Origin of the sequence: Kitasatospora sp. NPDC087861, assembly GCF_044742585.1 — a bacterium.
In the GTDB taxonomy this organism is placed as follows: Bacteria; Actinomycetota; Actinomycetes; order Streptomycetales; family Streptomycetaceae; genus Kitasatospora.
Genome location: NZ_JBIUUS010000002.1, coordinates 509,453 through 556,297, shown reverse-complemented (window position 1 = coordinate 556,297; position 46,845 = coordinate 509,453). Strand labels below are relative to the sequence as shown.

Genomic DNA, 46,845 nt, shown 5'->3' with positions numbered 1-46,845 from the left:
ACGACATCCTCGTCACCGACAACGGCAACGAAAACCTCTCCACCACCCTCCCCCGCACACCCGACCAGGTCGAAACCTGGATGGCGACGCTGCGAGGCTGACCGACCGGGCCGACCGCCCGTGGCCGTTCACCCGGCCGCGGGCGCTCTGCTGCCCGGCCGCCACCGGGCCACGACACCGAACGGCCGACCGCACCCACCGGGAGCGGTCGGCCGTACTCGATCCGGATCAGGCCGGTCAGAGCCGGTCAGAGCAGGCCAGAGCAGGTCAGAGCAGGTCGAGCAGCCGCAGGTCCGCGACGCACTTGCCGATGAACTCCGGCGAGAGCGACGGCACGAGGCCGCTGCCGACACCGAGGTCGCCGACCGCCGCGGTGAACCGGGTGGCCGGGGTCGCGGAGCCCGCCCGCGGCTCGCCCGGCTTCGCGTACGCCGCCAGCAACGGCAGCAGCGACAGCCGGCGTTGGTGGTCGGGCAGGCCCCGCAGCGCCGCCTCGAAGCGCATGTGCCACTCCCGGTGGTCGTCGAACCGGGTGATCGGATGCCCCGCGTCGATCAGCCAGTCCACGATCTCGTCCAGCGAGACGCCGTCGTCGTTCGCGTTGACGGTGTTGTACGTGACGTACCCGTCGGCGTTCCGGGCGCTGAGCGAGGCGATCGCCTCGGCGGTGAAGTCGACCGGCAGGCCGCTGTAGTGGGCCCGCCGCCGGTTGCCGTCCTGGTCGAGCCGGTAGAAGGAGCGCGGCGCCATGCCCGTCGCGAGGACGCTGACGATCAGCCGGGTGAACCGGTCGGGCAGGTTCAGTTGGCCGGGCAGGCGGCTGTGGGCCAGGATCATGTCGGGCCGGAACACCGTGACCGGCAGGCCGGTGCGCTCGTGCGCCTCCCGCAGCAGGACCTCACCGGCCCACTTGCTGGTGGCGTAGCCGTTCGCGTCGGACTCGTTCAACTGCCGGGCCGGGGCTGCCGTGCGGATGTCGACCGCCTCGTCGAGGAGCGTCCCGTCGGGCTGCATCGCGGCGGCGATGGTCGAGACGTAGGCGAACCGCTTCGGCCGGCCGGTGAGCGCCAGCCCGATCAGCTCCGCCGTCGCACCGACGTTCGGTGCGAACAGCCGGCTGTACGGCAGCACGTGGTTGACCATGGCCGCGGCGTGCACGATCCGGTCGGTCTCGGCGGCCAGGCGCTCCCAGGTCTCGTCGTCGAGGCCGAGCTTCGGCGCCGCCACGTCCGCGGCCAGGACGTCGAGGTGCTTCACCGCGACGGCGTCGAACCAGTCGGTCCGGTCCCCGGCCGCGGCGCGCAGGCACTCGACCACCCGCTGCCGGGCGGCCGCGTCGTCGGCGGCCCGGGCGAGGCAGGTCAGCCGGCCGCCCGTCCCGGCGACGCGCTGGAGCCATTCGATCGCCAGGAACCGCCCGAGGTATCCGGTCGGCCCGGTGAGCAGGACGTGCTCGGCGGGAGCGGTGCCGTCCGGGGCCGGGGCCGGCCGCTCGGGACGCCTCCCGTCGAAGCCCTGCCCCGCCAGGAAGTGATCGAGCGTCAGGTCGCTCGCCCGGGCCTCGGCCGCGTCGCGGCCGTGCACCGAGGCGAACGTGGCACGGGGCGTCTGCGGCCCGCGCGCCGAGCCGAGGTGGTCCGCGATGCGGGCCAGCGTCGAGGTGGGGCTGAGGATGGCCTGGACCGGGACCTCGACGTCGAAGACCTGCTCCAGGACCGTCGAGAACGTGTGCGCCGACAGGGAGTCGCCGCCCAGGTCGGTGAAGTTGGCCTCCGGGCGGACCAGCGAGGAGGGGTAGCCCAGGGTGATCTGGACCGCGGTGAGGACCGCCTCCAGCGGTGCGACGTCCTGGCCCTCGGCCCGCAGCGCGGCGAACTGGCCGGCCCGGCCGGTCGCGATGTCCGCGTACTGCTGCTCCAGCCGGGCGCCGTAGTGCTCCTTGAGGACGGGGCGCAGGAGCTTGCCCACTCCCGAGAGCAGCCCGTTCTCGATCGTGAACGGCTGCCGCTCGACGAGCACGTCGTGCGGGACCTCGTACGGGTAGAGGCCCGCTTCGTGGGCGAGTTCCCGCATCGAGTCGAGGACGGCCGCCCGTACCGCGGCATCGTCGGCCTGCCCCAGGCGGTCCTGGTCGGGGACCACCACCGCCAGCAGGAACGCCTGCTCGCTGCTGCCGTAGACGTAGATCTGCGCGATGTACGGGCTGGTCGAGTACAGCGACTCCAGCCGGGAGACCGCGACGAACTCGCCCTGCGAGAGCTTCACGACGTTGTTGATCCGGTCGACGTAGACCAGCCGGTCGGGCGCCAGCTCGGCGACCACGTCGCCCGTCCGGTAGTAGCCGTCCTCGTCGAAGGCGCGCGCGGTGGCCTCCGGCTGCTTGTAGTACCCGGGGACCAACCCGGCCGACTTCAGGCGCAGTTCGCCCCGGGGGTGCGGTTTGTCGGTCGCGAAGTAGCCGAGCTCCGGCACGTCGACGAGCCGGTAGTCGAGGACCGGGGGCCGGCGCACCTGCTGGTCGACCACGACGGCCCGGGTGGTCTCCGTCGACCCGTAGCAGTCGGTGATCTTCACGCCGAGGATCGAGGCCATGAAGGTGTGCATCGGCGCCGACAGCGGCGCGCTGCCGCACAGGGCACTGATGATCCGTCCGCCGAGCATGCCGTCCCGCACCTGGACGCGGGCGACGGTCTCCGCCTCCGGGCGGGCGGCGCCGGTGCGGCCGAGGCGGTCGGCCTCCAGGAGGTAGCGCTGGTACACCATGTCGCAGATTCTCGGCACCAGGCTCAGCACCGTGGGCCGGGACAGGCGGATGTCGTCGAACAGCGTCGACATGTCGCCGCGGGCCGCGAAGAACCCGATGCCGCCGGAGGCGAGTCCGGAGATCAGCCAGGAACGGCCGTTGACGTGACTCATCGGCATGTAGTGCAGGACGATCGTCGGCACCGGCAGGTCGCCGGCCCTGGCCATGCCGGCGCCGGCCTTCTGCCACATTCCGGTGAGCATGGCGGCGGTGTAGATCGCGCCCTTGGGCGTGCCGGTGCTCCCGGAGGTGTAGATCAGGCCGCCCAGCCGGTCCGGGTCGCCGTCGCACGGTGGCACGGCCGACAGCCGGCCGCCGCGGTCCAGCTCCTCCGGCAGTGACGCCACCGAGGCCCGCCCGCCCAGCTTGTCGACGGCGTGCCGCAGGGCGTCGCGGTGGTCGTCCACGCGCGGGTCGTAGTCGAAGACGACCAGGCGCTCGATGGAGTCGGACGCCAGGACGGTGTCGACCGCGGCGCCGATCGAGCCGATGTCGGCGGCGAGCAGCCGCGGCTCCGTCTCGGCGACGACCGGGGCCAGCCGCACCGCGGACGATCCGGTGGCCAGCGGCACCGGCACCGCCCCCAGGTACATGCAGGCCAGGTCGATGGTGGCGTAGTCGACGCTGGTGAAGCCCAGCACCCCGACGAAGTCGCCGGCGCGCAGGTCGCCGCCGGCCGGGTCGGCCCAGGCGGTGGCGAGCCGGCCGACCCGCTGCCACAGCTCGCCGTAGGTCACGGTCTCGAAGGCGGGGAGGAGTTCGAGGTGGTGGCGGCCGGTGGCCGGGTCCTGGACGAGCCGCTCGGCCCGGCGGCCGAGGGCCGGCCGGTCCGCGTAGCCGTTCATGGCGGCCGCGATGGTGCCGACGAGGCCGCCGTCGGCGCCCAGGACGGCTGCGGCGACCTCCGAGGACGGGACCGCTCGGGCGAATTCGGGATCGTTCGCGTGCAGTGCCGCGGCCAGGGAGGCTATGTCGCGATCCGGCTGATGCTCAGACATGAGTGCTCCGGTTGTGAGGAGTCCGATGAACCGATGCCGCGGAGGCCGTGCGTCCGCGGGACCGCGCCCCGCCGGGAGAGAGAGCGGGGCCGTGCTCGCGTCGGGACGGTCCGCTAGGCCGGGCCCGCGGGCAGCCGTCGGGCGCCGAGGCCGACGGCCAGCGCCATCAGCAGGTAGATGACGACGGCCGCGAACGCCGGTGCGGCGATGCCGTTCCCGGACTGCAGACCGCCGAGCAGCGCGACGCCGATCATGGTGCCCGTCGACCGGCCCGCCGACAGCATCCCGCTGGCGATCGCCGAGCGGTGCGCCGGGGCCGTCGCCATGACCAGGGTGATCTGGGGCACCGTCGCCAGGCCGAAGCCGAGCCCGATGAAGAGCAGCCCGATGCCGGTGCCGACCGGCGCGTCTCCGCCGATGAAGGTCAGCAACAGCCCGCCGACCAGGGTCAGCAGGACCGAGATGCCCAGGACCCGGGGGGCACCGAGCCGGGCGTGGACGCGTCCGGCGACCAGGGGCATGAAGGTGATCGGCAGGGCGGAGGGCAGGAAGCACAGTCCGGTGGTGACCGGATCGTACCCGCGCACCTGCTGGAGGAACACGCTGATGGAGAACACCAGTCCGTAGTAGCCGGCGAAGAGCAGCAGGCCCGCCGCGACGAAGTTGCGGAACCCCGGGGCCCGGAACAGGTCGCCCGGGATCATGGGGAACGCGTACCGGCGCTGCCTGACCACGAAGGCGGCGAACGCGACGACGGCCACCGCCGCCGCCACCACGGGCAGCGGTCGGGTCCACCCCAGCTCCCGTCCCTCGGTCAGGGTCAGCGCGACGCCGCCGAGGAGGACGATGACGAGGAACTGGCCGAGCGTGTCCTGGGGCTCCTTGCGCGCGGCCCGTTCGCCCGGGGGCATGTGACGCGCCGAGAGCCACAGGATGATCAGGACGACCGGCACGTTGACCAGGAAGATGCTCCGCCATCCCACCGCCGCGACCAGGGCGCCGCCGAGGATGGGGCCGAACGCCACCGGACTTCCGGCGGCCATCGCCCAGACCGAGACGGCCTTGGCGCGGTCGTCCGGGTCCCGGTAGGTGTCGGTGAGCATCACCAGGGTGGCGGGTGTGAGGAGCACGCCCCCGAGTCCCTGCAACGCCCGTGCGACGACGAGCGCGGCGCCGTCGGGTGCCAGCCCGCACAGCACGGACGTCACGCCGAACACGGCGACGCCGAGACGGAACATCGGCACCGCGCCGAACCGCCCGACCAGCGCGGCCCCGGCCAGCACCAGGCTGGCCATGATGATCACGTACGCGTCGACGACGAGCTGCATCGTCGCCAGGCTGGCGTGCAGGCCGGCCCGGATCTCCGGGATCGCGACGTTCACGATGCTGATGTCGATGACGATCATCCCGGTCGCCAGGCTGGCCGCCGTCAGAACGCGGCGCGGTCTCAGGGGTGTACTCGCCACGTCCGGCGCGTCGTTGTCGAGACTGGTCGAGTTGGCCATGAGGGTGCCATTTCACGTGAGCGGTGAATTCATGCCGGTCGTGTCGCGAAATCCTATCCCCGACGAAACCCGTGGCGTCAACCACGGGAGGTGCCGATCTGGTCCGAATGCGCCGAATTGGTCCGATTCCAGGGTCAGGTCTAGAAGATCCTCTGCTTCCCCGCGGAGCCGGGCCCTCCGTACTGTCGGAGCACCGAGAACAGCGAGAGGCGGCAGCATGGGAGCACGAAGAACTGCGTCACCACTGCCTTTCCCGGAGCGGAACCGCGGAATTCTGCAGCGCCCGTCGTCGATGCCGTTCCAGCGCTATGCGCGGAACGAGCCGACACCGACGGCGGGTTGGCTTCGACGATGGCCGGACCAGGCGCTCGATCGGGCTCCGGTATGGGCTTCGGTCGACCTCCGGGACGGAAATCAGGCGCTGGCCGAGCCGATGGACCCGCGCCGTAAGAAGCGGATGTTCGAGTTGCTCGTCGCGACGGGTTTCAAGGACATCGAAATCGGATATCCGGCGGCCAGCACCGACGATTTCGACTTCGTCCGGGAATTGGTCACCAAGGACGGAATTCCGGACGACGTGACGGTTTCGGTATTCACGCCGGCCCGTCCGGAACTCATCGAGCGGACCTTCGAGGCGATTCACGGGGCCGAACGCGCGACGGTGCACCTGTGCCACGCGACGGCCTGCCTGTGGCGCGAGGTCGTGTTCGGCATGTCGCGGGACGAGGTCCGGCAGATGGCCGTCGACGGCGCGGAGCACATGGTGCGCCTGGCGGAGCGGACCCCCGGGACGGACATCCGGTTCGAGTACTCGCCGGAGACGTTCAACCTGACCGAGCCGGAGTTCGTGCTGGAGGTCGCGGACCTGGTCACGAAGATCGTCGGCGCCTCGCCCGACCGGCCGTTGGTGCTGAACCTCCCGACCACCGTGGAGACCCACTCGCCCAACGTCTTCGCCGACCAGGTCGAGTGGATGCACCGCAACCTCGACCGGCGCGAGTCGATCATCCTGTCGGTGCACCCGCACAACGACCGGGGCACCGCCGTCGCGTCGGCCGAGCTGGCGCTGATGGCCGGGGCCGACCGGGTCGAGGGCACACTCTTCGGCAACGGCGAACGCACCGGCAACGTCTGCCTGGTGACGCTCGCGCTCAACCTCTTCAGCCAGGGCGTCGACCCCCAGCTGGAGATCTCCGACATCGACACCGTCCGCGAGATCGTCGAGGACTGCAACCGCCTGCCGGTGCACCCGCGGCACCCCTACGTCGGAGACCTGGTGTACACCGCCTTCTCCGGCACCCACCAGGACGCCATCGCCAAGGGCCTGGCCGCGCTCGCCACCCAGGCCGGGCGCGAGGGCCGGGAGGTCGGGGAACTGCCCTGGCAGGTCCCGTACCTGCCGATCGACCCGAAGGACGTCGGTCGCGACTACCAGGCGATCATCCGGGTGAACAGCCAGTCGGGCAAGGGCGGCATCGCCTACGTGCTGAAGGCCGGTTGGGGCGTCGACCTGCCGACGGAGCTGCGCCGGGACTTCGCGACCGTGGTCCAGAACACCGCGGACACCCTGGGGCGCGAACTGGAGCCGACCGAGATCTGGCAGCTGCTCCAGGACACCTACCGCCTCGACGACTCGCTCGCGTCGCCCTCCGCGGCCGACGAGCACGAGGTCGTCGCGCAGCACACCGCGGCGCACGGGGTGAAGTTCACCCAGGTCGTGGTCACCACCGCGGCGCCCGCGGCCGGCGAACCGACGGCCTGCTTCGCCGCGCTGGACGCGGACGGGCGGACGGTCTGGGGGATCGGCCTGGCGGCCACGGCCGCCGACGCGGCGCACCGGGCGGCCCGGTCCGCCCTGCACCGGGCCGGCATCGAAGGCCGGACCGACACCGAAGATCGCGCCGACACCGAAGGAGGACAGCAGTGAGGGCGAACTCTTACGTCGAAGTGGCCCCCGGGGTCTTCCGGGAGGACGGCGGCCTGTACTACGAGGACTTCGTCCCCGGCGAGGTCGTCGAGCACCGCCCGGGCCGGACGATCACCATGAGCGACAACGTGTGGAGCTCCCTGCTCTGCCTCAACCAGCACCCGCTGCACATCGACGCGGTGTACGCCGAGAAGACCGAGTTCGGCCGGCTGCTGGTGTCGAGCCTGGTCACCTTCGGGATCGTCAACGGCATGACGGTGGGCACCATCAGCGCGAAGGGCACCGCCAACCTCGGCTGGGACAAGGTGCGCCTGACCGCCCCGGTGTTCGTCGGCGACACGCTCTACGCGCAGACCCGGATCGTCTCCAAGCGGGAGTCCGCCAAGCGGCCCGGCGAGGGGATCGTGACCGTCCACAGCTCCGGCCAGAACCAGGACGGCGTGACAGTGATCGAATTCGAACGGACGATTCTCGTCCCCCGGCAGGAGGCGGACCGATGATCCCGGTCATCACGCTGGCACCCGAGCTCGCGCAGGCGGGCAACGACGACGCCGAACGCAAGGTCGCCGACGAGATCTCCGAGGCCTGCCGGCACACCGGGTTCTTCGTCGTGCGCGGCCACGGGATCGCCCCCGAGGTCTTCGACGACGCCTACGAAGCGTCGCTGCGCTTCTTCGGGCGCCCGCTGGACGCCAAGCGCGAGCTCCCGATGCGGACCAGCACCGCGCGCGGCGACAACGACTACAGCCCGTACGGATACAGCGCCCTGCTGTCCGAGAACGCGTTCGCGTACACCGGCAAGCAGGGCATGCCGTCGGACTACGTCGAGAAGTTCAGCGCCGGGCGACTGATCCTGGACGACGACGAGGACCTTCCCTTCCCCGCCGACGAGGAGGGCGCCCGGCTGCGCGCGGCGCTCAAGCGCTACTTCGCGGCCTGCGAGAGCGTCTCGGGCCGGATCGCCGAGCTGCTGGCGCTGACCCTGGACCTGCCGCGCGACTTCTTCGCCACCCGCACGGACACCTCGAACGACTCGCTCCGGTCGCACCTCTACCCGGGCGTCGCCCCGGAGTTCCTCAACGACCAGGGCATGGGGGAGCACACCGACGGCACGCTGATCACGCTGCTCACCCAGGACGGCCCCGGCCTGCAGCTGCGGGACCTCGCCGGCCGCTGGCTGGACGTCGAGGTCCCGGAGCGCGACAGCTTCATCGTCAACATCGGTGACCTGATGGCCCGTTGGTCGAACGACGAGTACGTCTCGACGCCGCACCGGGTCCGGCTCGCCGACCGGCGGCGGCAGTCCATCGTGTTCTTCAAGCTGGCCAACGACGACACCGTCATCGAGTGCTTCCCGAAGTTCACGGCGGACCGCCCCGCGAAGTACGAGCCGATCCGCTACGAGGACTTCTCGCTCCAGAAGATGAACCTGCTGTTCGGAAGGGAGAGTGCGCAGTGAAGTCCTACGCGAGCCTGCTGTACACCCCGGCGCTGCTGCTGGCCTCGGTGGCCAAGCCGGGCAAGGTCCAGGCGGACATGCTGGTCCTGGACCTGGAGGACTCCACCCACCCGGCCAAGAAGGCCGAGGCCCGCGCGATGCTGGCCGCGGCGGACCTGACGCAGGCGGGCCTGCCCGCCCTCGGCATGCGGGTGAACAGCATCGCGACGCCCGACGGCCTGGAGGACCTGCGGATGCTGATCGCGCTGGACGCCGTGATCGGCGGCGTCCCGCTCGACGTGATCTTCATCCCCAAGATCGCCGGCCCCGGCGACGTGGCGATCTACCGGGCCCTGCTGTCGGGCACCTCGAAGCCGCCGCAGATCTGCAGCTTCATCGAGACCCTGGACTCGGTCGAGAACGCCTTCGCCATCGCCGAGGTGAGCGACGGCCTCTGCTTCGGCCAGGCCGACCTGACGGCCGAGATGTACGCCGAGAACGAGACCTACCTCGACTACGCGCGGGCCCGGCTCTGTGTCGCGGCGTCCCGGCACCGGATCCCCGCCATCGACACCAACTCGTTCGAGCTGCACGACCTCGACGTGGTCTCGGCCGCGTGCCGGGCGGCCCGGGACGCCGGCTTCACCGGCAAGGCGGCCATCCACCCCCGCCAGGTCGACCCGATCGCCGAGGCGTTCACGGTCGGACCGGAGAAGCTCGCCGAGTACCGGCGGGTCGTCGAGGACTACGACTCCACGCCGTACGGCTTCGCGGTCGAGAAGGACCGCGTGCTGGCCCCGCCCTTCGTGCTGCAGGCCCGGCGCATGCTCCAGCTCCACGCGGCCGACACCGCCGCCTCCTGACGTTCCGTCACTCGCTCCCGCACCTGCACCCGCACCGACGAATCGGGGAATCCCATGAAGACCCTGCCGCAGTACGCGATCATCGACGTCTCCGCCCACCGCACCGAGCTGGTCGACGGCCGCCTGCAGGCCGTCGGCGACGAGATCGTCGCCGAACTGGTCCGCCTCGTGGCCGAGGGAGACGGCGTCGCCCTGTGCCACGGCCTCGACCGGACGCTGGCGAGCCACGGCCTGGACGTCCACAACGACCAGGACGCCGCCGTGGCCCGCGACTACCTGGAGTCGCTGTTCCGCGCCTTCGGTGCCCGGGTGGACGTCGCCCCCTACAGCCCGGTCGTGATGGACTACGACCGCATCGCCGGCATGGACGTCGACGGCTACAACAAGAACACGTCCTTCACCCCGAACGGCGACCACACCGCCGAGCGCGAGTTCCTGACCACCAAGTGCGTGCACTTCGACTCCGCCACGCCGTTCATCGGGAACATCTACGGCCCCAACACCAACATCCGGGGCGGCGTCCCGGTGGTCTGCGACACCCGCGCCTTCTGCAAGGACGCGGGGGTGGCCCCGGGCGACCTGGTCGAGCTGATGCCGCACAGCTACAACGTCGCGGTTCGCGAGGAGTACACCGAGCGGATCCTGGCGGACTACGCCAGCGCGGTGGACGTCGACCTGTCCTCCGACCTGGTGATGGTCGTCCTGCTCAACGAGGTGGCCGGCGGCCTGGCGCACGCCGGCTCCGAGCCCCGCCCGGTCGACCCGTCCAAGCCCTCCCGCCGCCCGATCCGGCACCTGGAGTACCAGTTCGCCGAGGGCGTCGAGCTGGCCAAGTGGTTCGAGCACTACGGTCTGGACGTCCCCGCGCCCATCATGCAGGCGCCCGACGGCGACGCGCGCGAGCGCTACCACCGCGGCATCGCCCCGGTCGGCGCCGAGGACGGGGCCTCCGAGCGATGACGTCCACCGAGAGCGGCGTGCCGGTCATGTCCGCCGGTGACGCCGCGGAGCTCGACGAGCTCCTGACGGTGCTCGCCGCGGACGAGTGGCCCGACGACATCGGCGAGGCACGGCAGTTCTACGACGCGTGGGGCACGCCGATCGCCGACGACATCGTGGTCGAGCAGCGCCCCGGCGGGTACCTGCTGACCCCGCCGAACGCCGAGGGCGCCCGGACCGGGCTCTACCTGCACGGCGGCGGATTCGTGTACGGCTCGCTGCGCAGCCACGGCGCCATGGTCGGGGAGATCGCCCGGGCGGCCCGCTGCCGGATGTTCTTCGTGGACTACCGGCGGGCCCCCGAACACCCCTACCCGGCGGCGCTGGACGACGCGGTGGCGGCCTACCAGGGCCTGCTCGCCGACGGAACCGCCCCCTCGGACGTGGTGTTCACCGGGGACTCCGCCGGCGGCGGCCTGATGCTCGCCACCCTGCTCAAGGTCCGCGACCTGGGCCTGCCGCTGCCGGCGGCCGCGGCGGCCATCTCGCCGTGGACCGACCTGACCGGCTCCGGGGAGACCCACCGCACCCTGGCGGACGAGGACCCGATGCTCAGCCAGCCCGTCGTGGCGCTGGTCACCGCGTCCTACCTGGCCGGCACCGCGCCGACCGACCCCTACGTGTCCCCGCTGTTCGGGGACGTCACCGGCCTGCCGCCGGTGCTCATCCAGGTGGGCAGCCGCGAGGTCCTGCTCAGCGACGCCGAACGATTCGCAGCCGCGCTGCGCGAGGCCGGCGGCACCGGCGAACTGGAGGTATGGTCCGGCATGGTCCACGTGTGGCACCTGCACCACGCCCGGCTGGGCAAGGCCCGCGAGGCCGTCGCCCGGCTCGGCGACTGGCTGCGCGAGCACAGCGGCGGTGCGCGATGAGCGAGGACATCACCGGCCCGCACCGGTACCGGAACAACGCGAAGATGGTGCCGGCCAGCGAGGCCGCCTGGGGCCTGTCCCAGAAGCACGGGATGCTCGGGCTGGTGGTCGAGGCCGTCGACGGCCAGAACCGGCTGCGCGAGATCCACACCGGACACGAGTTCACCAACCTGTCCTCGTGCTCCTACCTGGGGCTCAACAGCCACCCGACGGTGGTCGAGGCCGGGCGCGCCGCGCTGGCCGAGGAGCAGATCACCGGCCTGTCCATGGGCGAGTTCCGGATCCGCCTGGGCATCATGGAGCGGCTGGAGGAGGAGCTGGCCGAGCACTTCGGCACCCACGTGCTGCCGTCGGTGTCGTGCGGGGTGCTGAGCGCGGCGATCCTGCCGCTGCTGGCCTCCGGGCACCTGACGGACGGCGAGCCCCTCGTCGTGGTCTTCGACCGGTTCGCGCACTTCTCGATGAACTTCCTCAAGCCGATCATCGCCGACGAGACGCTGGTCCTGACCTGTCCGCACAACGACATGGAGTACCTGGAGGACATCTGCAAGCGGTACCCGCGGGTCGCCTACGTCTGTGAAGGCGCCTACTCCGTCGGCGGCACGGCGGACCTGGAAGGCATCAAGGCCCTGCAGGACCGCTACGGCATGTTCGTCTACCTGGACGACTCGCACGCGATGTCCGCGGTGGGCGAAGGCGGCGGGGGCTACGCGCGCACGGTCTTCGACGAGCTCGACTCCCGCACGATCATCGTCGCGTCGATCGCCAAGGCGTTCGGCAGCACCGGCGGCATCGCGATGATCGGCGACCGCGACGTCTTCGAGTTCCTCTACCGCTCCGGGCCGCTGGCCTGGTCGCAGGGGCTGCGGACCGCCGCGGTCGGCACCACCCTGGGCGCCCTGGAGGTCCACCGCAGCCCCGAGCTGGGCCTGCGTCAGCGTCAACTCGCCCGGAACATCGAGCTGTTCGACGAACGGCTGAGCGGCCACGGCCTGCGCGGCACCGGCTCGCACATCAAGTTCGTGGTGACCGGCGACAACGACCGCGCGGTGCGGCTGTCCACCGAGCTCTACGAGCGCGGCTACTACTGCTCCGCGATGTTCTTCCCGATCGTGGCGCAGGGCCAGGCCGGCGTCCGGATGATGCTGCGCGGCGACATGCCGACGGAGCTGACCGAGCGGTTCGCGGGCGACCTGCTGGACGTCCTGGCAGGGCTCGGGTGACCCTCGACCGCACCGAACAGCCGCAGCACTCCCTCGACGACGTCCGAGCCGTCGCCGAGCTGATGCGGACGGGCCTGCGCAGCGGCGCGGTACGGCGGATGGCCGTGCCGCTGCGGCAGGTCGTCGAGGACGAGCACGGCGCCAAGTTCCTGGCGATGCCCGCCGTCTCCGGGGACTTCGGGCTCTACATCTCCAAGACCGCCACCATCACCGACGGGCCGGGGCCGACCGTGACGTCCGTGGTCCCGGTGTTCTCCACCGGCACGGGGGACCTGCTGGCGGTGCTGGACGGCGCGGCCGTCACCGACCTCAAGTGCGCCGCCGTCACCGCCGTGGTCACCGACCGCTGCGCGGCCCCGGACAGTTCCGTCCTCGGCATCGTCGGGTCCGGGGTGCAGGCCTGGCAGCAGTACCTCGGCGTCGCGGCGGTGCGGGAGATCACGCAGGTGCGGGTGCACTCCCGCACCACCGCCAACGCCGAGGCGCTGTGCGAGCGGATCAGGGCCGCCGGAGCGGCCCGGGCCGTGGTCTGCGCCTCCGCCGAGGAGGCCACGGCGGGAGCGGACGTCGTCTCCACGGCGACGACGTCCGTACTCCCGCTGCCGATCTCCACCGACCTGCCGGAGCACGTGCACATCAACTGCATGGGCGCGCACACCACGCAGTCGCGGGAGCTCCCGCACACACTGCTGGCCGCCGTCACGGTCGTCGTCGAGGACATCGGGATCGCCGTCGCCGAGGCCGGCGAGATCCACCGGACGGCGATCGACCTCACGTCCCTGGAGAGCGGCGAGCACACCGGGCTCGACGCGCGCCCGACCGTCTTCAGCTCCACCGGCCACGCCTCGCTCGACCTCATCACCTGCGCCCACCTGGTCGGGCACCCGCACCGCTGAACGTACCGAAGGGAAGACCGCACGTGGCACACGACGGCAAGGAAGAGGACACCGGAGCGCACGGCACCGAGCCGTCCCCGGCCGAGACCGCGGACCGGGAGTTCGCCTCCGTCCTCGCACGCCTCGGCATCGAGATGCCGTCCGACCTGGCGCCCGGCGTCCTGGCCGGCTACCGCCCGATGCGGGCGATGATGGAGCTGCTGCGCACCGTGGAGACCTGCGATGTCTGAGACCGACGCGATGTCCGGGACCGACGCCACCGGGCCCGGCGACCTCGCCGAGCTGACCGTCGCACAGGCCGGAGCGCTGCTGCGCTCCGGGGAGATCACCTCGGTGCAACTGGCCGAGCACGCGCTGGGCCTGATCGAGGCCCACGACGCGGCGCTGCACTCCTTCGTGCTGGTCACCCGCGACCAGGCCCTGGAGCGCGCCCGGCAGGCCGACCGGGAGCTGCGCGGCGGCCTCGACCGCGGCCCGCTGCACGGCATCCCGTACGCGCTGAAGGACATCTTCGACGCCGAGGGCCTGCCCACCACCAACCAGTCCCGGCTGACCGTCTCGGACGTCGCCGCCGGGGACAGCGCCGTGGAGGAACGGCTGCGGGCCGGCGGCGGCGTGCTGCTGGGCAAGCTGGCCACCTACGAGTTCGCGATGGGCGGGCCGAGCCCGGACCTGCCCTTCCCGCCGGCGCGCAACCCGTGGCACACCGAGCACATCCCCAGCGGCTCCTCGTCGGGGGCGGGCGTCGCGGTGGCCGCCGGGTTCCTGCGCGTCGCGTTCGGGTCCGACACCGCCGGCTCGATGCGCGGCCCGGCGTTCCACTGCGGGACGGTCGGCCTGAAGCCCACCTACGGCCTGGTGTCCGGACACGGCGCCACCCCGCTGGCGCCCACCATGGACCACTTCGGGCCGCTGGGCTGGACGGTGGCCGACACCGCCGCCGCGCTCCAGGCCGTCGCCGGGCCCGACCCGCGCGACCCGCGCACCCGGGACGCACCCGCGCCGGACTACCTCGGCGGCCTGACCGGGGACGTGAAGGGCCTGCGGGTGGCCTATTCGAGCGCCTGGTACGCCCACGACCCCGAGACCCTGCCGGAGATCACCGAGGGCATCGAACGGGCCCTGGCCCACCTGGAGGGCCTCGGCGCGATCGTCGAGGAGTGCAAGCTGCCGGCGTACGAACTGTTCAACGCCTGCGGCCGGATCGTCATGGCCGCCGAGGGCTTCGCCACGCACGAGCGGAACCTGCGCGAGGAGCCGCGGAAGTTCGGCCGCATCACCTACCAGAAGCTGCTGCCCGGCGCCGGGGTCGGCGCCGCGGACCTGCTGCGCGCGATGGAGCTGCGCCGCCGGCTCACCGAGGCGCTCGACCAGCGGGTCTTCGCCGACCACGACGTGCTGATCACCGCCTGCGGGCAGACCACCGCGGCCCGCTTCGACGCCTTCCCGCTCGACTGGCCGCCGCCGCGGCTGGCCAACGACATGCAGACCATCCCGTTCGCGCTCACCGGGCACCCGGCCATGTCCCTGCCGCTCGGGTTCGCCGGCAACGGCCTGCCGATCGGGGTGCAGCTGGTCGGACCCAGGTTCGGCGAGGCGGGCCTGTTCCGGGCCGGCACGGCGCTGGAGGCCGAGTTCGGCCGACGCTGCACCCGGCCCGCCCTGACCACGGGCGCGCCCGACGACCGCCACGCCACGGCCTGAACCATGGCGGCGAACCCGTGACGGACCACCATGACGGAGGAGCACCAGTGACCACGAGCGACCTCTACGGCGCCGACCGGCTGGCGACCGCCGCCCAGGCCACCGCGCAGGCAGGGCTGGACGCACTGCTGGTCAGCCCGGGCGCCGACCTGCGCTACCTCACCGGCTACGACGCCAAGCCGCTGGAACGGCTCACCTGTCTCGTGCTGCCCGCGGACGGTGAACCCCTCCTCGTGGTACCGGAGTTGGAGCGGGCCGCCGCGCACGCCTCGCCGGCCGGCGGTCTCGGCATCGAGATCGTCGGCTGGGCCGAGACGGAGGACCCGTACGCCCTCGTCGCCGCCCGGCTGTCCCGCCGCACCGACCGCGTCGGGGTGGACAACCGGATGTGGGCCGAGAAGGCGGTGGCCTTCCGCGCCGCGCTGCCCGGCGCCCGCCAGGAGCTCGCCGGGCAGGTGCTGAACCCGCTGCGGGTCCGCAAGGGTCCGGCCGAGGTCGAGGCGCTGCGCCGGGCCGGGGACGCCATCGACCGGGTGCACGCCCGGATGGGCGAGTGGCTGCGGCCCGGGCGCACCGAGCGCGAGGTCGGCCGGGACATCGCCGAGGCGATCCTCGCCGAGGGCCATGTCCGGGTGAGCTTCGTCATCGTCGGCTCCGGGCCCAACAGCGCCAGCGCGCACCACGACCTGTCCGACCGGGTGATCGGGTACGGCGACCCCGTCGTGGTCGACATCGGCGGCACCACCGAGGACGGCTACTGCTCCGACTCCACCCGCACCTACGTGCTGGGCGAGCCGCCGCCGGACTACCTGCGCCTGCACGAGGTGCTGCTGGCCGCCCAGCGCCTGCAGACCGACTCCGTGCGGCCGGGCGTCACCGCCGGAGGGCTCGACGCGGTCGGCCGGGACCTGATCACCGACGCGGGCTTCGGCCCGGACTTCATCCACCGCACCGGGCACGGCATCGGCCTGGAAGGCCACGAGGACCCGTACATCGTGACCGGCTCCGAGCTGCCGCTGGAGCCCGGGATGGCGTTCTCTGTCGAGCCCGGCATCTACCTGCCCGGGCGGTTCGGGGCCCGGATCGAGGACATCGTGATCTGCACCGACGACGGGGGCGAGCGGCTCAACCGCACGGGCCGCGACCTGACCGTCCTGTCCTGACCGTCCTGTCCCGACCGGCCAGGCCGGACACGTCCTAGGCCGGACACGCTCCAACCCTCTCCCAGGAGTGCACAACCATGGAACACAGACCCACGGCCCCGAACGCGGCCACCGTGACCGATCCCCGGCTGCTGCTCAACGCGCTGGACCACCAGTTCCGGGGCTTCCGGACCTTCTGGTTCGACCGGATCAGCCCCGCCGGGCCCGTCGTCCTGCCGGCCGCGCGCGGCGCCGAACTGGAGAGCGCGGCCACCCGGCTCGCCGAGCTGCTGCGGCGGGCCGCCTGGAGCCTGGGCGAGGACTGCCTGGCCCGGCACCGGGCCCTGGGCCTCGACGAGCGGCTGACCGGCTTCTACGCGGACGAGGAGTTCGAGCGGGCGTACGCGACGGCCATCGGGCGGCCGGACGTCATCCTGACCGAATCCGGCTGGAAGTTCATCGAGTTCAACTTCTGCGCGGCCACCGGCGGCCAGGTCTTCACCCACCTGCTCAACGACCTATGGCGCCAACTGCTGCCCGGGCGGGTGGCGGCCTCCCTCACCCTCGGCGACCCCATGACGGCGCGCAACGAGCTGCTGCGCGGCGTCCTCGACGACTACGGCCTGGACCCGCGGGTGGCGCTCATCGGCTACCTGCCCGACGTCGGCATCCAGGACCGCAGGTACTACGAGATCGAGATCGACGTCCTGCGCAGGGGCGGGATCGCCGCGGAGTACTTCGACACGGACGAGTTCGTCGACGCCCTCGCCACCCGCCGGGAGGAGTTCCCGCTGGTGCTGGAGCGGGTCGTGCCGCAGGAATGGCTCGACGCCGGCCGGGACGCCGAGCAGCTGCTCGCCATCAGGAAGTGCGGCGCCACGGTGCTGACGCCGCAGAGCTCCTACCAGGCGGCGAACAAGCAGCTCTTCGCGGTGCTGTCCACCGGACAGGACTGGATGACCGACCAGGACCGGGAGCTCGTCCGGCAGTACGTCCCCTGGTCGCGGAGCATCCGGGAGGAGCAGGTGGAGTTCGAGGGGGAGCGCCGGAAGTTGACCGACCTGCTGGTGCAGCGCCGGGAGGACTTCGTCCTGAAGCGGTCCGACGGGGACCAGAACGCCGACGTGCACCTCGGCTTCAGGACCGGCGCGGCCGAGTGGGAGGCGATCATCGCCAAGGCCGCGGCGGCCGGCACCTGGATAGCCCAGGAGGCCGTCCACAGCACCGGGATCGCCGCGGATGTCTTCGACGGCGACAGCGGCGAGTTCCTGAGCCTGTCCACCGGCGCGGTGTTCGGCCCGCTCATCGTGGGCGGCCGGATGGCCGGCTGCCCGCTGCGCTACGACGTCCCCGCCCCGGGCAACGCCGCTCCGGGGACGGCGGGTTCGAGCATCCTGGGCACGGTCGGCTGGCAGTCGGCCTGAAACCGCGGCGGCCGGTGACGGGGGCGGGCGGCCCCCGTCACCGGCCGCTGGGTGCGCCCGCCTTCGCGGGCGGGCGTCACCGACGGGCCGCGCGCGGTCAGCGCAGCGACGCCATCCACGCCTCGACCTCGTCCGCGCCGCGCGGCAGGTCCGCGGACAGGCACAGCGCGCCGTCGTCCGTGATGAGGAAGTCGTCCTCGATCCGGATGCCGATGCCGCGCAGCTCCTCCGGGATCGTCAGGTCGTCCGGCTGGAAGTACAGGCCGGGCTCGACGGTGAGGACGTGGCCGGGCTCCAGCACGCCGTCCAGGTACGCCTCGCTGCGGGCGGCGCCGCAGTCGTGGCAGTCCAGGCCGAGCATGTGGCCCGAGCCGCAGACGGTGAACCGGCGGTACAGGGCGGAGTCGGCGGCCAGCGGATCGTCGCCGCCGGGCAGCAGGCCCCAGGCGTCGAGGCCCTCGGCGATGACGCGCATCGCGGCGTCGTGGAAGTCGCCGAACCGGGCGCCGGGCCGCAGGGTGGCGATGCCCGCCGACTGGGCGGCGAAGACCAGGTCGTAGAACCGGCGCTGGACGTCGGTGAAGCGCCCGCTGACCGGCAGCGTGCGGGTGACGTCGCCGGTGTAGAAGGAGTCCGCCTCGACGCCGGCGTCCAGCAGCAGCAGGTCCCCGTCCCGCACCGGGCCGTCGTTGTGCATCCAGTGCAGGACGCAGGCGTGCGCGCCGGCCGCCGCGATGGTCTCGAAGCCCAGGCCGTAACCGTCCAGCCGGGCCCGCCGGTTGAAGGTGCCCTCGATCCAGCGCTCGCCCCGGGCCAGACCCGTGGCGGTGCGCAGCTCGCCGACGACGTCGTGGAAGCCGGCGACCGTGGAGCCGACCGCGGTGCGCAGCTGCTCGACCTCCCACTCGTCCTTGACCAGGCGCAACTCCGACAGGAAGGTGAGCAGTTCGGCCTCGGCCTCGCGGGCCGGCGGCACCAGCGCGTCGACCAGCTCGTCCTCGCCGCGCAGCACCCGGGTCGGGACCCGCCCGGCGAGCGCCCGCTCCAGGTCGTCGCGGGCGGCGGCCGCCAGGCCGAAGGCGTCGGAGGTCTCCGTGAGGGTGCGGCGGCGGCCGACCCAGAACTCGCCGTGCCGCCGGGAGCTGTAGAACTCCGCGCCGTGCGGGCCGCCGTCGCGCGGCGAGCGCGGCCGGGTGAAGAGGGTCACCTCGTGGCCGTTGCCGAGCGGCTCGAAGACGAGGACGCTGTCGGGCACGGCCTGGGTGCCCTGCTCGGCGGTGAGGTGGATGAACGCGGAGTGCGGCCGGAACGTGTAGTCGAAGTCGTTGCTCCGGGCCTTGAGGCCACCCGACGGGATGACGATCCGCTCGCCGGGGAACCGCTCGGACAGCGCCGCCCGGCGCTTGGCCGCGAACGCCGCCCCGGGGACGAGCGGCAGCTGCAGGCCCGTATCGGCCCACCCCTGCTGGAAGTTCTCGGCCAGCGCGGCCGACACGGCACGATCGTGACTCCCGCGTGCCCCACCCTGTTGCGCCACCGCATGCCTCCGTATCTCGTGATCAATTGTGAAAGAATTATATAATTTCACATGTGACACTTCTAGGCCTTGGCCGGCGATTGTATCCAGCGGGTATCAGGTAGCGCGTGGTTGTCCGTCAAAGCGGTGGGCGACCCACCCCGGGAGGGCCGATCGGGAGCCGGACGGCCCTGGAGCCGGCGACCCCACGACCCGATTCCCCCGATCTGACCTGCGGTTTCTCTGGGGGAGGCGGGCCTCGGGGAGTGAGCCGCGTCCACCCGGCGGCGTCGGCGGTGGATCCGACGCCTGCCGTATCGTTCCTGTCGGGTGGCCGACTGTGCGTGAACGCACCCGAGACCCTCGCCCGGCCCATCTGAACATCCGAACATCCAATCACTCGAACAGGAGTCCGTCACCGTGTCCTCGTCCGTCCCGGCTCCGGCCTCCGCGCGCCCGGTTCGGGTGTTGCTCGTCGAGGACGACCAGCTGATGCGCCGGTCCTTCACCGTGGCGCTGGAGCGCTACGGCTACCGGGTGGAGGCGGCGGCCGACGGGCTGGCGGGCCTGGAGCTCTTCCGCGACGGGAGCTTCGACCTGCTGATCCTGGACGTGATGCTGCCCGCTCTGGACGGGATCGGCCTGTGCCGCAGGGTCCGGGAGAGCAGCCTGGTGCCGATCCTGATGATGTCCGCCCGCGGCGACGGGCTCGATGTCGTGGCCGGCCTGGAGGCCGGAGCGGACGACTACGTGGTCAAACCCGTGGACACCTACGTCCTCGTGGCACGCATCCGCTCGCTGCTGCGACGGGCGACCTACCCGTCCGCTCCGGGACCTGAACGGACCCCGGGCGGGGAGGCACCCGCGTCCGAGGGGGAGCTGCTGGTGTTCGGCGACCTGACCATCGACACCGGCGGACTGGAGGTGTCCGTGTCCGGCCGCCCGGTGGCGCTGACCCCGACCGAGCTGAAGCTGCTGCTGGAGTTCGCCGCCCATCCGGGCATCGTGCTGGAACGCCACACCCTGCTCCGCAACGTCTGGGAGTACGGCTGGGACGGCGACAGCCGGGTCGTGGACCTGGGCGTGCAGCGGCTGCGCCGCAAACTCGGCCAGGAGCGGATCGAGACGGTCCGCGGCTTCGGCTACAAGCTCAGGCGCTGAGGCCGGTGCGCCCCTTGCGCCGGCCGCGGCCGTCCCGCACGTCCCTGCGCTGGAAGATCGCCGCGCTGGCCGCGGCCACCGCGTGCCTGGTCGCGGCCGCGGTGGGCGTGCTGGTCCACCTGTGGACGGCGCACGACATCCGCCAGCGGGCCGAAGCACGCGCCTTCAACTCCGTGTACTCCGCCGTCGACACCTACCGGCGGACCGGAACGCTGGCGGACGGCGCCGAGCTCGATCCCGCCGAACTGCCCACCGCATTGCGCCGGCCGGCCGACGGCGACCGGCACATCGCCTACGACGGCCGCATCGAAGGCAACGCGGGGCCGAGCGTCTGGGCCGCCCAACGGGTCGGCGGCCCGGGCAGCCCGGTGCTGGCCGTCCAGGTCAACATGAGCCCCGACCTCTACGGGCTGCGCCGGCTCGACGCGAGCATGGCGGTGGCGTCACTGGTCTCGCTCGCGGCCGCCGTTCCCCTGGCGGTCTACGGAGCCGGGCTGGTCGGCCGCCGGCTGCGACGGGTCTCCCAGACCGCGAGCCGCATTTCGTGCGGGGACCTCGACGCCCGGACCGGGCCCACCAAGGGCCGCGACGAGGTCGCCGACATCGCCGCCACCGTCGACCTGATGGCCGACAGCCTCAGCCGCCGGCTGCGCACCGAGCGCCGGTTCACCGCGGACGTGGCCCACGAGCTGCGCACCCCCGTCGGGGGCCTGCTGGCCGCTGCCGACCTGCTCCCGCCCGGCGAGACGGAGGACCTGCTGCGGGCCCGGGTGCGCGATCTGCGCGGCCTGGTCGAGGACCTGCTGGAGATCTCCCGCCTCGACGCCGGCGTCGAACAGGCGGTCCGCGCCCGCGTGCCGCTGGTCGCCGTCGTCGCCGAGGCCGTGGCGCGCACCGGACTCGCCACGGTGGTCACCGGGACCAGGACCGGGACCGGGAGTGGCACCGGCACCGGCACCGACGCGAAGAACGCGCAGACCGCCGGGACCGTGGAGACCGCCGGGACCGTGGAGACCGACCCGCGACGCCTTGAGCGGGTCGTCGGCAACCTCGTCGTCAACGCCCACCGGCACGGGCGCGCCCCGGTCGAGGTCACCGTCGGGGACCGGACGGTCGTCGTGCGCGACCACGGTCCCGGTTTCCCCGCGGACCTGCTGCGCGACGGTCCGCGCCGCTTCCACACGGACGCGACAGGGCATGGGTCGGGCCACGGCCTGGGCCTGACCATCGCCCTGGGCCAGGCCCAGGTCCTCGGGGCCGAGCTGTGCCTGGCCAACACCCCCGACGGCGGCGCCGTCGCCACGCTGCGCCTGCCGACCTGACCGCCCGGCCCCCACCGAACCGATACAGAGCGGCGCGGGCACCGATACACGCCGGCCCAGGCCCCGATACGTTCTCCGGACACTCTTCGACGTGCACCCGTTCCGCACCCGCAGAGGAGTCCCCCCGTGACCGCCGAACCCTTTTCCCCGTACCTGCCGCACCCGGCGACGGGGGTCGCGGCCGCCACCACCGGCCTGTCGAAGGTCTACGGCAGCGGCGACACCCGTGTCGTCGCCCTGGACGAGGTCGACATCGCCTTCCGGGAGGGCGAGTTCACCTCGATCATGGGCCCCTCCGGCTGCGGCAAGTCCACCCTGATGCACTGCGCCGCCGGGCTGGACCGGGCCAGCTCCGGATCCGTCCGCATCGGCACCACCGAACTGGGCACCCTCAACGACCGGCAGCTCACCGAGTTGCGCCGCGACCGGATCGGCTTCGTCTTCCAGGCGTTCAACCTGCTGCCGACGCTGACCGCGCTGGAGAACATCACGCTGCCGCTGGCCATCGCCGGGCGCCGCCCGGACCGGCAGTGGCTGGACCACGTGATCTCCCTGGTCGGCCTGGGCCGGCGGCTCGGCCACCGGCCCGCGGAGCTGTCCGGCGGGCAGCAGCAGCGGGTCGCGGTGGCCCGTGCGCTGGTCTCCCGCCCCGCGATCGTCTTCGCCGACGAGCCCACCGGCAACCTCGACTCCCGTGCCGGGACGGAGATCCTCGGCTTCCTGCGCGAGTGCGTGCGCGAACTGGGCCAGACCGTGGTCATGGTGACGCACGACCCGGTCGCCGCCGACTTCGCCGACCGCGTGGTCTTCCTCTCCGACGGCCGCCTGGTCGACGAGATGACCCGCCCCACCGCGGACCGGGTCCTGGAGCGGATGAAGGAGTTCGACACCCGCACCCGCACCGGCTGACCAGCCCACCCCGGCACCTCAGTCGGTCGTCCCACCCCCGCGCACTCGCGCACTCGCGTCGCCCGTTCCCGTCCTCCCTCACGGCCCCGAAAGCTCCCCATGCTGAGAACAGCCCTGCGCAACGTCCTGGCGGCCAAGGCCCGTCTGGTCATGACCGTCCTCGCGGTCTGCCTCGGTGTCGCATTCGTCTGCGGCACCCTCGTCTTCGCGGACACCTCCGTGGCGGCCCACCGCGCCGCCGCGTCGAAGAACTTCGCGGACATCGCGGTCACCGTGACCCCGAGAACCCCCCTGACCGGGGCCGCCACGCGTCAGAACAGCAGCGCACTCGACGACGCGCTCGTCCACAGACTCGCCGCCGTGCCCGGTGCGGCGGCCGTACGGCCCTCGGTGGACGGATCGGCGGTCCTGAACGCCGCGGACGGCACGCCGCTGCGGGTCGGCACCGCACGGGCGAACCTGGCCGCCGCCTACGTACCGGGCAAGGACGGCAAGGACGGTCGCTACCCGCTGCTCCGGGGCCACGCACCCCGCGACGCCGATGAACTCGCCGTCGACAGCGGCACCGCCGCCGCCGGCGGGTTCGGCATCGGCGACACGATCACCCTGGCCACCGACGGCCCCGTCCTGACGAAACGGCTCGTGGGCATCGTCACCACCCAGGACACCCGGGTGACCGCCGGCGGCACCCTCACCCTGTTCGACCAGGCGACCGCCCAGGCGCTGTTCGCCGCCCCGGGCCGCTACACCTCCGTCGACCTGTCCGCCGCGCCCGGCACCAGCCAGGCCGAGCTCTCCGAGCGGGTCACCGCGGTACTCCCGCCCGACCGGGCCGAGGCCGTCACCGGCGCCGCCCAGGCCACCCAGCAGGCCGGCTACGTCGACACGCTGACCCGGGGCTACCAGAAGCTGCCGATGGTCTTCGCCGGGGTCTCACTGTTCATCGGCTCGTTCCTCATCGCCAACACCTTCACCGTGCTCGTCGCCGGGCGTACCCGTGAGATCGCGCTGCTGCGGGCGATCGGTGCCTCGCGCCGCCAGGTGGTCCGCTCCGTGCTCTGGGAGGCCGTCCTGCTCGGCCTGGTCGCGTCGGCGGCCGGCCTCCTGCTCGGCCTCGGCATCGCCGCCGTGCTGCCCGACCTGCTGAGCACCACGCAGGGCACGCTGCCCCACGGCCCCCTGGTGATCGGCCCGCGCCCGCTGGTGGCGGCACTCGCGGTGGGCGTGGGCGTCACGGTCCTCGCCGCGTGGCTGCCGTCCCGCAACGCCGCGAAGGTCGCACCCATCGAGGCGCTGCGCTCGGCCGACCAGCCGCCCACGGCCGTCCGCTCCCGGGTCCGCGGCGCGGTGGGACTGGCTCTGCTGGTCCTCGGCGCCGGGTTGCTGCTGTCGCTGACGGGGGCGAAGGACGCCTCGGTGGAGAACCTGCAGACCGCGATGTTCGGCTGCGGTGTCCTCGTCGTCGCCATGATCGTGCTCGCGCCGGTCCTCGCGACTCCCGTGATCCGGCTGAGCGGACGGCTGACCGGCCGCTTCGGGATGACCGGCCGGCTCGCCCACCGGAACGCGCTGCGCAACCCGAGGCGCAGCGCGGCCACCGCCTCCGCCCTGATGATCAGCACGGCCCTGGTCGCCGGGCTCGCCGTCATCGGAAACTCCACCGGGCAGGCTCTGGACCGCCAGGCCGCGTCCGGCCTCGGTGCCGACTACGTGCTCAGCACCCGCACCACCACGACCGGCATCGACCCCGCCGCCGTCCAACGGGTGGCCGACGTCCCCGGGGTGAGGACGGCGAGCGCCGTCACGGACTCCGTCCTGTTCACCGGCGGCGGTGTCCGCACGATCTCGGGTGTCACCCCCGACACCGTGGACGCCGTCATGAGGCTCGATCTCGTCGACGGCTCCCTGAAGGACCTCGGACCGGGCCGGATCGCCGTCTCCCGCACCGTCGCGCGGGAACAGGGTGTGAGCGCGAGCGGCCGGCTCAACGCCCGGATGGGCAGCGGTCAGGACTTCCAGCAGTACACCGTCGTCGCCGTCTACCAGGACAACCCCACCGCCCACGACGCGCTGGGCGACCGCACCGAGGTCCAGCGCACCGGCTTCGACCCCGGCTCCATCCAGCGGATCCTCGTTCGCACCGACGGCGGCGCGACCTCCAAGACCATCGAGGACCGGCTGCGCACCGCCGTGGGCAACAGCCCGCTGGTCCAGGTGCAGACCAGGGAGGAACTCGTCCACCAGGCCGCCGGCGCCCTGGGCGAGTTGCTGGAACTGATGTACGGGCTGCTCGCGCTCGGCACCGTGATCTCCCTGCTCGGGATCACCAACACCCTGGCCATGTCGGTCGCCGAACGCACCCGCGAGATCGGCGTCCTGCGCGCCATCGGGATGGACCGCGCCGGCATCCGCCGGATGATCCGCCTGGAGTCGGTGACCGTCGCCGCCTTCGGCACACTCCTGGGCCTGGCCGGCGGCCTCTTCGGAGCCTGGACGGTCGGCGCGCTGGCCAACGGCGCCATGACCCGGTACGCCCTGGCACCGCCCTGGGGAACACTGCTCCTCCTGTGCATCGGCTCCCTGGCGACCGGTGTGATCGCGGCAGCCGTCCCGGCCCGCCGAGCAGCCGCGCTGAGCCCGTTGGCAGCCGTCGCAAGGACCTGACGCGCGGTCTCCTCCCACCTCCGGTCGCCGGATCGGGCCGCTGGTCCGTTGCGGCCACGGCGATGTGCCACCCCGGGTGGTGCCGGTCGGCGGTGGCAGGCCGACACCGCCCGGGCGAACGGCACGCTCGCGGGGATGGGGCGTGTGCGGACCGTTGTGCTCCGTTTGGGAGGGAGTCCTGGAGGCCGGAGTGTTCGCCGGCGGATCACTCCGGGTAGTTGCCGAGGTGCACAAGGTGATCAGGGGGGAGGGTGGTTCAGGGAGTCGCGATGTCGGAACACGATCAGCTCGGCGGGCGTGCCGATCCGGAGGGACGGCCGACGCGCTCCGAGAGCGTGCCGCACCAGATCCCGGCGTCCGGAGGCCCCGCCGAAACCGCCCGGTCGGGCCCGGAAGCCAGCGACACCGCAGCCCCCTGGTCCGATCGGATGCTGCCACTGCTGCGCACTCCGACGGCCGATCGCCGGCTGGCCGCGGACTGCTTCGCGGAGCCGCCCGGAGCCGTCGAGCCGGTGCGGGTGCTGGAGCTGGCGCTGCTGGTCGGCGAGCTGCTGCTGGCCAGCGGCGAGGCGGCGGAGGGTGTCGAGGCCGCCATGCTCGCCGTCGCGGGTGCCTACCGGGTCCACCCGTGCGACCCCCAGGTGACCTTCACCCGGGTGGCGATCTCGTACCAGCCGGGCCCGTCCGGGCCGCCGTTGACGGTCGAGTCCTCGGTCCGCCGCGCGGCGGGCGACTACGCGCGGCTGGCCGCGGTCTTCCGGCTGGTCACCGAGATCACGGCGGGCGGCATCGGGGTCCACGACGCCCATGACCGCCTCGTGGCCGTGCACCGGTACAGCCGCCGCTACCCCGGCTGGCTCCTCCTCCTGTGCTGCGGTGTGCTGGCCGGGGCCGCGACGCTGCTGGTCGGCGGCCGGGCCGACGCCCGGGCCTGGCTGGTGTTCGCCAGCGCCGTCGTCGCGGCCCTGGCGGGCGACCGGCTCTCGGCGCTGGTGGCGCGCCACGACCTCCCGGCGTTCTACCAGTTCGTGGTGGCCGCGGGGCCGGCCGCCGTGATCGGCATCCTGCTGTCGTTCAACGGGCTGCACCTGCGCGGATCGGTGGTGATCACCGGAGGGCTGTACGCGCTGCTGCCGGGATGGCCCATGGTGGCGGCGGCCCAGGACGGCCTGGCGGGCTTCTACCTCACCGCCGCCGCGCGCCTGCTCGAAGCGCTGTACCTGATGGCCGGTGTGGTGATCGGGGTGATGACGGTGCTCTACGTCGGCGTCAACAACGGCGCGGACCTGGCGGCCCAGGACGTCCCGGCCGGGGCGGTGAACCCGCCGTTGCAGCTCGCCGCGGCGGTGCTGCTCACCCTGGCGTTCGCGGTGCTGCTGAACACCGAGCCGGGCGCGCTGTCCGTGGTCCTGCTCAACAGCGCGGCCGGCTGGACGACGTACGGGGTGCTGGTCAACGCCGGCGGGGAGCCGCTCCTGGCCACGGGGCTCGCCGCCGGGCTGGTGGGCCTGTCCGGCCAGCTCACGGCGCGTCACCGGGGAAGCTCCGCGCTGCCGCACATCACGGCGGCCCTGGGGCCGCTGCTGCCCGGGTCGGTGCTCTACTTCGGGATGCTCGCCTTCGTCCGGGGCGAGCCGGAGATCGGGCTGAGCGGCGTCGGGCGTGCTGTCGCCACGGCGATGGCCCTCGCCATCGGCGTGAACCTGGGCCGGGAGCTGGCCCGGCTCTTCCTGTCCGCGCCGCGCGCGGCCCCGCCGGCCGGCCGGCGGGGCGGTCGCCACCGCCGGTGAGGGACGGCGGCGGGAGTCGTCCACCGGCCGGCGCTCCCACCTCCGTACCGGGGGGGATCTGACGGGCGGTGAACTCGGGTGGCCGGGGGTGGTGGTCGCGATGTGCTGCCCCGCTTCCCAGAAGGTTTTATTTTCAACTATCATGGCGTGGCGCAGTGCCGTCCGACAGCGATCCGGCCAGAGGAGTTCCGATGAGTGATGTGACCGCGGGTGTGGCTGAGGCCCCGGCGCGCCGACGGGTGTTCGTCGACAAGCAGAGCCCCAAGGCCTACCGCGCGCTGGTCGCGACGGCCGAGTCGGCCCGTGCGGGCGCGGCGGACGCCGGGTTGGACCGCACGCTCGTGGAACTGGTCAACCTGCGGGTGTCCCAGATCAACGGCTGCGCCTACTGCCTCAACGTGCACACCAGGGCCGCCCTGCAGGCCGGCGACACCCCGCAGCGGCTGGGCACCCTCCCGGCGTGGCGCGACACCGAACTGTTCACCCCGCAGGAACGCGCCGCCCTCGCCCTGGCGGAGGCGACCACCAACCCCGCGGACGCCGCCCTCCAGGAGGACGCCTACGGCGCCGCCCGCCAAGCCCTGACGGATGACCAGATCTCCGCGGTGATCTGGGTGGCCATCGCCATCAACGCCTTCAACCGGGTGTCCATCCTGAGCAAGCACCCGGTGCGGCCGATCCCGGCCGGCCGGGCTGAGGAGCGGGCGTCCTCAGCCTCGTGTGCGGGCAGGCGCTGCTAAGGGTTGCCGATCAAAGGAGTCGGAAGGACTCCCATGGACGCCCAGGACGGTCGGGCTTCTTGTGGGGTCAGTTCGTCGGGACGAGGGTGTTCTCGTTGGTGCGGCCGGCGGCGAAGTCGTCGATGTTGCGGGCGGTGGCGTCGATGATCTGGCCGACGGCGGTGCGGGTGAAGTAGGCCTGGTGGGAGGTGACCAGGACCTGCGGGAAGGTGACGAGGCGGGCGAGGACGTCGTCGGTGATGCCCTGGATGGAGCGGTCGGTGAAGAAGACGCCGGTCTCCTCCTCGTACACGTCGAGGCCGACGCCGGAGAGGCGGCCGGCGCGCAGGGCCTCGACGAGGGCCGCGCTGTCGATCAGGCCCCCGCGGCTGGAGTTGACGAGGATCGCGTCGTCCTTCATCCGGGCCAGCGCGGCGGCGTCGATCAGGTGGTGGGTGGCCGGGACGAGCGGGACGTGCAGGCTCACCAGGTCGGCGCGGGTGAGGAGTTCGGGCAGTTCGGTGTAGGTCATGCCGAGGTCGACGCAGGCCGGGTTCTCCGCGATGTCCCAGCCGAGCAGTTCGGTGCCGAAGCCGGCCGCGATCCGGGTGAAGCACTCGCCGATCTTGCCGGTGCCGATCACCCCGACGGTCATCCCGTGCACGTCCCGCCCCAGCAGCCCGTCGAGGCGGAAGTCGAACTCGCGGCTGCGCCCGGCGGCCCGGACGATCCGGCGGTTGACGGCCAGGGCCAGCGCCCAGGCGTGCTCGGCCACCGCGTAGGGGCTGTAGTACGACACCCGGGCGACGGTGAGGCCGAGTTCGGCGGCCGCGTCGAGGTCGATGTTGTTGAACCCGGTGGAGCGCTGGGCGATCAGCTTGGTGCCGCCGGCGGCGAGGACCGCGAGCGTATCGGCGTCCAGGACGGCGTTGACGCTGCTGCTGACGGCGGGGTAGCCGGCGGCGAGCGGGGCGGTGTCGTGGTTGAGGAACATGCTCAGGCAGCGCAGCCCGTGCCGGCGGGCGAAGGCCTGTTCCAGCAGCGGCCGTTCGTCGGCCTGCACCCCGTACGCGAGGATCTCCATCGACTGCCCTTCCGCGAGTGGTCCGCTCCACCGGCCACGCTAGCCGGGCCGTCGCCCGGGCGCCCGTCAGACGCACGAGGGCCCCCGAACCGGCACGGGTTCGGGGGCCCTCGACGTGGGGGGAGGGGTCAGAGGACCGTCTCCGCCTCCAGGTAGCGGTCCTGCGGGACGGTCTTCAGCTCGGCGACCGCCTCGGCCAGCGGCACCAGGTTGATGTTGGTGCCCTGCAGCGCGGTGATGTGCCCGAAGGCGCCCTTGTGGACGGCCTCGACGGCGTGCCAGCCGAAGCGGGTGGCGAGCACCCGGTCGTACGCGGTCGGGGTGCCGCCGCGCTGGGTGTGGCCGAGGATCACCGGGCGGGCCTCCTTGCCGAGCCGGTGCTCCAGTTCGCGGGAGAGCTGGGTGGCGATGCCGGTGAACCGCTCGTGGCCGTAGATGTCCTTGGTGCCCTCCTCCCAGTGCATGGTGCCGGGTTCGGGCTTGGCGCCTTCGGCGCAGACCACGATGGCGAACTTCTTCTGCCGGTCGAAGCGCTCGCGGACGACGGCGGTCAGCTTGTCGATGTGGAACGGCCGCTCCGGGACGACGATGGCGTGCGCACCGGCCGCCATGCCCGCGTTGAGCGCGATCCAGCCGGTGTGCCGGCCCATGACCTCGACGACCATGACCCGCTGGTGGGACTCGGCGGTGGTCTTCAGCCGGTCCAGCGCGTCGGTGGCGACCGAGACGGCGGTGTCGAAGCCGAAGGTCACGTCGGTGGCGGCGATGTCGTTGTCGATGGTCTTCGGGACCCCGACCACCGGCAGTCCGGCGTCGCTCATCAGCTTGGCGGCCTTCAGGGTGCCCTCGCCGCCGATCGGGATGACCGCGTCGATGCCGAGGTCCGCGCACAGCTGCTTGGCGCGCTCGACGCCGTCGCGCAGGTGGCTCGGCTGGACCCGGGAGGAGCCGAGGATCGTGCCGCCCTGGGCCAGGATGCCGCTCACCGAGTCGAGGGTGAGCGGTCGGTGGACGCCCTCCAGAAGACCGCGCCAACCGTCCTGGAAACCGATGATCTCGTCGCCGTGGTCGACCACCCCCCGGTGGACCACGGAACGGATCACCGCGTTCAGGCCGGGGCAGTCACCGCCGCTGGTCAGCACTCCGATACGCATTAGCTTTGCAACTCCCGAGCAGAACCGAGGAACGGCCGGACTACAGGCTGGGACGACGAGCCGTCACCGTAGCGGGGCGCTCCCTTGCCGGAGTGGCGGGGAGGTGGCCGCGGGATGAAGGACCGGCCGATCCGGACAGAACGTCCGGAAACGGCCGCGAAGTCGAGCATACGGCCCCTGGTCCGGCCGGGCAGGAGCCGACGCGGGAGCGGCGCCGTCGGCGCCCCCGCGCGGAGGTGCAGCCTGCTGCCGAGGAGGGTGTGCAGTAGGCAGCCCCATTGTGGTACGTCCGGGGCCGCCCTTGGAGCGGGTGACCGCATCGCGGGCACCCGCCCCTCGGGGCGTGCGGACGTACTACGCGGGGCGCGTCGTGGCGGCGATGCGCTCGGCGCGCAGCGCGTCGTACCAGGTGGTGTCGGCCGGCGGCAGGGCGTTGACGTCCAGCGCCAGCTTGATCAGCATGTCGGCCACGGCGGGGTTGCGGGCCAGCACCGGGCCGTGCAGGTAGGTGCCGAAGACGGTGTCCCGCCAGGCGCCCTCGGTGCCGTCGCCGGTGCCGTTGCCCCGGCCCGCGGTGACGGTGGCCAGCGGCGCGACGCCCTGGCCGAGGTGGGTGACGCCCTGGTGGTTCTCGAAGCCGGTCAGCTGCGGCAGGCCGAGCCGCGGGTCCACGTCGGCCAGCACGTCGCCGACGCACCGGGCGCCGTCGCCGCGGGTGGTCCAGACGTCGAGCAGGCCCAGGCCCGGCTCGCGCTCGCCCAGGTCGTTGACGAACTCGTGGCCCATGATCTGGAAGCCCGCGCAGACGCCGAAGATGATCGCGCCGTTCTCGGACGCCCGGATCAGGCCGGTGTCGGCCCGCAGCCGCTCGGCGGCCAGCCGCTGCGGACGGTCCTCGCCGCCGCCGATCAGGTAGATGTCGCCGCTGGTGGGGATCGCCTGGTCGGAGCGGACGTCGATCCGGGTCACGTTGAGGTGGCGCTGGCGGGCCCGGCGCTCCACGACCAGGGCGTTGCCGCGGTCGCCGTAGGTGCTGAGCAGGTCCGGGTAGACCCAGACCACGCGCAGGCTGCTCTCACTCATCCTCGAAGGCCTTCCATCACGATCAGGGGGGTCATGGGGGGCTGCGGGCGCGGCATCAGCCGGCCACGACCTTCCGCAGCTGCTGGAAGGCGGTGTAGTTGGCGATGGCCTCGATCCGGCCGGGCGGGGCCATCCGGACGGCCTGCTCCAGCGTGTCCACCACGTGGAACTGCAGCCCGGCGACCTCCAGGCGGACGGCCAGGTCCAGCTTGCGCTGCCCCATCACGAACACCGGGTGCCCGGCGAGGCGCTCGTAGTCGACGTCCCACAGCCAGGACGTGTCGGTGCCGTCGGCGTCGAGGGCGTTGACGGACAGGATCACCGGCGCGGGCGGGCCGTCGATCAGCGAGAAGGTCTCCAGCCAGCCGGCCGGGTTCTTGGCCAGCAGCAGCCTTATGTCCCGCCCCTGGTACTGGACCACGTCGTAGCGGCCGGCCACGGCCGTCACCGAGCGCATCCGCTCCAGCGCGACCTGCGGGGAGACCCCGAACACGGCGGCGACGGCGGCCGAGCTGGTGGCGTTGGCCAGGTTGGCCCGGCCGGGCAGCTGGAGCTGGATCGGCCAGGCGCCGCGCTGCGGGTCGATCACGTGCGTGCCCTGGAGCGCCCAGTGCGGGTTGGGGCGGCGGAAGCCGCAGTCCTGGCAGAACCAGTCCTCGCCGGGGCGCTGCATCACACCGCCGCAGGCGGGGCAGGACCAGGCGTCCTCCTTCCACGCCTGTCCGGCGGCCACCCAGACCACCTTCTTGCAGGAGGAGGCGGCCCAGGTCACCAGCGGGTCGTCGGCGTTGGCGATGACCACGGCCTCGGTGTCCTGCAGGCCCTCGCGCCACTTCTCGGCCATCATCCGCGTCTCGGCGGCGCGGTCGAGCTGGTCGCGGGAGAGGTTGAGCAGGGCGATCGCCTTGGGGCGGGTGTCGCGGGCGACCGTCGCCAGGTACTTCTCGTCGACCTCGATCACGCCGAAGCGGGCGTCCGAGCCACCGGCCAGGGCGGAGGTGATGCCGGCCGGCATGTTCGCGCCCAGGGCGTTGGAGACCACCGGACCGGCGGCGCGCAGCGCCTCGGCGATCAGGCGGGTGGTGGTGGTCTTGCCGTTGGTGGCGCTGACCAGGATGACGTCGAGGTGGTCGGCGAGGGTGCCGAGCAGGTCGGGGTCGAGCCTGAGGGCGACCTTGCCGCCGATCACCGAGCCGCTTCCGCGTCCGGCCTTGCGGGACACGGCGGCGGCCACCCGGCCGGCGGTGACCGCGATCTTGGCGCGGGCCGGCAGCGAGGCGTCGCGTGCGCCTGTGGGCTCCGATTCGGTGCCTGCCATGCTCAGTGGTTCCTCCTTGCTGCGGCACCACCCGGGTCCGGATTAACGGGCCGTCGGGCGGCGGGGACGGGGCCAGCCTACCGACTCCGCCGCCCGGCTCGACGATCCGGACCCCATGCCGCCTGCTGCGACGCGGCCGAAGGCGCCGCCACGGGCGCTCTGACGGCCCGTGGGGGAAGGCGGTGTACGGAGGGGACCGTTGCCGCTTGGGACGCTCACCGGCGCCGCCGGGTTCCCTGGTAAGAGTGTGGTGAAGAACTGATCAGCTACCCGGATCGGCCGTTCGGGATCGGCCGCCCGGGATCAGCGGCTCGGACGGGCGCAGGTGGTCGGCTCGCCCGAGGCCAGCGTGGCGGTGATCACCAGGGTGCCGTCCTCGGGGTGGAAGTCCAGCGGCGCGGCCAGCCGGCGCATCGCGGCGATCAGCCCGGTGTTCGAGGCGTGCGTCACCGCGTACACCGAGCCCACGCCGGCCGCCCGGGCCGCCGTCGACAGCCGCCGCAGCAGCTCCGGCCCGAGCCCGCGCCGCTGCCAGGCGTCCTCGACCAGCACCGCCAGCTCCGCCTCGCCGCCGTCCCACATCAGGTGCCCGAGGGCGACGATCCGCCCGTCGGATGCCGTCACGGCGAGGCTGTGGCCGTGCCGGGCGTCCAGCAGGTGGTCCAGGTAGCGGCCGGCGTCACGGACCGGCCCGTGGTAACGCAGCCGCAGCGAGGCGGGGGAGCAGCGGCCGTGCATCGCCAGGGCCTCGGCCCGGTCGGTCGGCCCGGCGGGGCGCAGCACCAGCTCCGTTCCGTCCACCGAGAGCAGGGACGGCACCTCCCGGCCCGGCTCGGCCGCGGCCCGCGACCGGTCGACCGGCGGGTGCGGGCGGGCGCTCCGGACCGGGCCCCCGGTGAGCGCGGGCAGCCGGGTGGCCTGGCCGTCGGGCGCCGCGCACCTGCGGTCGGACCTGCGGAAAGGCCGGTGCCAGAGCCGTTCGGGGCGAGTGCGTGATGCCGTCATGCGGGCGACGCTACCGACGTCGCGCTTCCGGCCGGTTACGCGATCGTGAACGCACGAATGACCGGGTCGGCGGCGGGCCGGGGGCTGAAGCTCACCGGGCGGGACGGGTCGGCGGGACGGCTGATCGGGGCGTGGCCGCCGATCGCACGTGATCGGCGGCATCGGACACGCTCACGGATGGCGCAGAATCCGTGAGCGCCGGAGCCCCTTCGGATACGGATGGCTCGGCTTTCCGCCGAATCCCACCTCCTCCGAAGGGGCACCCATGTCCTTCCCGCTGTCCGGTTCGCTGTCTTCCACGAAGAAGTCCGCACTGGGCGCGGCATGCTGCGCACTGCTGCTGGCCGCGCCGCTCGCCCTCGCCCAGCCGGCCACCGCCGCCGACGGTCCCAAGACACCGCAGGAGGCCGCGGCCTGCAAGGGCGTCGTCTCCTCGCTGCTCGGCGGCTTCGGGTCGATGCTCGCGAACTCGGCGTGCGTCGTGCGGCCGAGCGACGACTGAGCGGCTACCGCACGGGCGGTCCGCCGGGTGCCGGCGGGCCGCAGCCGGCACCCGGCCCCGGCCGGGGCGGACGGTTGGCCCGGGCGGGGCGGCCGGGGTCAGGGGTGGGGCGGCTCGTCGGGGAGGGTGAGGGTGGCGAGGGCGCCGCCGGCGGGGTGGTTGGCGAAGGTGAGGGTGGCGCCGATGACGCGGGCGTGGCCGGTGGCGATGGTGAGGCCGAGGCCGTGGCCGCGCCCGCGTTCGGGGGCATTGGTGCGGAAGCGCTGGGGGCCGTGGTCGAGGAGGTCCTCGGGGTAGCCGGGGCCGTGGTCGCGGACGGTGATCCGGTGGCCGTCGACGTGGAGTTCGACCGGCGAGGTGCCGTGGCGGTGGGCGTTGAGCAGGAGGTTGCCGAGGATCCGGTCGAGGCGGCGGAGGTCGGTGCGGACCTGGCGGTCGGCGGCCACGGCCACGTCGACGTCCAGGCCGGTGAGGGTGACCGTCCGGCGGACCGCCCGTTCCAGCGGGACGGGGGCGAGGTCCGGCGTCTCGGCGTCCGCGTCGAGGCGGGAGACCTCCAGCAGATCCTCGACCAGCGAGCGCAGGGCCTGCACCCGGTTCTGGACGAGTTGGGTGGGGCGGCCGGGTGGCAGCAGTTCGGCCGCGGTGACCAGGCCGGTGAGCGGGGTGCGCAGCTCGTGGGCGACGTCCGCGGTGAAGCGCTGCTCGTCCTCCAGCCGGCGGTGCAGGGTACGGGACATCAGGTCGACGGCGGCGGCGAGGTCGGCGACCTCGTCCCGCCCGTCGACGAGCTCACCGATCCGGGTGTCCGTCCGCCCGGCGGCGATTCCGCGCGCGGCCGTCGCCGCGGTGCGCAGCCGGTGGCTGATCCGGTCGGCGACCAGCACGCCGGCCAGGACCGTGGTGAAGACCGCCGCGACGACGGTGATCAGGATGATCCGGTCGAGGTCGGCGATCGCCTGCCGGTCCTGGGTGAAGTCCACCCGGACCGAGAGCACCCCGGTCTGAACCGGTCGGGCCGCCCACATCGACTCACCCTGTGGACCGCCGGCGAGCAGCGAGCCCTCGCGGCCGTCGGCCGCGAGCGTGCGCAGCCCGGTGGGCAGCGCCGGGTCGTCCAGGGTGAACCGGTCGGCGACCTCGCCGCGCTTGTAGGTGTCCACGGCCGAGCCGAGGGCGGCGAGCGCGGCGGCGCGGGCCTGGTCCACGTGCTGACGGATCATCGCCTGGTGGACCAGCAGGCCGACGGCCACCGCCACCAGGACGGCGATGGCGGCGACGGCGGTGGCGATCTGACGGCGCAGGGTCATGCCGGACGCCGCAGCTTGTAGCCGAACCCGCGGACGGTCTCGATCCGGCCAGGGCCGATCTTGGCGCGCAGCCGCTGCACGTGGACGTCCACCACCCGGGTGTCGGCGCCCCAGTCGTAGTCCCAGACGCGTTCCAGCAGGGTGGAGCGCTCCAGCACGATGCCGGGCGCGGCGGTGAACTCCAGCAGCAGCCGCAACTCGGTGGGGGTGAGCGGGACGAGGCGGCCGTCGACGCGCACCTCCATGCTGTCGGTGTCCACCTGCATGCCGTCGAAGCTGCGCAGCGCCGGGGACGGCGCGGGGGCCGAGGAGGGGGACGGGGTGGCGGACGGCGGGTCCGCGGGGACGGCGGCGGCGGGGCCGGCCGGCCCGGTGGGGGCCGCGGGTTCCCCGGGCAGCGCGGGCTCGGCCGCCGGGAGCACCCGGACCCGGCGCAGCACGGTGCGGATCCGGGCGACCAGCACGGCGCTCTCGAAGGGCTTGACGACGTAGTCGTCCGCCCCGGCCTCCAGACCGGACACCACGTCGACCGGGTCGGTGCGCGCCGACATCATCAGGATCGGCAGCTGGCTCTCCTCCCGGATCCGGCGGCACAGGCCGACCCCGTCGAGGAGCGGCAGCATGACGTCCAGCAGGAGCAGGTCGGGGCGCACGGCGTGGAAGGCCTCCAGACCCTCCAGGCCGTCGGCCGCCGTGGTGACCGGGAAGCCGTAGCGCTCCAGGGCCATCCGGGTGGCCTCCCGGATCACCTCGTCGTCCTCGACGAGCAGGATGTGCGGGTGGGCGGGCGCGGCTGCGGGGTTCATGGCTTCGCTTCCGAGGGAGCCGAGGACGGGCGGACGGGGACCGGGACGCCGGCCTTGGGGGATGAGCCGACCACACCGGAGCCCGCGTCGGGTGCGGCGGGCTTCGGCACGACGGGGGCGTGGGCGCCGGGGGAGACGGCGGGGCCGGCGGTGGGGGTGCTGGTGGGCGGCTGTGCGCTGCCGTTCGCGGCTCCGCCGCCGGGGCCGGCGATCGGGCCGGTGTCCTCGACCTTCCGCTCCAGCAGGCCGAGCCGGACGCCGTCCCACTGGTAGTGGCTGCTGGTCCGGACGAACGCGCCGGTCGGCTCGTAGAGCCACAGGTCGGATCCGACGGTCGCGGCGCTGAACCCCTTCAGCACCTCGACCTGGAGGATCGGCAGCAGCCGGTCGTCGGCCAGCATGTAGACGTGCAGGACCACGGGTCCGGGGGTGGCGACGGCGACGACCAGTTCGTCCCGCCCGTCGCCGGTGAGGTCGCGGAACTGCGGGCTGCGGACCTCACAGACGGGGCAGGAGTCCAGGGCGCGCCGCTCCTCCGGGCTCACCGTGGAGTCCTTGGCGAGGACGGCGCGGGCGTCGACCGTCCTGATGTCGCGCCCGGGCACGGTCACGTCCGGGACGGGCTGCGGTGGCGCCTGCGTGGCCGTTCCGGCCCCGGTGGCGGGTGGCCGTGGCGGCGGGGAGGCCGCCAGGTCGGGCCAGAGCGGCTGGGCCACCAGTGGCGGCGCCACCGGCTGGGCGGCGCCGTGGTCCTGCAGCCCGCCGGGGGTGGCGCGGCCGAGGGCCAGGGCCGCGAGCGCCACGAGGACGGCCAGGGCGGCGAGGGCCGCCACCGGCACGGCGACGGGCCGGCGGCGGGGTGGGGATGCTGCTGCCACGGTCGGTGCTCGTCCTCCTGGTCTGCGGCGATGCGCCGGTTCGTCCCCGCACCGGCCTCGGTGGTAGGTCGCGTGGACGGCGGTCGGTGGTTCCCGTACCGCCGTCCCGGCCGTCGGACCGTTTCGACCGTCGAACCGGCGCGACGGCCGGGACGGCCGACGGCGCGGCGGCTTCAGCCGGTCGCGCCGCCCGGACCGGCCAGGTCCGCCAGGACGATGATGTTGTCCGTCCAGTGCCCGTCCGAGCCGATCCGCCCGCCGCAGGTGATCAGTCGGAGGGTGGGTTCGGGAGTGTCACCGTAGACCGTTTCGGTCGGGAAGCGGTCCTTGGCGGCCTGGAGCAGCGTGCGGACCTTGAATTCCACGGTGCTGCCGTCCGCGCGCCGCACCTGGATCAGGTCGCCCGGCCGCAGCTTCGGCACGCCGTGGAAGACCGCCGGGCCGTGCGCGGTGTCGTAGTGCCCGATGAGGACGGCAGGGCCGGCCTCTCCGGGCGTCGGCCCGTTGCGGTACCAGCCGACCTCGCCGGCCCGGTCGGCGGCCGGCACCTCGACCGTCCCGTCGGGATTCAGCCCGAGGTTGGTCACCGGGGCGTCCACCCCGGCGGTTGGGATCAGCAGGCGGGTCGGGGCTGACGCGGCGAAGGGCTTCGGCGCGCCGGCCGGATTCCCGGTGGTCCCGGTGGTCCCCGTGGTCCCCGTGGTCCCCGTGGTTCCGGGGCCTCCCGAGGGCGCGGCGGCCGGGTTGTCCGTACTGCCGTGCACCGAGGGCTCGACCCGCACCACCGGGGTGTGCTGGCCGGACAGTGCCACGGTGGTGCCCAGCACCAGGCAGGCCAGGCCCGCCGCACCGAAGGCGGTCCGGCGCAGCGTGCCCGGGCCGGGGGCGGCCTTGCGGCGCCGCCCCCGGCGGCCACCGCGCGGGAGGCCGTGGTGGGCCGGCCGGTCGGCACCGGGCGTGCTGTCGGGCTGCCCGCCGCCCGCCGGTGCCCCGGTGCCCACCGGGCCCCCGGCGCCGCCTCCCCGCCCGGTCAGGGGCGGGGAAACGGCGCCGGGGTACCCGGCGGACTCGGGGCCGGTGTCAGCCGCGCGCACCGGAGCGGCGGCGCAGCATCGCGAAGCCCAGCGCACCGGCGCCGACGGCCGCGACGGCCCCGCCACCGGCCAGCATCAGGCCGTTGCTGTCGGTCTCGCCGGATCCGTCCCCGGCCTGGGCCGCGCCCTTGGGCACCTCCCGGACCTGGGCCTTGCCGTCACTGGAGACCCCGGCGCCGTCACCGGCGGCGGGCTTCGCCGTGGGCGTGCCGCCGACGGCGGGCTTCGCCGCGGGGGCGCTACCGGCGTCCTTGCCCGCGACCGAGGGGGCGGCCGGGGCGGGCTGGGCCGGGCTGGGCGCCGCGGTCGGCGTGGCCGACACGACGGCACCCGCGCTCGGCGTGGCGGTCGGGGTCCCGTCGGCGAAGGCCTGCCCGCCGGTGACGACGGTCAGTAGCGCGCCCCCGGTCAGGGCGCAGACGGCCAGCACGCGGCGGGCGGGGGAGCGGTGGGTACGGCTCCTGCTCATACGGTGTTCTCCTTCGTCATGGACGCCGCCTGGCCGGGGTGGCCGGTGCGTCGTCAGCGACGTTAGGAGGCCCGTGTCGCGATCCCCGGCCGGTCGTGTCACGGCCGCCCATCGGCTGCGTAACGAACCCCGGGGCCCCGCTGCGGCCGGGGTGGCGGCGGCGGGGCCGGAGCGCTGGGAGGCCGGCCGGTTGACGCCTCGTCGGGCCGTAGGGGTGGCCCCCCTCCCGGTCCTGGGGACCGCCCCATGGCCCGGGGGCCGGGTGCCCGGCCAGACTGGCCGAGGTTCGAACGGCGTGGTGGTAGGCCCCCCGTTCCGGGGTGGTGGTGTGCGCTGCGGGCGGACCGTCGGCCGACCCGCGCGACGCCGCACCGCGCACGTGATTCCGTCCCACCTCCAGCCGATCGGGGTCACCGATGACCAGCACCACGGCCGACACCGCGACCGTCCCCGTCGCGACGACCAGGAGAGGCGGGCGGGTCCGCTGGACCGTCGTCCTGCTGACCTCGCTCACGATCGTCGCCTACGCCGTGGGGACCTACGCCCAGGCCGGCCTGCCCATCGCCGCGTCGAAGGGCGGGCTGTCCGCCACCTACGCCGAGCGCCCGATGGCCGTCCAGGTCACCTTCTACGTCCACATCGTGACGGCCTCGCTGGCGCTGCTGGTGGGCCCGTTCCAGTTCTCCACCGCGCTGCGCCGCCGGTCCCCCGCCGTGCACCGCTGGACCGGCCGGGTCTACCTCCTCGCGGTCGCGGCCTCCCCGCCTACCGCCTCACCACCGCCCCCGACGGCCAGTAGGCCCTAGCCGATGCGGGTGGGGGTGTCGAGGAGGGGGTGGCCGGTGGTGGTGAGGAGGGCGGTGAGGTCGGTGGGGCTGAGGGTGTGGGGCGCGCGGAGGTAGAGCTCGTCGACGGTGGTGTCGGGGAGGGGGTGGGGCTGGAGGGAGAGGATGGCGACGTGCCGGTCGGCGAGGGCGGTGTGGACGCGGGCCAGGTCGGCGGGGGAGCTGCGGGCGGCGGTGCGGACGCGCCACAGGGTGGTCGGCGGCGCGGGGGCGTGGGGGTGGTGGCGCTGGGACCACCAGGTGTGGAACAGGGCGGTGGCGAGGAGGACGAGGGCGGAGGCGGCGAGGACCACCGGGCCGTCGGGGCCGTTGACGACGATCTTGGCGACCAGGTCGGCCGCGGTGACCGAGACGAAGACGGCGGCGAGTTCGACGGAGTCGCGGCGCCAGCGGTGGGTTCTGGCGCCGCGCCGTCGGGCCCGGGGGAGGCTGGGCGTCGGTTGCGGCGTCGGTTGCGGCGTCGGTTGCGGCGTCGGTTGCGGCGTCTGGTGCTCCGGGTGCTCGGTGTGCTCCATGACAGCACCTTGCCCGTGCGGTGTTTCCGCTCCACGAACCCGCCGTGACCTGGTGGTTAAGGTCTTCGGGCCCGCGTTACGGCTGCAGCTCCGCGGCCGTCGCCTTGACCTCGGCGAGCAGGAGTTCCAGGTCGGCCTCGGTGGTGTCGGCGTTGAGCAGGCAGGCCCGGAGCATCTCGCGCTCGCCGAGGCGAGCCCCGGTGACGAAGACCCGGCCACGCCGCTGGACGGCGACCGGGAGCTCGCGGTTGAGGGCGTCGAGGGCGGCCTCGTCGTGCCCGGGGGTGCGGTGGCGGAACGCGACGATGGAGGTCTGCACCTCGGCCAGCAGCTCCAACTCGGCGTCGGCCTCGATCAGTTCGCCGAGGCGGCGGGCCAGGGCGGTGCAGCGGGCGATGTCGCGGGCGATGCCGTCGCGGCCCTTGTGGGCGATGGTGGCCCAGACCTTGAGCGCGCGGAACGGGCGGGTCTGCTCGGTGCCGTACTCGGAGAACCAGCCGAGCGCGCCGGCCGCCTCGTCGCGCAGGTAGGACGGGACGAGGCTGAAGGTGCCGCGCAGCTCCTCGGTGTCGCGCACCAGCGCGCAGCCGCAGTCGACCGGGACGCCCAGCCACTTGTGCGGGTCGAGGGCGAGGGAGTCGGCGCGCTCCAGACCCGCGTAGCGGTGGGCGATGGCCGGGTCGAGGACGCCGAAGGCCCCGTACGCGCCGTCGACGTGCAGCCACAGGCGCTGCTCGGCGCAGAGGTCGGCGATCGGGCCGAAGTCGTCGACCGCGCCGGTGCCGACGGTGCCGGCCGAGGCGACGACCAGGAAGGGCAGCAGTCCGGCGGCCCGGTCGCGCTCGACGGCGGCCCGCAGCTCGGCGGGGTCGAGGCGTCCGTCGGGGCCGGTGGCGACGGTGCGCAGGTGCCGGCTGCCGAGGCCGAGGAGCTCGACGGCCTTGCGGACGCAGGAGTGGGTCTCACCGGTGACGTAGCCGACCAGCGGCGGCAGGCCGGCCAGGCCGTCCTCGCGGACGTCCCACCCGGCCCGGCGGGCGGCGCGGTTCCGGGCGGCGGCCAGGCAGACGATGGTGGCCATCGAGGTGCCGGAGGTGAGCAGCCCGCCGCCGGCCGGGTGCGGGAAGCCCACCAGTTCGGCGATCCAGCGGACCACGGCGCGCTCCAGGTGGACGTCGGCGTGGTCGCCGCCGGCCGAGCTGGGGTTCATCGCGGAGGCGGCGAGGGTGGCGAGGACTCCGGCGGGGGCGGGGGCGGAGTTGACCCAGCCGAAGAAGCGGGGGTGGCCGTTGCCCATCGGGTGGGGCAGGACGTCCCGCCCGATGGCGGTGAGGAGGTCGGCGAGCGGGCGGCCGTCGGCGGGCAGCGGCGCGTCGAGCAGGGCGTTGCGGGCGGCGGCGTCCATCGGCTGCCAGACCGGGCGCCCGGGCAGTTCGGCGAGGTAGTCGGAGACGAGGTCGGCGGCGGTGTGCGCGGCGGCGCGGAAGTCCTCGGTGGTCATGAAGGCGGTTCTCCAGGGGGCGGGGGAGGCGCGGCGTCCTCGGCGCACCCTGATCCGCCCGATCCTACGGAGAGGGCCCGCGCCGTGCGGCGCGGGCCCTCCAGGTGAGACGGCGGCTCGGTCCGGGTCGGACGGTGAGCAGTCCGGGTCGGACGGCCGGGTCAGTCCAGCGAGCTGGACAGGCCACTGGCGGAGCGGCAGTAGCCCTGCATCTCCTTGTTGCCGATCTTGGCGCAGAGCCGCCCGGCCGCGCCGCCGTCGGTGTAGTTGACCGTGTAGTAGCTGACCAGGCCCTCGGCGCAGGCCTTGCGCTGCCAGCCGTCGGCGGCGGTGGCGCACTGCTGGGCGGCCCAGTCCTCGCGGTCGAGGTTGTACTTCATCGTCCGGGAGCCGACGCCGCGGCTGCAGTCGACCGCCCCGCCGTTGGCCTTGCCGTTGAGGCACCACTTGAGGGCGTCGGCGTAGACCTCGGGGTGGTTCGGGTAGTCGTGCGAGGAGAGGTAGAAGGTCGGGGCGTAGAAGTAGCACGCGGACTGGAACAGGGACGGCTGGTCCTTGCACGGGTACAGCGGGTCCTGGGCGAGCTTGTCGGCGGGCAGGTTCGCCTTGGCCTTCTCGTCCTCCTCGTCCGGGCCGAAGAGCTGCATGAACAGCCCCTCGGAGCAGCGGATCCGGTTCTGGTCGCTGGGGAACTTGTTGCACAGCTCGCGCGCCTTGGCGACGTCCTGCTTGGCGACGAACATGGTGCCGTGGCCGACGCCGTGGATGCACGGGCCGGCGTTCTTGGGCGCGCAGAGCTTGAGCAGGTCCACCTCGGGCTGGGTGGAGGCGTTGAGCATCTCCTCGACCGCGCCGTGCAGGTAGCCGGCCGCGCAGGTCTCGTGGGGGAAGGAGATGACCTTCTGGAAGTCCTCGTTGAAGCGCTTGACCGCCGCGTGGCCGAGCTCGTGCGCGATCGGGTGGCAGAAGCGCACGGTGTACGGCTTCTCCTTGGTGATCCTGTCGAGGTCGGCGAGCGCGACGCCGGGGTCGGTGGCGTCCATCTCGGCCATCAGCTTGTTGCGCAGCGTCGAGCGGGTCCACACCGCCGGGTCGCCGGCCGGGGTGGCGCCCGCGGCCGCCGGCGCGACGGCGGGGGCGGCGCCGGTGGTCGCGGCGCCGGCCGGGGTCGTCGCCGCGGTGGCCGCGGGCGACCAGTCGGTGACGGCGACCGACCCGAGGCCCAGGACGCCCAGGAGCAGGGCGGTGAGAATCGCGAATAGTCGCGGCTGCATGAGGTGATCCCCCGGCGGATCGAGGTGGACGGTTCGCTCCCATCCTGACGGGACGGTGGCGGGAATCCGCGTTTTCGCCCGCCATTCGGGAGGTGTCGGCGACGCTATCGCACGGTCCGACGCCCGGGCGCGGCGGGTTGGTTCCGGAAGATCACCCGAACGGCGTAGCGGCGCCGGGCCGCCGCGCCGTCCGGGGAGTCCGGGGAGTGCCGCGAAGTACCGGGGCGACCGTCAGAGATCCAGCGTCACCTGGTACTCCGTCAGCCAGGTGTCCAGGTCGAGCGCGAGGTCGACGGCCAGCCGGACGGACTGCGGGTCGGTGTCCGGGGAGAGCGCGTCGGCCAGGCGCCGCCGGTCGAGCAGGTCGAGCGCCGGGGACGTCCGCTGGGCGGCGAGCTGGGCGAGTTCGGCCTGCAGCAGCGCCGGGTAGTGCGGGTCCGCGGTGACCGGGTACGGGCTCTTCACCCGGTCGGCGACGGCGTCCGGCAGCATGTCCCGGACGGCGGCGCGCAGCAGGCTCTTCTCCCGGCCGTCGAAGTGCTTCATCGCCCACGGGGTGTTGAAGACGTACTGGACCAGCCGGTGGTCGCAGAACGGCACCCGCACCTCCAGGCCGTTGGCCATGCTCATCCGGTCCTTGCGGTCGAGCAGGATGCAGACGAAGCGGGTCAGGTGGAGGTACGAGATCTCGCGCATCCGCCGTTCCAGCGGGTCGGCGTCCGGCAGGTGCGGGACTTCGGCGAGCGCCTCGCGGTAGCGGGCCCGTCGGTAGCCCGCCAGGTCGAGCCTGCCGAGCAGGCCGGCGTCGAGGATCTGTTCCCGTGGGCCGGCGCCCTCGCCGCCGATGCCGGTCAGCGAGACCGCCCAGGGGAAGTCGTCGGCGGCGATCGCCCGCGGGTCGTGGAACCAGCGGTAGCCGCCGAACAGCTCGTCCGCGGACTCGCCCGACAGGGCGACGGTGGACTGGCGGCGCACGCCCCGGAAGAGCAGCAGCAGCGAGATGTCCATGTCGCCGATACCGCCGGGCAGGTCCCGGGCGCGCAGGACGGTGGCGCGCTGGGCGAGGTCGCCGAGCTCGGCGGAGTCCAGTTCGATCACGGTGTGGTCGGCGCCGACGTGCTCGGCGAGCAGCCGGGCGTACGGGCCGTCCTGGGTCGGCCGGACCGCGTCGGCGTGGAAGTTCTCGCTCTGGCCGGTGAAGTCGACGGCGAAGGAGCGCACCGGACCGGCGCCCGCGTCGCGCAGCACCCGGGCGGCGAGGGCGGTGACGGCGCTGGAGTCCAGGCCGCCGGAGAGCAGGGAGCAGAGCGGGACGTCCGCGTCGAGCTGGCGGTGGACGATGTCCTCCAGCAGGGCCCGGACGGTGGCGACGGTGGCCTCCAGGGTGTCGGTGTGCTCGCGCGCCTCCAGCGCCCAGTAGCGGCGCATCGACAGGCCCTCGCGGCGGACCCGGACGACGTGCCCGGGCCGGACCTCGGCGATGCCCCGGTAGGGGGTGACCCCCGGGGTACGGCTGTAGGAGAACAGTTCGCGCAGCCCGTCCAGGTCGACCACCGGGCGCACCGCGGGGTGGGCGAGGATGGCCTTCACCTCGGAGCCGAAGATCACGCCGTCCGGGGTGGGGTGGTAGTGCAGGGGCTTGACGCCCATCCGGTCGCGGACCAGCAGCAGCTCCTCGCTGCGGGCGTCCCAGATCGCGAAGGCGAACATGCCGTTCAGCCGCTCGGCCAGCTGCTCGCCCCACTCCAGGTAGGCGTGCAGGACGACCTCGGTGTCGCTGCGGGTGCGGAAGCGGTGGCCGACCGCCTCCAGTTCCGCGCGCAGCTCGCGGTGGTTGTAGACCTCGCCGCTGTAGGTGAGCGCGGCCAGCAGCCGGCCGTCGTGTTCGACGGTCATCGGCTGGACGCCGCCCTCGACGTCGATCACCGCGAGGCGGCGGTGGCCGAGGGCGGCGTGTTGCTCCAGGTGGACGCCGCCGGCGTCCGGGCCGCGGCAGATCTGGGTGGCCGTCATCGCGTCGAGGACGGCGCGTTCGGCGGTGAGGTCGCGGTCGTAGGCGACCCATCCGGTGATCCCGCACATCAGCAAGCCTCCGGTCTTCCGCTACGTATGCGGAAAGTCACGCTACGTGTGGAGGGGCGCGGCTACAAGGGTGCGGCGGGAAGGGGACGCGAGAGGTCGGGGAGGCGCGAGTGGCTGATCGTGTGAACTGAAAGTCGTAAAGTCTGCCCGAATCCGGGCAGGATCTTTGAGTCCGGCGGCCGATGCGGCCTAGGCTCCTGTCTCGTGCCGAGCTCACCCCACCCTCACGACGACCTCCTCGCCCACCTCACCCGGACCAGCCCGCTCGGGCCCCGGGAGGCGGCGCGGGTCGTGGCAGAGGTGCTGGCGTACTTCTCCGAGACCACCGAGGAGTACGTCCGCCGCCGCCACGGCGAGCTCCAGGCACGCGGACTGACGAACGAACGGATCTTCGCCCGGCTCGCCGAGGAACTCCCCGCCCGCCGCGTCGCGGCGCCCGGGCTCTCGGCCCGCCAGCTGCGCCGGATCGTCTACGGCTGAGCGCCGTCGGCGGGTCCGCCCCGCAGGTGCCAGGACGCACGAACAGCCGTCGAGCATTCACCAAGAGGAGCCCACGCATGTGCGGAATCGTGGCCTACATCGGCCCCAAGGACGCGACCCCCTTCCTGCTGGAGGGCCTGGCCCGGCTGGAGTACCGCGGCTACGACTCGGCCGGCGTCGCCGTCACCGGGCGCACCGGCGGGCTCAAGGTCCGCAAGGTCAAGGGCCGGGTCGCCGACCTGGCCGCCGCCGTCCCGGCCCGGTTCAAGGGCGGGATCGGCATCGGGCACACCCGCTGGGCCACCCACGGCGTCCCCAGCGACGCCAACGCCCACCCGCACCTGGACGGCGCCGAGCGGATCGCCGTCGTCCACAACGGCATCATCGAGAACGCCGACGAACTGCGCGCCAAGCTCACCGCCGACGGCGCCGTCTTCCGCTCCGAGACCGACACCGAGGTGCTCTCCCACCTGATCGCCGCGCACGCCGTCGAGGGCGTGGAGCTGGAGGACGCCGTGCGCGCCGCGCTCGGCAAGGTGGTCGGCACCTACGGCATCGCCGTGCTCGACGCCGAACAGCCGGACCGGATCGTGGTCGCCCGCAACGGCAGCCCGATCGTGCTCGGCCTCGGCGAGAAGGAGATGTTCGTCGCCTCCGACGTGTCCGCCCTCGTCCGCTACACCCGCCAGGTCGTCCACCTGGAGGACGGCGAGCTGGCCACCGTCCGCGCCGACGGCTTCCGCACCTTCACCGCCGACGCCCGCACCACGCACCGCCAGCCGTCCACCGTGGACTGGGAGATCGACTCCTACGACACCGGCGGCTACGAGCACTTCCTGCTCAAGGAGATCCACGAGCAGCCCGGCTCGGTCGAGCGCACGCTCAGCGGCCGGCTCGACGAGCGTTTCGCCACCGCCCACCTCGGCGGCCTCAACCTGGACGCCCGCGAACTGCGCGAGATCCGGCGGGTGAAGATCCTCGGCTGCGGATCCGCGTACTACGCCGGTGAGATGGGCGCCCAGCTGATCGAGGAGCTCTCCCGCATCCCCGCGCACAGCGAGCCCGCCTCCGAGTTCCGCTACCGCAACCCGGTGATCGAGGCGGACACCCTGTACATCGCGGTCAGCCAGTCCGGCGAGACCTACGACACGCTGGCCGCCGTCCAGGAGATCAAGCGCAAGGGCGGCCGGGTGCTCGGCGTCGTCAACACCGTGGGCAGCGCCATCGCCCGCGAGTGCGACGGCGGCATCTACCTGCACGCCGGGCCGGAGATCTCCGTCGCCTCCACCAAGGCCTTCACCTCCACCGTGGTCGCCTTCGCGCTGCTGGCCCTGCACTTCGGCCGCATCCACGACCTCTCGCCCGCCGACGGCCGCCGGATCGTCGCGGCCCTGAAGGCCCTGCCGGAGCAGATCCGCGAGGTCCTCGCGCAGGGCGACGCCATCGCCGAACTCGCCGCCCAGTACGCCGAGTCGGCGGGCATGATGTTCATCGGCCGGGTCCGCGGCTACCCGGTCGCCCGGGAGGGCGCGCAGAAGCTCAAGGAGATCTCCTACGTGCACGCCGAGGC

39 protein-coding genes (1 of these 39 running past the window's edge) are annotated in these 46,845 nt (G+C 73.3%); 22 read left to right on the top strand and 17 right to left on the bottom strand.

Annotated elements, in window-relative coordinates; translation table 11 throughout:
• Positions 1-267: 267 nt before the first annotated feature.
• Together car and ACIOJE_RS05150 are read right to left on the bottom strand one after the other, a co-directional pair.
• Positions 268-3,801 (bottom strand): carboxylic acid reductase, encoded by a 3,534-nt coding sequence (gene car, locus ACIOJE_RS05155; protein ID WP_400773391.1) that lies wholly within the window; start codon positions 3,799-3,801, stop codon positions 268-270.
• Between the two features lie 113 nt (positions 3,802-3,914).
• Positions 3,915-5,306 (bottom strand): MFS transporter, encoded by a 1,392-nt coding sequence (locus ACIOJE_RS05150; protein ID WP_400773389.1) that lies wholly within the window; start codon positions 5,304-5,306, stop codon positions 3,915-3,917.
• Positions 5,307-5,598: 292 nt separating this feature from the next.
• Here ACIOJE_RS05150 and ACIOJE_RS05145 point away from each other — a divergent pair, with 292 nt between their 5' ends.
• The 12 genes from ACIOJE_RS05145 to ACIOJE_RS05090 all read left to right on the top strand — a co-directional run bounded on the left by ACIOJE_RS05145 (position 5,599) and on the right by ACIOJE_RS05090 (position 17,794).
• Positions 5,599-7,233: a 2-isopropylmalate synthase gene (locus ACIOJE_RS05145; RefSeq protein WP_400773386.1), complete on the top strand. Its 1,635-nt coding sequence runs from the start codon at positions 5,599-5,601 to the stop codon at positions 7,231-7,233.
• Entirely contained in the window at positions 7,230-7,733 is a 504-nt protein-coding gene (locus ACIOJE_RS05140; RefSeq protein ID WP_280682716.1) for a MaoC family dehydratase, read from the top strand. Before ACIOJE_RS05145 ends, ACIOJE_RS05140 begins: the two co-directional genes overlap by 4 nt.
• On the top strand, positions 7,730-8,692 hold the full coding sequence (locus ACIOJE_RS05135; protein ID WP_280682714.1) for an isopenicillin N synthase family oxygenase: 963 nt from the start codon (positions 7,730-7,732) through the stop codon (positions 8,690-8,692). The genes ACIOJE_RS05140 and ACIOJE_RS05135 overlap by 4 nt, the downstream gene beginning before the upstream one ends.
• The gene (locus ACIOJE_RS05130) at positions 8,689-9,534 is read left to right on the top strand and encodes a CoA ester lyase (RefSeq protein ID WP_280682713.1); all 846 of its coding nucleotides are present in this window, start codon (positions 8,689-8,691) and stop codon (positions 9,532-9,534) included. Before ACIOJE_RS05135 ends, ACIOJE_RS05130 begins: the two co-directional genes overlap by 4 nt.
• A gap of 54 nt (positions 9,535-9,588) precedes the next feature.
• Positions 9,589-10,494, top strand: a complete 906-nt coding sequence (locus tag ACIOJE_RS05125) for a hypothetical protein (RefSeq protein WP_400773384.1) — start codon at positions 9,589-9,591, stop codon at positions 10,492-10,494.
• Complete coding sequence (locus ACIOJE_RS05120) at positions 10,491-11,405, top strand: alpha/beta hydrolase (protein WP_280682710.1); 915 nt, start codon at positions 10,491-10,493, stop codon at positions 11,403-11,405. Before ACIOJE_RS05125 ends, ACIOJE_RS05120 begins: the two co-directional genes overlap by 4 nt.
• Positions 11,402-12,628: an aminotransferase class I/II-fold pyridoxal phosphate-dependent enzyme gene (locus ACIOJE_RS05115; RefSeq protein ID WP_280682708.1), complete on the top strand. Its 1,227-nt coding sequence runs from the start codon at positions 11,402-11,404 to the stop codon at positions 12,626-12,628. Before ACIOJE_RS05120 ends, ACIOJE_RS05115 begins: the two co-directional genes overlap by 4 nt.
• The gene (locus ACIOJE_RS05110) at positions 12,625-13,524 is read left to right on the top strand and encodes an ornithine cyclodeaminase family protein (RefSeq protein WP_280682706.1); all 900 of its coding nucleotides are present in this window, start codon (positions 12,625-12,627) and stop codon (positions 13,522-13,524) included. Before ACIOJE_RS05115 ends, ACIOJE_RS05110 begins: the two co-directional genes overlap by 4 nt.
• A 23-nt stretch (positions 13,525-13,547) precedes the next feature.
• Entirely contained in the window at positions 13,548-13,754 is a 207-nt protein-coding gene (locus ACIOJE_RS05105) for a hypothetical protein (RefSeq protein ID WP_280682704.1), read from the top strand.
• On the top strand, positions 13,747-15,228 hold the full coding sequence (locus ACIOJE_RS05100; protein ID WP_400773381.1) for an amidase: 1,482 nt from the start codon (positions 13,747-13,749) through the stop codon (positions 15,226-15,228). Before ACIOJE_RS05105 ends, ACIOJE_RS05100 begins: the two co-directional genes overlap by 8 nt.
• A gap of 47 nt (positions 15,229-15,275) precedes the next feature.
• On the top strand, positions 15,276-16,391 hold the full coding sequence (locus tag ACIOJE_RS05095) for a M24 family metallopeptidase (RefSeq protein ID WP_400773380.1): 1,116 nt from the start codon (positions 15,276-15,278) through the stop codon (positions 16,389-16,391).
• 77 nt (positions 16,392-16,468) lie between these two features.
• Positions 16,469-17,794 carry a hypothetical protein gene (locus ACIOJE_RS05090; RefSeq protein ID WP_400773378.1) on the top strand — a complete coding sequence of 442 codons (1,326 nt, stop codon included), beginning with the start codon at positions 16,469-16,471 and terminating at the stop codon, positions 17,792-17,794.
• A 97-nt stretch (positions 17,795-17,891) separates the two neighbouring features.
• On the opposite strand, the gene ACIOJE_RS05085 is transcribed toward ACIOJE_RS05090, so the two are convergent.
• Entirely contained in the window at positions 17,892-19,289 is a 1,398-nt protein-coding gene (locus ACIOJE_RS05085) for an aminopeptidase P family protein (RefSeq protein ID WP_400665407.1), read from the bottom strand.
• A 513-nt stretch (positions 19,290-19,802) separates the two neighbouring features.
• Between ACIOJE_RS05085 and cseB the strand changes: the two genes are divergently transcribed.
• The 6 genes from cseB to ACIOJE_RS05055 all read left to right on the top strand — a co-directional run bounded on the left by cseB (position 19,803) and on the right by ACIOJE_RS05055 (position 27,896).
• Complete coding sequence (cseB, locus tag ACIOJE_RS05080) at positions 19,803-20,471, top strand: two-component system response regulator CseB (protein ID WP_400773423.1); 669 nt, start codon at positions 19,803-19,805, stop codon at positions 20,469-20,471.
• Between the two features lie 14 nt (positions 20,472-20,485).
• Positions 20,486-21,793 (top strand): ATP-binding protein, encoded by a 1,308-nt coding sequence (locus ACIOJE_RS05075; protein WP_400773376.1) that lies wholly within the window; start codon positions 20,486-20,488, stop codon positions 21,791-21,793.
• A 153-nt stretch (positions 21,794-21,946) separates the two neighbouring features.
• Positions 21,947-22,702 (top strand): ABC transporter ATP-binding protein, encoded by a 756-nt coding sequence (locus ACIOJE_RS05070; protein ID WP_280682734.1) that lies wholly within the window; start codon positions 21,947-21,949, stop codon positions 22,700-22,702.
• Between the two features lie 99 nt (positions 22,703-22,801).
• Positions 22,802-25,366, top strand: coding sequence for an ABC transporter permease (locus tag ACIOJE_RS05065; protein ID WP_400773374.1), 2,565 nt, complete (start codon positions 22,802-22,804; stop codon positions 25,364-25,366).
• Positions 25,367-25,635: 269 nt separating this feature from the next.
• Positions 25,636-27,156: a threonine/serine exporter ThrE family protein gene (locus ACIOJE_RS05060; RefSeq protein ID WP_400773373.1), complete on the top strand. Its 1,521-nt coding sequence runs from the start codon at positions 25,636-25,638 to the stop codon at positions 27,154-27,156.
• A gap of 191 nt (positions 27,157-27,347) precedes the next feature.
• A complete protein-coding gene (locus ACIOJE_RS05055; RefSeq protein ID WP_280682691.1) occupies positions 27,348-27,896 on the top strand; it encodes a carboxymuconolactone decarboxylase family protein in 549 nt (182 codons plus the stop codon).
• Between the two features lie 67 nt (positions 27,897-27,963).
• Here ACIOJE_RS05055 and ACIOJE_RS05050 read toward each other — a convergent pair whose 3' ends face one another.
• From ACIOJE_RS05050 to ACIOJE_RS05030, 5 genes are all read right to left on the bottom strand, one after another.
• Positions 27,964-28,959 carry a 2-hydroxyacid dehydrogenase gene (locus ACIOJE_RS05050; RefSeq protein ID WP_280682689.1) on the bottom strand — a complete coding sequence of 332 codons (996 nt, stop codon included), beginning with the start codon at positions 28,957-28,959 and terminating at the stop codon, positions 27,964-27,966.
• 128 nt (positions 28,960-29,087) lie between these two features.
• Positions 29,088-30,113, bottom strand: a complete 1,026-nt coding sequence (locus tag ACIOJE_RS05045; protein ID WP_280682687.1) for a 6-phosphofructokinase — start codon at positions 30,111-30,113, stop codon at positions 29,088-29,090.
• Positions 30,114-30,467: 354 nt separating this feature from the next.
• Positions 30,468-31,196: a glutamine amidotransferase gene (locus ACIOJE_RS05040; protein ID WP_280682685.1), complete on the bottom strand. Its 729-nt coding sequence runs from the start codon at positions 31,194-31,196 to the stop codon at positions 30,468-30,470.
• 55 nt (positions 31,197-31,251) lie between these two features.
• Complete coding sequence (locus ACIOJE_RS05035) at positions 31,252-32,514, bottom strand: MurT ligase domain-containing protein (protein ID WP_280682683.1); 1,263 nt, start codon at positions 32,512-32,514, stop codon at positions 31,252-31,254.
• 303 nt (positions 32,515-32,817) lie between these two features.
• Entirely contained in the window at positions 32,818-33,519 is a 702-nt protein-coding gene (locus tag ACIOJE_RS05030; protein WP_400773372.1) for a GNAT family N-acetyltransferase, read from the bottom strand.
• 265 nt (positions 33,520-33,784) lie between these two features.
• Here ACIOJE_RS05030 and ACIOJE_RS05025 point away from each other — a divergent pair, with 265 nt between their 5' ends.
• A complete protein-coding gene (locus ACIOJE_RS05025; RefSeq protein ID WP_400773371.1) occupies positions 33,785-34,021 on the top strand; it encodes a hypothetical protein in 237 nt (78 codons plus the stop codon).
• Positions 34,022-34,119: 98 nt separating this feature from the next.
• Here ACIOJE_RS05025 and ACIOJE_RS05020 read toward each other — a convergent pair whose 3' ends face one another.
• The 5 genes from ACIOJE_RS05020 to ACIOJE_RS05000 form a co-directional block, all read right to left on the bottom strand.
• Complete coding sequence (locus tag ACIOJE_RS05020) at positions 34,120-35,331, bottom strand: sensor histidine kinase (RefSeq protein WP_400773370.1); 1,212 nt, start codon at positions 35,329-35,331, stop codon at positions 34,120-34,122.
• The gene (locus tag ACIOJE_RS05015; RefSeq protein WP_400773369.1) at positions 35,328-36,137 is read right to left on the bottom strand and encodes a response regulator; all 810 of its coding nucleotides are present in this window, start codon (positions 36,135-36,137) and stop codon (positions 35,328-35,330) included. Before ACIOJE_RS05015 ends, ACIOJE_RS05020 begins: the two co-directional genes overlap by 4 nt.
• The gene (locus tag ACIOJE_RS05010; RefSeq protein WP_400773367.1) at positions 36,134-37,015 is read right to left on the bottom strand and encodes a hypothetical protein; all 882 of its coding nucleotides are present in this window, start codon (positions 37,013-37,015) and stop codon (positions 36,134-36,136) included. Before ACIOJE_RS05010 ends, ACIOJE_RS05015 begins: the two co-directional genes overlap by 4 nt.
• Before the next feature lie 173 nt (positions 37,016-37,188).
• Positions 37,189-38,016, bottom strand: a complete 828-nt coding sequence (locus ACIOJE_RS05005) for a class F sortase (RefSeq protein ID WP_400773365.1) — start codon at positions 38,014-38,016, stop codon at positions 37,189-37,191.
• 79 nt (positions 38,017-38,095) lie between these two features.
• On the bottom strand, positions 38,096-38,578 hold the full coding sequence (locus ACIOJE_RS05000; protein ID WP_280682670.1) for a hypothetical protein: 483 nt from the start codon (positions 38,576-38,578) through the stop codon (positions 38,096-38,098).
• A gap of 416 nt (positions 38,579-38,994) precedes the next feature.
• On the opposite strand from ACIOJE_RS05000, the gene ACIOJE_RS04995 reads away from it, so the two are divergent.
• Positions 38,995-39,384: a DUF2306 domain-containing protein gene (locus ACIOJE_RS04995; protein ID WP_400773363.1), complete on the top strand. Its 390-nt coding sequence runs from the start codon at positions 38,995-38,997 to the stop codon at positions 39,382-39,384.
• Here the strand turns inward: ACIOJE_RS04995 and ACIOJE_RS04990 are convergent.
• From ACIOJE_RS04990 to asnB, 4 genes are all read right to left on the bottom strand, one after another.
• Positions 39,381-39,938, bottom strand: coding sequence for a hypothetical protein (locus ACIOJE_RS04990; RefSeq protein WP_400773361.1), 558 nt, complete (start codon positions 39,936-39,938; stop codon positions 39,381-39,383). The two genes, ACIOJE_RS04995 and ACIOJE_RS04990, sit on opposite strands and share 4 nt — an antisense overlap.
• A 76-nt stretch (positions 39,939-40,014) precedes the next feature.
• Positions 40,015-41,439 carry a pyridoxal phosphate-dependent decarboxylase family protein gene (locus tag ACIOJE_RS04985; protein ID WP_400773359.1) on the bottom strand — a complete coding sequence of 475 codons (1,425 nt, stop codon included), beginning with the start codon at positions 41,437-41,439 and terminating at the stop codon, positions 40,015-40,017.
• 161 nt (positions 41,440-41,600) lie between these two features.
• Entirely contained in the window at positions 41,601-42,713 is a 1,113-nt protein-coding gene (locus ACIOJE_RS04980; protein ID WP_400773357.1) for a hypothetical protein, read from the bottom strand.
• Between the two features lie 231 nt (positions 42,714-42,944).
• Positions 42,945-44,795, bottom strand: a complete 1,851-nt coding sequence (gene asnB, locus ACIOJE_RS04975; protein ID WP_400773355.1) for an asparagine synthase (glutamine-hydrolyzing) — start codon at positions 44,793-44,795, stop codon at positions 42,945-42,947.
• 204 nt (positions 44,796-44,999) lie between these two features.
• Between asnB and ACIOJE_RS04970 the strand changes: the two genes are divergently transcribed.
• On the top strand, positions 45,000-45,275 hold the full coding sequence (locus tag ACIOJE_RS04970) for a hypothetical protein (RefSeq protein ID WP_280682661.1): 276 nt from the start codon (positions 45,000-45,002) through the stop codon (positions 45,273-45,275).
• 77 nt (positions 45,276-45,352) lie between these two features.
• Positions 45,353-46,845, top strand: partial view of a glutamine--fructose-6-phosphate transaminase (isomerizing) gene (glmS, locus tag ACIOJE_RS04965; RefSeq protein WP_280682659.1) — the 5' portion only. It continues 334 nt past the right edge of the window; 1,493 of the gene's 1,827 nt are visible here — the first part of the coding sequence; its start codon is at positions 45,353-45,355; the stop codon falls past the right edge of the window.

Bases quoted from the DNA above. Each gene is read 5' to 3' on its own strand.
- car (WP_400773391.1), bottom strand. From the start codon at position 3,801: ATGTCTGAGCATCAGCCGGATCGCGACATAGCCTCCCTGGCCGCGGCA.
- ACIOJE_RS05150 (WP_400773389.1), bottom strand. From the start codon at position 5,306: ATGGCCAACTCGACCAGTCTCGACAACGACGCGCCGGACGTGGCGAGT.
- ACIOJE_RS05145 (WP_400773386.1), top strand. From the start codon at position 5,599: ATGCCGTTCCAGCGCTATGCGCGGAACGAGCCGACACCGACGGCGGGT.
- ACIOJE_RS05135 (WP_280682714.1), top strand. From the start codon at position 7,730: ATGATCCCGGTCATCACGCTGGCACCCGAGCTCGCGCAGGCGGGCAAC.
- ACIOJE_RS05125 (WP_400773384.1), top strand. From the start codon at position 9,589: ATGAAGACCCTGCCGCAGTACGCGATCATCGACGTCTCCGCCCACCGC.
- ACIOJE_RS05120 (WP_280682710.1), top strand. From the start codon at position 10,491: ATGACGTCCACCGAGAGCGGCGTGCCGGTCATGTCCGCCGGTGACGCC.
- ACIOJE_RS05115 (WP_280682708.1), top strand. From the start codon at position 11,402: ATGAGCGAGGACATCACCGGCCCGCACCGGTACCGGAACAACGCGAAG.
- ACIOJE_RS05100 (WP_400773381.1), top strand. From the start codon at position 13,747: ATGTCTGAGACCGACGCGATGTCCGGGACCGACGCCACCGGGCCCGGC.
- ACIOJE_RS05090 (WP_400773378.1), top strand. From the start codon at position 16,469: ATGGAACACAGACCCACGGCCCCGAACGCGGCCACCGTGACCGATCCC.
- cseB (WP_400773423.1), top strand. From the start codon at position 19,803: ATGCGCCGGTCCTTCACCGTGGCGCTGGAGCGCTACGGCTACCGGGTG.
- ACIOJE_RS05065 (WP_400773374.1), top strand. From the start codon at position 22,802: ATGCTGAGAACAGCCCTGCGCAACGTCCTGGCGGCCAAGGCCCGTCTG.
- ACIOJE_RS05060 (WP_400773373.1), top strand. From the start codon at position 25,636: ATGTCGGAACACGATCAGCTCGGCGGGCGTGCCGATCCGGAGGGACGG.
- ACIOJE_RS05055 (WP_280682691.1), top strand. From the start codon at position 27,348: ATGAGTGATGTGACCGCGGGTGTGGCTGAGGCCCCGGCGCGCCGACGG.
- ACIOJE_RS05050 (WP_280682689.1), bottom strand. From the start codon at position 28,959: ATGGAGATCCTCGCGTACGGGGTGCAGGCCGACGAACGGCCGCTGCTG.
- ACIOJE_RS05045 (WP_280682687.1), bottom strand. From the start codon at position 30,113: ATGCGTATCGGAGTGCTGACCAGCGGCGGTGACTGCCCCGGCCTGAAC.
- ACIOJE_RS05040 (WP_280682685.1), bottom strand. From the start codon at position 31,196: ATGAGTGAGAGCAGCCTGCGCGTGGTCTGGGTCTACCCGGACCTGCTC.
- ACIOJE_RS05035 (WP_280682683.1), bottom strand. From the start codon at position 32,514: ATGGCAGGCACCGAATCGGAGCCCACAGGCGCACGCGACGCCTCGCTG.
- ACIOJE_RS05030 (WP_400773372.1), bottom strand. From the start codon at position 33,519: ATGACGGCATCACGCACTCGCCCCGAACGGCTCTGGCACCGGCCTTTC.
- ACIOJE_RS05025 (WP_400773371.1), top strand. From the start codon at position 33,785: ATGTCCTTCCCGCTGTCCGGTTCGCTGTCTTCCACGAAGAAGTCCGCA.
- ACIOJE_RS05020 (WP_400773370.1), bottom strand. From the start codon at position 35,331: ATGACCCTGCGCCGTCAGATCGCCACCGCCGTCGCCGCCATCGCCGTC.
- ACIOJE_RS05015 (WP_400773369.1), bottom strand. From the start codon at position 36,137: ATGAACCCCGCAGCCGCGCCCGCCCACCCGCACATCCTGCTCGTCGAG.
- ACIOJE_RS05000 (WP_280682670.1), bottom strand. From the start codon at position 38,578: ATGAGCAGGAGCCGTACCCACCGCTCCCCCGCCCGCCGCGTGCTGGCC.
- ACIOJE_RS04995 (WP_400773363.1), top strand. From the start codon at position 38,995: ATGACCAGCACCACGGCCGACACCGCGACCGTCCCCGTCGCGACGACC.
- ACIOJE_RS04990 (WP_400773361.1), bottom strand. From the start codon at position 39,938: ATGGAGCACACCGAGCACCCGGAGCACCAGACGCCGCAACCGACGCCG.
- ACIOJE_RS04985 (WP_400773359.1), bottom strand. From the start codon at position 41,439: ATGACCACCGAGGACTTCCGCGCCGCCGCGCACACCGCCGCCGACCTC.
- ACIOJE_RS04980 (WP_400773357.1), bottom strand. From the start codon at position 42,713: ATGCAGCCGCGACTATTCGCGATTCTCACCGCCCTGCTCCTGGGCGTC.
- asnB (WP_400773355.1), bottom strand. From the start codon at position 44,795: ATGTGCGGGATCACCGGATGGGTCGCCTACGACCGCGACCTCACCGCC.